This is a genomic window from Klebsiella sp. 18074, from assembly GCF_902705905.1.
Taxonomy (GTDB): domain Bacteria; phylum Pseudomonadota; class Gammaproteobacteria; order Enterobacterales; family Enterobacteriaceae; genus Klebsiella; species Klebsiella terrigena.
Map to the genome: position 1 here is coordinate 57,672 of NZ_CACSIS010000015.1, position 57,671 is coordinate 115,342.

The window sequence follows — 57,671 nt, forward strand, 5'->3', positions numbered from 1 at the left end:
TCTGTTGGAAAAATACCGCGGGCACAGCGCCGTGCGTCAGACCGCCGACGAGGCGCGTGAAGCCAATGCATCACTGATGGAATATTGCTGGAACCACACAACGCTGCACGCCCTTAAAATTGATAGCTCTCTCACTTATTTGCAGACGGCGTTTAATTATACGAATTATCATCAGCAGATTATCGATATGGCGGCTTTATTCGCCGACGAGGTTATTTCGCATATCGAATTCCTCCGTGACACCGATGGAAATATAACCGCCAGCGGATTGCAATTAGTACGTTACTCCAGCGAAGAACGGCTGAACGAAATAATATCCACCTTCCGTGATAATGACGTAAAAATAAACAACCCCCATGTTTATCAAATTGAAGATGGTAAACAAGGAGACATTAAACCCGAGGTTGTTTCTGTGAAAAAATGCCTTGATCCCAATGGGTTACTTAACCCTGGCAAGCTCAGAGGCTGGGAAGTCCGCAACACATTGATTTTAGATAACGATCCTCTTTTATTGCCTGACAGATAAAAATAACTATTACCTCCCTCCCTTTTATAAAAAATCGGGATAGTAACCGTTTGTGCACTACCCGATAAAAAAATTATTGGCCGTCTTCTCTGCCGGCTGAAGACATTATATTTTTTTACCAGGAAGATATTAATGAAAAGTAATAAATTCAACTTTACGCTAAAGTTGGGCGCAATCGTCGTTTCTCAGGCATTATTTATGGGCCATACGCTGGCGGCCACGCCTGCTGCATCCGGCTGCACGGCAGGCGTGGCTGATTCCCTGACCGAAATGTTCACCTGCGGCTCGGTCACCGGCAGCCTGCGTACCCTGTATTACTCCACCCATAATGCCTATTTTTCGCCAGGCTACTCTCAGGACACCGTCAGTTACGGCGGCAGCGTGAAGTATGCAACAGCGGAATACTACGGCCTGAGCCTTGGCGTCAGCGGTATTCTCCAGCGCGGTATTTCGCATAACGACGACCATCTGATCGCCGAACTCGGCCCTAACCAGACCGGCGTGGGCGAAGCTTATCTGAGCTACCACTATCAGGACTTCCGCATTACAGCCGGTGACCAGCGCATCAATATTCCCTTTATCGGCGACTATGACTGGCGTATCACACCGATTCTATTCCGCGGTGTTGACACTCATTACGGCGACAGCGACAACTTCCTGCACGCCACCAAAATCACCCGCTACAAACCGTGGGGCGACGACCAGTTCCTCAATACCACTGCTTATACTGATGCCGACGGTACCACCAACGGCATGTGGGGTGTTGGCGGCGGGCGTGCCGTTAAGCTGGATAATAAAAAGCTTAACGGCCAGCTTTGGTACGAGAATTACGATAACTACAGCAGAATAGTGTACGCCGACAGCTTCCTGTCCTGGTCTGATTCACCGTCCCAGCCAAAAATCGGTGTTCAGTTTATTCGTGGCCTGAGCGAAGGCAAAGCGCTGGCTGGCGAAGTTAACAGCACCAGCTACGGTGCACAGTTCGTGATGAATTTCACCCCGGTATTGAAATGGTCCCTGAACTACGACCACATCGCCGCCAACGGTAATGCCTACGGTAACGGCGCGCTGGTGACACCTTACGCACACAACACCTCCTCCGGCCCATATTTTGCGCAACCGTTCTTCACCAGCACTCAGGATCTCGGCAGCGGCAATGCTTACTCAACCGATCTGAACTGGACCGCTACCGACAATATCTCTTTGGGCAGCCGCTATTCCTTTATGGATTTGACCGCCAGCGCCGGCGCATCCAGCAGCAATCAGTCTGAATATCTGGTGTACGGTACCTACAGTTTTGATGGCGTACTCAAAGGGTTGAGCATCACGGATTTTGCCGGTGTGCAAACCACCTCAACGTCGGACAAAAATTTCTGGCAGAACCGTCTTGCCCTGGAATATGATTTTTAAATATCCCTTAGTGCGGCGGTAATGTCACAGCGGTTTTCTGCGCGTCTGGCTGCACCTTGTGCAATGCCTTTTCAGCCCGCGCTGCGGCCGCACTTTCCCCCCTATCCCGCACTACCTGCACAAGCAGACGCAGTTGCCCGACGCTCAGGCCAACCCGCAAACTGGCACGCGTGTGTGGCAGCCGCGTTGCTCCCATTCCCGGCGTGGCGGATAAAGCGCCAACCGCCCGCTCAAGCCCACCTGCTAACCTGTTTTGTGATTGTTGCGCTTCACCGCCGGTTAGGCTTTATGTGGTTCATGAAGCCTTCAGGAAATACCTCAGCATCATGCTCATCTAAGCAAAAAATAAGAGGCTTATCAGACACAACCTACACCCCTGCAGCTATATTTGCTGTAAATAAAAGCATGTCTTTAAAAACAGTATTGACACTACTTTCAAAATGGGTAAATTAGGAATCAACAGCGGTGAAGTGGTAGTTCGCTGTTATAAGTTGAAAGTGTTAGTAAGGTAACAAAAGTAATTTGCGATAAAGGCCACGTATTTTGTTGTATGGGATTACGGATGCTAAGAAGCGTTTTTTTACATCGGTAATGTTTTAAGGCCACGTAGTTAGGGTAGTTAATCGCAAATCTGGGGAAGTAGCGCGACGATGTAAGGCTATGTTTTTAAAGTTATTGCTTGCGATTGAGTTGGGTACGTTAGTTAAGTTAAGCGATCGCAACGGAAGTCAGGCCACGCATCAAAGAGTATATGTCGCGAGGGGATGTACTTGTTTAAAGTGCCATTTTTGAAGGTGATGAAAATGGTAGGGTAAAGTAACGAGAAAATAGAGGGAGGTTTTAGTTAGTATCAGCACCCAATATTATCTGTGATAAACGTGTACATTTAAAGCAGTATCATAAGCAGTACCCATATTAAGTCCATGAATGTTAAATCTTAAATCAGTAGTTCCTTAAAAGCCCTGGCTGCAACGGTCAGGGCTTTTTTGTATCTACTCCGTTGATCTTCTCTATCAATCGACTCCTGAGTGACGACCTCGTCCCTGTTCCCTAAGATCATTCAGCCATCTACGGGCATTACCGGAGCTGATTCCAGCCCGTCACAACGCCTGTCCTTAAGCTCCTCCCCATTGCCGGCAGTCGCACGGCCCGGCGTATTATGCTAAACCATGTCGCTGCAGATGTAGCCTGCTGGCTGTCGTTGCCGCTCATGCACTAAACGGAGGTTATCATGATTTTTTTGGGCCACGTCACTTCGCGGACATACCGGCACTGACCTGATCCTCCGCGCTGGTTAGCCAATTTTAGCTTTTATGAGCATCGTCAATCCGCGCCTATTGCGGCTGAGCCCGGCACGATCATTCAGGCGGTACAGAACCTGGACATGACGGCGGACCCGATTATTAACGCGCTGCTAAAACTGCGTAAATTACCCGGCAGATGCTATTAGCGTTTTACGCAGCATCCCTCCCCCCACACTGTTGACGTCAATGATTTTGGCTTTGCCACATTCACCCCGCTGCATCAAACCAGCCGGGAGCTGGTTCTCGGACTTACCGGCCAGTTCTGGCGGCCCACGATGGCGGTTCATCGCCTCCCCGACGCCGACGCATTCGCCCGCTTTAACGAGGCTGATGCCGCGAAGCTTATTCTGTGTTTTCGGGTCGTCACGGTCGACGGCGAGCACCGGCTGGTCACCGAGACCTTCGTGCACTGCCCTACCCCACGGGTAAAACGGCGCTTCGCCTGCTACTGGGGAGTTATCCGCCCGGCAAGCGGCTGGATCCGTCGGCGAACCCTGCTTGCGGTGCAGCGTCAGCTGGCGCTGGAAAACGGCGAGGGCTAGAGGTGGAATGAGGGAAAGGCAGACACCGTCAGATGTCTGCTTTAGCCTGCGGCGCGGACATTACCAGCCGCAGACGTTGGTCTCTTCATCTGATTCATAGCCGCGGACGATATTAACCAGATCCTTCACCGCATCGGCGGCAATGAGCGGGTCCTGTAATTCGACGAGGGTTGCAAACTCTTTATCTACCGATATGCCGTTATTATTATTCGTCACCGACAGAACAAAGCCTTTGCCCTGTTCATTATCCACCGACAGTGAACCAATAAGTTCTGCTACCGCCTGCACCGCAATATCTGGAACATAAAGCGCCATTGGTTTCAGATAGACTTTTGCTTGTTTTTCATCATTGTTGCCGTTAACAACCGCTAATGAATAGCCTTTATTTTCACTGTTCATAAGTTCAGCTTTATCCCTCTATCAGAATTTTAGGATCGACATAGAAATCCACGTTAAAAACGGTATCCTCCGTCAATGCTTCAATACGGTGCCATTTTTCCGCCGGAAAGACGCCGAACTGTCCGGCCTCTATCGTCATCGTTTCGACAGGCTCAGGGGCGGTTTCATCCGTATAGCCATAATAGCGTATAGCACCCTGCATGACCGCCAGACGAGGATAAACGCCCTGCCGCGTGCCGGCATCAAGATGTCGCTGCCAGATTGACGCCGGTGCCGTTTCTTTGGTCCATAGCGGGGTTGTGCGGGTATGCACGTAGTGGGTAGGAATAACGATACGCTGCATGATTCGGCCTCTCTTTCCGCACCATTGAGCACGGTCGGGAACGGGGAAATATATTGCATATGATATACCCCTTTTAATCACTGAGGGTATTATTTTTTAAGAAATTTCACTCTACCACTATTTATACCTAACAAGGATTATCTTTATTGAATATAAGGTAAGACGGATCGGTATTAACCGATCCGCAGTAAAGAATTAACCCTGAGCTATTTATTACTGGCGGTATTCAGCGGCCCCGGTTTGCCAATCAGGTAGCCCTGCACCAGGTCGCAGCCTAATTGCTGAAGAGATTTTAACTGCTCATCCGTTTCGACGCCTTCCGCTACGATCCGCATATGCAAGCTTTTACCCATGCTGATAATCAGCCGGACAATATCCAGGTCATCTTTCTGCGCGGGAATATTAATAACAAATGAGCGATCGATTTTAATCTTATCAAACGGGAAATAACTAAGTCGTGATAATGAGGAATATCCGGTACCGAAATCATCAATAGAAATCTGGATCCCCAGCTCGCGTAGCTGGCTGAGGATTTCTAAAGAGCGCGTGTTTTCATTAAACACATCTGATTCCGTAATTTCCAGGTCAAGGCGATGCGGATCCAGCTCCGTGTGCTTCAGCACCGAGATAACGGTATCGGTCAACGAGCTGTTGATCAGCTGAACGGGCGATACGTTAACCGACACTTTGAGCGGCGATGACCAGCTCGCCGCTTCCTCACAGGCGGTTTTAAGCACCCACTCCCCGAGCGGGTTAATCATGCCAATCTTTTCGGCGACGGGAATAAATAGTGTCGGCGGCACCATGCCGCGCACCGGATGGAACCAGCGCACCAGCGCCTCATAGCCATAAATCTCGCCGCTCATCGTATCGGCAATCGGCTGGTAGTACACGCGGAATTCACCGTTATCGAGCGCCTGCTGCAGGTCGTCCTCAAAGGACTTATTCTCCTGCAGGCGCTGGAGCATCCCCGGGCGGAAGATCTGGACGGTGCCCGGACCCTCTTTTTTCGCCTCATAAAGCGCAAGATCGGCGCATTTATATAAATAATCGGTACGGGTTTCCCGGTCAGAGATAACAATCCCGATACAGGCATCAATGTTGATCAGCGAATCATAAACCTGATACGGCTGGCTAATCTTTTCGCGGATCACCGTCGCCCGCGCCAGAGCCTGCTCTTCGCTTAAATCACAGGAGACCAGCGCAAACTCATCTCCCCCGAGCCGGTACAGGGTTTCGGAGGTTTTGCGGAAAAAGGAGAGCCGGCTGGCAAGATCCTGCAGCAGCTTATCCCCGGAATCGTGGCCCAGCGTATCGTTAACGTCCTTAAAATTGTCCAGATCGAACAGCATCACCACCGCCGAGCCGTTGTATGGCCGAACCTGATTGACGATCTCCTGCAGCTTTTGCCAGAAGGAGAGACGGTTCGGCATCCCGGTCAAGGAGTCATGATACGCGTCGTATTGCAAACGCCGGTTTTGTACCTGGAGCTTCTCTTTTGACGCCTGCAGATCGTTGGCCAGTAGCTTCATGCGGACGTGCGCGCGGCGCAGGTTGTTATTTTGCCGCAGCATTAACAGCCCTAAGGAAATACACATGGTGATCAGCAGAATGGAAATTATCGAATAGATAAAATAGAGGTTCTGTATTTTATCGTGGGTCAGGTTAACAATATTAATATCCTGCGCCAGCGACATTGACGCCAGCCCGGTCATGGGACCATCGAGCTCGCCCATGCGCTGCAAAATCGGCTTTGTCTGCTGCGGGGTGATGGTATCCAGCTGCTTATCAAGCTGATACAGAATCGCGATCAGGCTCTCAATCGTCGCCCTGCGCCTCGCATCCTTACGAATAAACTCACTCGGCTCCCCCTGCTGCAGCGGCTTGATCTGGCCCATCATGATCTCCAGACGCAGCCGGACATCGTCCCGATCGACCCCTTCAACGCCCAGGGCATAGGAGCCCAGATGCGCTTCCAGCCGCATATACTCAGAGACTATCTGCGCGATTGACCACGAATCGGTGTAGCGGGTCAACTTTTGCAGCTCGCTCTGTCGCTCATGCACCAAATAGGTAATGTATCCGGTGATAACAAAAAGCGACAAAATAATGGCAGTGAGTATTCGATTCAAGATCAAACCCTTAGAGCCTATCCCATTAGGCTGTTTTATTTATCAGTTTGCTCCTGGGCAGAGCTCAACATCTCCACGTACGCCGTATACGCCTTGATTCCTGAGCCCTGCCGGTGTCCAAACCCTATGCAACAATTACGCCTGGCGGGACAGGCTATTACTCAATAATAATTTTCGCAACCTGCCACGCCGAGCGGGAATAATAGATTTGATTTTGTAAATCAGGACTGCTGTCGTAAGGATAAACAATAAACAGCGGGCCCTTATCGCGAACCCGCATATATTCACCGTTCATTTTTAAAGCCAAAATAACGGGGAATTTATGGAAATCATCAATCGGCACGATCGTCGTATAGTCATTAAGGGCGATGACCCGCGCCGACTTACCCTTTGCCGCGACTAAGTCCATGAGCTTGCTAAGGGAAACTCCGTCAAAACGGATTTTCCCGGAGTACCACGGGGTGGTGGTTTCGACGGTCTGCATGCCCAGCTTCTCTAATGCCGCGCGGTCAAACACCGCGGTATCGCCTTCATTTGTATTTCCAATAAGGCCGGAAATGGTTAAAACGGGCTTGCCCTCAGGCGCGGGCAGTTTTTCTGCAAATGCATTTGGTAAAACTATGAAACAAAATAAAACTGCGAACAATAAACGCATTTAACTCACCATTTCCAGGATTGGAGATTTGTTAATTGTAAACCATTTACAGCAATTCTTAAAAGATGTCATCGGAAGGTTGTGAGCTGTTCAATTAAAAAAGAATCCATAATTTCAGAACCTTCCGATCGCCCGCTGATGGCAGGCCGTAGAATGCACATTTTTTGCCGTTAATGCATGACGATGGGTAAAAATCTTTTCTCTCGCCCGGCGGCGCGGTAGTCTCTTTGATGACGCCGCTAAGAGTGCGTTTCATTCCAATAACGATAACGTAGCAACAGCACAGATTGACAGGACAGGTATGGACTCAACGCTTACATCTCCCCGCCCCGCCGGGGAAACCCACTCACTTCATCGCGCGCGAAGAGCGGCGTGGGGCAGTTTCGCCGGTGCCGTAGTCGACTGGTACGACTTTTTGCTTTACGGCATCACCGCCGCCCTGGTGTTTAATAAGGAGTTTTTTCCGCAGATAGGCCCGGCAATGGGCACGCTGGCAGCCTTTGCCACTTTTGGCGTTGGTTTTCTTTTCCGCCCGCTGGGCGGCATTATTTTCGGCCATTTTGGCGACCGCCTCGGGCGCAAGCGGATGCTGATGATGACCGTCTGGATGATGGGGATCGCCACCGCCTGCATTGGCCTGCTGCCCTCGTTCAATCAAATCGGCTGGTGGGCGCCGGTGCTGCTGGTGCTTCTGCGTGCGATCCAGGGCTTTGCCGTGGGCGGCGAATGGGGCGGCGCGGCGCTGCTCGCCGTAGAAAGCGCGCCAAAGCATAAAAAGGCCTTCTACAGCAGCGGGGTTCAGATTGGCTATGGCGTCGGCCTGCTGCTCGCAACCGGCCTGGTGTCGCTCATCAGCGCCAATACCAGCGACGAACAGTTTTTGAGCTGGGGCTGGCGTCTCCCCTTCCTCTTCAGCGTGCTGCTGGTGCTGGCGGCGCTGTGGATCCGCAACGGCATGAGCGAATCGGCTGAGTTTGAGCATCAGCAGCAGCAGCAGAAAAAGATGCCCACCGCGGCGAAAAAGCGCCTGCCGGTCGTCGAAGCGTTATTCCGTCATCCCGGCGCCTTTTTGCTGATTATCGCGCTGCGCCTGTGCGAACTGCTGACGATGTATATCGTTACCGCCTTCGCCCTCAGCTACTCCACGCAAAACCTCGGCCTGCCGCGAGAGCTGTTCCTCAACATCGGCCTGCTTGTCGGCGGGATCAGCTGCCTGACCATTCCGTGCTTCGCCTGGCTGGCGGATCGCTTTGGCCGTCGGCGCATCTATATTACCGGCGCGCTGATCGGCACCCTGAGCGGCTTCCCGTTCTTTATGGCCCTCGAAAGCCAGTCCTATTTTTGGATCCTGTTCTTCGCGCTGATGCTGGCCAATATCGCCCACGATATGGTGGTTTGCGTGCAGCAGCCGATGTTCACCGAAATGTTCGGCGCCAGCTACCGCTACAGCGGCGCCGGCGTGGGTTACCAGGTCGCCAGCGTCGTCGGAGGCGGCTTTACCCCCTTCATCGCCGCCGCACTGGTCACCTTCTCCGGTGGCTCCTGGCACAGCGTCGCCATCTATCTGACCGCTGGCTGCCTGCTCTCGGCCATCACGGCCATGCTGATGAAAAAGCCTCAGCACGCCTGACAGCGCAGGGACGGCGGGAAACCGTCGTCCCTAAGGAGACTCCATGAACCAGCACAACAGAGCGGCCTGCTGGCCGCAGCGCTTCATTCATCAACAGCTGCCGCTTCAGTACCACGCTGACCCGACGCTTGCCGAGCTGCCGCTGTTCGAGCGGGCCCGCGGCGGCGAAGCGCTGGCCCAGCTGTGGCAGGCCCCGCAGGGATTCGTGGTTCCCGGCAGCTACCGAAAATTTAGCCAGCTCTCCGCCGTTAGCGAACGTTTTGCCGCGCGCGGCTGGCCGGTTTGGCTGCGCCGCTCCGGCGGCGGCCTCGTGCCGCAGGGGCCGGGGATTGTCAATCTCAGCCTTGCCTGGCCGGTCTATCAGCCTCTGGGCGAGGCCGCTGAACCTATCTATCTGATGCTCTGCGGTCTGCTGCAGCGCGCGCTGGCGACCTTTGGCGTCGATGCCCACTTCCAGGCGGTAACCGGCTCGTTTTGCGACGGACGCTATAACCTCGCCTGCGGTCAGAGGGAGCAGGCGCGTAAAATTGCCGGGACCGCGCAGTACTGGCGGCCGATGGCGGAGGGCCGCGGTCATGTGGTGCTCGCGCATGCGGTGATCCTGATCGATGCCGATCCGATCGCCGCGCATCAGGCGGCCAATGATTTTGAGTCACAGCTGGGCAGCGGTCGGATTTACCACGCGGATAAAACCATCACCCTCGCCCAGCACCTGGCTGGCGAAAAAGATCTGCTTTCCCGCTTCCGCCAGGCGCTGGCGACCGAGCTGCAAAATCTTAGCTGAAGGTACTTTTCAGGTAGCGGCTGAAGGTCTCTACCGCCCGCGATACGCGCGGCGCGTAGGGGCGAATAACGTACAGACTCCCGGCAAACACCTCCACCGGCCGCCAGCCGGGCAGCAGCGCCTGCACCTCTGCGCGCGCTATCGCCTCCCGGGCGCTAAAATCGGGCAAAAGCGCAATCCCAAGCCCCGACAGCACCGCATCGCGAAGCGATTCGCTGTTATTAGTGGCAAAGGGGCCGCGCACCGGCACGCTCACGCGCTCGGCGCGATCGTCGTCAGATTCAAACGTCCACTGCGGGCTTTGCGAACCGCGCGGGTAGGTCAGACACTGGTGATGGCGTAGCGCATCGGGGGATTCCGGGGCGCCAAAGCGGCGGATATACGCCGGGGAGGCAACAATCAGCGTGGTGGTTTGACACAGCGTCCACGCGACGTGGGTATCCGGCAACGCCTCGCGTCGGCAGTGACGGATCGCGAGGTCAAATCCCTCGCTGGCAAGGGATACCAGCCGGTCGGTGACCTCCAGCTGCAGCTCAAGCTGCGGATGCTGATGCAGAAACGGCGTCATCGCCGGGACCAGCTGCTGGCGCGAAAAGGCAACCGGGGCCGTCACCCGCAGCGTACCGCGCAGCGGCCCCTCCTCATCACGGGTGCCGTTAAAGATATCGCGCAGCTGGCCAAAGGGCGCGTTCAGCTCAGCCACCAGCCTGAGCCCGTCTTCGCTGAGCGTCACGCTGCGGGTGGTGCGGTGGACCAGCGTCTTGCCGGTTACCCGCTCCAGCTCGCTGATTTTCTGGCTGACTGCCGATTTACTGACCGCCAGTTTTTCCGCCGCGCGGGTGTAGCTCTTCTGCTCTTCCAGCACCGTGAGCCAGTACAAATGGGTCCAGAAAACGTCGGGGCGCGGATCGCTCATCTCGATTGTTCACCTGTAAAAACAATGAATTCAAATATAGCGGTTTTTGCCCGTCGTCACATTGGATAGCATCGGTTTTGTCCACTCATCGTACATAAGACAATAAGGATGACCTGCTATGCCGCTCCTGACATTTGACGTGATCGAAGGTCGCAGTGAAGATGAAATAAAAACGCTGCTCGATGCCGCCCACCGCGCCGTACTGCATGCCTTCAAGGTACCTGAACGCGATCGCTACCAGATTGTTCATGAAAACAAGCCTCACCATATGGTGATTGAGGACACCGGTTTAGGCCTGACGCGAAGCCACCGGCTGGTAGTAGTAAGGGTGTTCACCAGCCCACGCAGCGAAGAACAAAAACAACTGTTCTACGCGACGCTGCTCGCCGAGCTGCAGGAACACTGCGGGCTGAGCCCAGATGATTTAATGGTTTCGGTGATAAGCAACCAAAAAGGCGACTGGAGTTTTGGCCGCGGCGTGGCGCAGTATCTGACCGGCGAGCTTTAGCCGCTCACCGCCGGCCCGCGCCGATGGCTGCGCTAAGCCCTCGGCGCAGCGGCCATGCGCCGGCGCGCCTTTTGTTCAATATTTTCCAGCAGCTCCTGGACGTCATCTTCATCAATATCGAGGAACTGGCCATCGAGCAGCGCGGCGTGAATATCCTCGCGGGTCACCGCAAGCCCCAGCGGAACGACTTTGCTTTTCACCTCTTCCGCCGCCAGCGGGTGCGGATAGCGGCGCCCAACGAGGTTATTAAATACGATCGCCAGCAGGGCCAGCATGGCGGAGTTCAGCAGTACCGGCGTCAGCACGAAGTGATAGCCTTCGCTGTGTACGCCGGCGCCGCCGAGGATGGCCGTCAGGGCCACGGCGCCGCCCGGCGGATGCAGGCAGCGCAGGAAATACATGCCCGCAATCGCCAGCCCGGCCGCCAGCCCGCAGGCTAGCGCAAGGTTGGGCACCAGCACGCCCACGGTTACGCCAATCAGCGCCGACAGCACGTTACCGCCGACAATCGACCACGGCTGCGCCAGCGGACTGCTGGGCACGCCAAACAGCAGCACCGCCGAAGCGCCCATAGGGGCGATAAACCACAGGTTGACTTCGCCCAGCAGCCAGTGGCTGAACATACTGGTGACCGCCAGCCCTGTCCCTGCGCCGAGGGAGCCGAGGAGAATATGCTTTCTGGCAACCGGCAGCGCGTGCGGCTTGAGGCGACCGATAAAAATGCGGATCCGCGAAAACATCGCGGAAGGTAAAACGCTTAACATTTCACTGCTCACTCACGTCATATGAATTACTTATATTTTATTTTCTTTTTTTAACCATATTTTAACAACCACGTATTTATCATGCCTATTCCCCCTCGCCCTGTCCGCCTGCCAGCCATTGACCCCGGCTATGTGATTTCAGCGTACTGCGCTAGAATCGTCTCCGTTCGGAATTTCCCCCACTCTACGGATTGAAGGCATAATACGTTGAATAATAATATTAATTTAGAGAAAGAAGTGGCATGGGCCAGCCAGAACATGCCGCGCACCCTGCGCCAGGTAGCCGCGCTTCCCGACCTGAGCCAGGTACGACTGGCCTGCTGTATGCATCTGGATATGAAAATGATCCCGCTGGTGCAGGGTATCCTGGAAAAGGGCGCGCAGGTCTTTTTAACAACCTGCAACCCAACCACCGTACAGGACGACGTCGTTAGCTGGCTGGTGGCGCGCGGCGCAGAAGCCAGCGCCTGGCGCGATATGAGCGATGCTGACTGGCAGCAGTCGTGGGAAAAGGCCATCGCCTGGGGGCCGACGCATCTGTGTGAAATGGGGGCCGATATTACCACCCTGCTCCACCAGCGGGGCGAATTTGGCAATATCGTGGCCGGGCTGGAAGCGACTGGTTCAGGCGTCAGCCGGCTGGGCGATATTCGCCCGGGCTATCCGATTTTTAACTGGGACGATCTGCCGGTTAAAGAGGGCCTGCATAACCGCCACATGGTCGGCCTGACCGCATGGCACACCTTCTTCCAGACCACCCATCTCACGCTGCATGAGAAAAAAGTGCTGGTGATCGGCTATGGCCTGGTGGGCCAGGGCGTTGCCGCCGCCGCGAAGGCCTTCGGGGGCCAGGTGATGGTCGCCGAAATCGACCCCGCCCGTCGTCTGCAGGCGGCTTACGACGGCTGGCATGTCGTCGAACTGCAGGACGCCATGGCTTCAGCTGACGTCGTCGCAACGGCAACCGGCGCTAAAAAAGTGGTTAACAGCAGCGCGCTGGATAAAGCGAAAGACGGCGTATTTATCCTTAACGTTGGCCACGTTGCGGAAGAGATTGACTGCGGCTACCTGCGCCAGTTCAGCCATGAAGAGGTGATGCCGTATATCAACGCCTATCAAATGGGCGCTAAAACCCTTTACCTGATGGCCAACGGTTCGATGCTCAACCTGACCGCCGGTTTTGGCGATAGCCTGAACGCCTTTGACGTTACCCTGGCGGTGATGACCAGCGGTATCAACCATATCGTGACCGACGGCATGAAGGCCGAGGCCAAGGTCTATCTGCTGCCGCAGAGCGTGTGGCAAAAAGCGCTGTAAGCCGAATAGCAGCAGGGCGCCTGACGGCGCCCTGCTTTGCGGTTTAGCGACTCTCCGGCAGGATGATATTACTCTCCGCCAGGGTTCCCATCTCGTTAAACACCGTACAGGCTGCCTCCACCAGGTGCATCGCCAGCGCCGCGCCGCTCCCCTCGCCCAGACGCATCCCCATATCCAGATACGGCTCAAGCCGCAGATGCTCAAGCGCAATGCGCGCCCCCTTTTCCGCCGACAGATGGGAGGGGATCAGATAGGGATGAACGGCTGGCGCAATGCGGCAGGCCGCCAGCGCCGATGCGTAGGAGAGGAATCCGTCCAGCACCACCGGCAGCCCGCAGGAGGCGGCCCCCAGCATCACGCCGGTCATACCAACCAGATCGAAACCGCCAACCTTTGCCAGCACCTCGAGGCCATCCTCAGCCCGCGGCTGATTGACGGCAATGGCCCGACGCACCACCTCCGCCTTATGCGCCAGCTGCGACAGCGGCAGGTTGGCCCCGATGCCGACGGTATCCTGCGCATCGCGCCCGGTCAGCACGCTCAGCACCGCCGCCGCCGGCGTGGTGTTCGCCATTCCCAGCTCGCCGACGCCGAACAGCGTCACGCCCTGAGCCGCCAGCTCGCGGGTGTAGGCGATACTCGCCAGCAGCAGCGCCGTCGCCTGCTCGTGGCTCATTGCCGCCGTTTGCGCAATATTGCCGCTGCCTCGCGCGACTTTTAGGTCGACAAGACCGGGGATCGGATCCGCGTCGATCCCAACGTCAACGACCCGAACTTTTGCCCCCGCCTGCGCCGCAAGGACGCAAACGCCGGTGTTTTGCCGGGTCATGTTTCTCGCCTGAATCGCGGTAATTGCCTGGGGCGAGATAGCCACGCCCTCGTGCCAGACGCCGTGATCGGCGCACATCACCACGATGGCTTTTTCTGCCAGCCGCAGCTGGCCTTTCAGCCCCGGCATACCGGCAAGCTGCACCGCCAGCGCCTCCAGGCGGCCGAGGCTGCCGGGCGGTTTTAATAAACCATCAAGATGCTGCTGCGCCTGGGCCATCGCCGCCCGATCCGGCTGCGGAATGTCGGCAATGGGAGCCGAAAGTGTGTCCATGATGTTCCTCGTAGCGCTTAAAGGGAGCGGACCGTTGCGCCCGTATTCTCTGCGTTCGGGCCAGCAGTCTGCGTTATACGGCGGTTCGCCATACACAAGAAAGGAGTCGTTCAGAGGGAATGCCGGGGATAACTCCCGGCGACGAGAACCGCCGCCGGGCAGGGTCGAGGAGCTTACTCTTCGACCTTCGCTTCGCCGATAACTTTCAGCTTTTTGGAGATGTCGCGGCGCTCTTTAGAGAGTTCAGCATTTTTGATGATGTAATCATCAACGCGATCTTCGTAATCGCTCTTCATGCTGGCAATGATGCCCTGGATAGCTTCAACGCTCATGCCCGGTTTGATGTAGTCGCTGAGGTTGTCCAGCAGCAGTACGCGCTTCTGGTTATCGCGGATCTTTTTCTCAACGTCCTGAATTTCACGCTGCAGCTTATTCTTACGACGATACAGACGAACAAACTCCAGTACGTCCTGGAAAGAAGGCTTAGTTGTTTCCATTTTTATACCCCTAATATTTGAGATTCGGATTCGCTAAAGCGACTGCAATATAGGGCTAACATAACTGTTAGCAGCCGCTGATGACAATGTTTTTTCCTTTAGGGTTATCATACCCCTAAATGCTGCTGAATCGAAGCAACCTGTGGGTCGGTGTCGCGTATCTGGTTTTTATTTACGCAACGCCCGACAGATCAAATTCGACAGCAGCTCAAGCTGGCGCGCCATCTCTATGGTTAGCCAGACGTAGCCGTGTATCGGCGTTTCCGAGAGATTTTCGCCCGGATGCTCTTTGATAAGCTGGCGCAGTTCGGCGACGATCTCATTGAGCTTTTCAGCGTTAGCCCGGATCGGCTGCGGGTTGCCTTCATAGAGGGCGTGGGCGATGGTCAGCAGCGTTTGCTGGGTCATTTGCTGAGTTTCGCGCAGCGTACGGGAGTTTAGCATCACAAAGTGCCCCGGCCGCGACACCCAGTAAGCATTAACCTGCAGCTCAAGCATACAGACCAGGTTACGACTGACGGTCTGAATCGCCTCGAAAATGGCCTTCTGGATATGGGTCTCTTTGCTTGCCGGCGTAATCAGTCCGCGCATTTTTACCACGTCGTTGAGGACTTTTTGCAGGTGTTTTTCCAGCCGCGGGCGCTCGACCAGGTTTGGTGAGATCCCGGCCTGATACAGGCGATTAAGGGCAGTGACGTAATTTGCCATCTGGATACGCCAGTGCAGAAACGCCCGCTGCGGCCAGATCCCGGTAAACAGCATCGCCAGCAGGGAGCCGAAGATAACGTCGCCGCTTCGCCACAGCGCGGTGTTCATGTCCCCCGGCGGCGCCCCTACCACCACCGCCAGCGTGATGCCGATCAGCAGCGCCTGATAGGGCTTTTTCCCTAAGGTCAACCAGCCGCAGAGGAACATCGCCGCCGCGCACCACAGCACCATCACGGGTAGGGAGATAAGCTCCAGCTTGAGCGCCACCAGCCCAAGCGCAGAGCCGAAGATGGTGCCGCCGATACGCTGAAACGCACGCGGCACCACGTTGCCCCAGAACGATATCGGCCCCATCACCACCACCAGCGTAATCAGCGGCCAGGTGCCTTCCGGTATGTTCAGCAGTCGTACCAGTAAAAAGGTGAGAACGAAAGCCAGCGCGATGCGGATGCCATGCACGATTCGGTAATGGCGATACAGGCGAATTTCGAAAGGCTTAAGTGATTTATCAGCGCGCACAATCCTCTCCGCTAAGAAGAAAAAGCCGATTGTAACTGCTTTTTCACCGCAAGCATCACGCTAATGTAAGAAACCTTGTTTATTCCGTGGATAAGCGCCTACCCGCCGATATGCTCAACGGGCACGTACATTTCGATATCCCAGTGGCCGTCGCGATTGCCGTCGTTAAGATAGAGCTCAAAGCAGGGTTTTGCCGCCAGCTGGTACTCTTTGCTTTGCAGCAGATTCTCAAAGAACTGCAGCCAGGGCGTGGCGAAATCATGATTCAGCACCCGCGCGCGGGCAATAGCGTACTCTCCGCCGGCGATCTCGGTCAGGATCACTCCTTCGCTATTGGCAGGAATGGCGAAGTCGTCGTCCACCGTCACCACGGTGTCGCAGCGCAGCTTCTCTGCCGCAACCTGCTCCGGGTTATCGTAATAGACAGCGATCCACTCCCGTGCCGGGATCTGGCGGCTGTTGACCCATACCGCCAGCTGCTCAAAGCCCTGCTTAACGGTCTGCTCCCAGGGTCCCACCATATGAAAACCGGCGATTTTACGCGCACCAACGGACTTAACGCTGTAGTTCATATTGCCTCCGCGATTGATAGAAAATACTGTATAAATATACATACAATGTAGCAGGCAGCTAAAAAACAGTATGTGCGCGGATTCACAGAGTCGCCATTGGCCGGGGTTGAAAAATGATTCAGAAAGCCGGCACGCAGAACGGATAATTGACTCAAGGGTTGGGCCGTCCGGCGCTGCCGGGCTGGCCTCTGCGCTAGCGCCGGCGTGGATACCTGCCGCAAGCGGGTGCGGCATGACCGGTTTTTTTTGCCCGTTTCTCCAGGATAGCCTGGTACCCGTCAGCAAACGACGACGTCGGGCAGAATCCAAGCCCCCTGCCGCGGATGCGGCCGATCGTCTACCAGGCTCTGCCCGACGTCATACCGGAAGCGTGGCGGCGAAAATCGCCGCCGGCGGTTACAGGCTAAAAGGGAGCTCAATCCCCATACTGGCGCCCAGATCGTCGCTGTCGCTGTGGTTAGCGTCGGTATACCACACGGAGGTACTGAGACGCACGGTGGGCATCACGTCCCCGCTCCAGCCTAACTGTACGGCTTTTAGAGTATCGGCGTGCGGGAAGGCTTTATTAATCCGCTGATTTTTCGGGTTCACCTCGGCGTAGATCAGCCGTGCGCTCCAGCGCTGATCCTCCTCGGTCACCAGCTCGACCTTGCCGGCGTACAGGCGCCCGTCGCCGCCCATCGCGTCGCCTAGCGGGTAACCCTGCTGGTAGTAGCCATCTTTGTAGATAAAGTGGTTATAGATGTAGTTGGTGCGCCCCATATTCGAGCGGGTATCGTGCGCCTCCAGATACCAGTTGATCGCGCTGCTGTTCCACTGGTGATGCCCTTCGACGCCGCCGAGGTAAAGATGGGCAGACGGCAGGTATCCGGCCTCATCCTCGCCGATCATCTGCCCGTAGACGCTTACCGGCCAGCCGGTGGTCGGCGCCAGCTTAAGTTTAAAATCAAATCCCGCCAGCTGATTGCCCGGGTCGTCCGCCGAATCGCCGGTGTTATCTCGCCCGGTAAGCCCCTCCCAGAAGCTGCCAAAGGAGGACGGGCGACCCTCGCCGCCCCACTGCATAATGCGCGAGGCGCCCAGCTCCAGCGAGGTAAAGGGCGAGACCGTCAGGCGGCCGCCGAAGACCCTGGTATGCGGTACCGCCGCGTACTGGCTCATCTGGCTGGCGGAAAGCTGGTACTGCCAGGGGCCAATCCAGCTTAGCCAGGCGCTCTGCGGAGCCCGCTGCTCGGCGCGCTGCAGCAAAAAGCCGGTCATCGGCCGCGCGGCGTCGGAACGAATCAGGCTCCCCTCATAGCCGGGGCCCCACCACTGCGGAATTTGCCCAAACGCCAGCCACTGGTTCCACAGCTTTACCGCCCCGTAGGCGCCGTTGGCGTTGACGTTGGAGCCGTTGCCGATGCGCTTGTCTCCTTCAACGTTGCCCTGCAGGTGCAGGTCCCACCATTCGCCGCTGTTATTGAGTGCGACGGAGAGCGAGTGGTCGGCAGGCCAGGACTCGGCGAAGCCCTGCGGCGTTCCCGGCCTGTCGGTTGAGCTATAGCCGGTGACGCGCAGGTCGGCTTTTAACGCCCTCAGGCGCTGGTTCACCCGGCTCAGCACTACCCTCTCTGCGGGCGTTGTCGGATGCGCGTTGGCCAGCGCGCGGCCGATCTCCTCTTCGCTCAGGGGCCAGGTCGATAAACTCAGCGACAGGGTTCCGCGATCGGATAACCAGGCTAAATCATTGCGGACGTCGTTATCGGCCAGAACCAGACCAGAGGCAAAGCCTGCGGGACTCAAAACGGCCGCAAGCCCCAGAGAAAGCGCACTACGCGCGAAAAATTTCATCTTCCCAGCTCCATTTCAGGCGCACGGGCGCCGGAGAATTTCCTTAAAGGGTGAGCAGGTAAGGTAATTGACTGAAACTAAACGAATCGCCAACCAGCGCCACAACGGCGTGGGGCGAGAAAGGGTGCCGCTCCGCAGGAGAGCGGCGCCGGGAGCTACAGCTTGTGGTGCAGATAATCACTCATGCGCGAGAACACGCCGCCCTTGCCAACGCTTTCCAGCGTCACCAGCGGCCAGTGGGCCACGACCTTGTCGCCGTCATAGAGCGAAATTTCGCCGACCCGCTGATTGGCGGCGATCGGCGCTTCCAGCTCTTTCTGATCCAGCACATATTTGGCCTTGATTCGCGAAACCTCCGACTTCGGCAGCGCTAACCAGAAGTCCTGGTCGGTGCCGAGCTGGATCTGCTCCTTATCGCCATACCAGATGTGCTCGCTGCCCACTTTCTTGCCTTTTTGCAGCACCTGGACGGTGTCGAAGTTTTGCTGGCCCCAGTGCAGCAGTTTGGCCGCCTGCTGCTCGCGCCCTTTCGGACTCTCGGCCCCCATCACCACCGCAATCAGGCGGCGCTGGCCGTCGACGGCAGAAGCAATAAGGTTAAAACCGGCGCCGGAGGTATGGCCGGTCTTCAGGCCATCGACGTTCATGGTTTTATCCCACAGCAGGCCGTTGCGGTTCTGCTGGGTGATCCCGTTCCACGTCAGGCTTTTCTGACTGTACATGTGGTACACGTCAGGCTCGCCGTGAATAATCGCCCGCGACAGGACCGCCAGATCGTAGGCCGAGCTATGCTGCCCCGGCGCGTCCAACCCGTGTACGGTTTCAAAATGGGTATCCTGCAGGTGCAGCTTTTGCACGTATTCGTTCATCAGGGCGACGAACTGCGGCTGGCCGCCGGCAACGTAGTCGGCCAGCGCCACGCAGGCGTCGTTCCCGGAGTCAACGATGAGCCCGCGGCTTAAATCGCGGACGCTAAGCCGATCGCCGGGCTTGAGGAACATCAGCGATGAACCATCAAATACCGGGTTGCCCTTCGCCCAGGCATCTTTGCCGACGGTGACCATATCGTCAAAGGTGATGCGGTGGCTGTCGATGGCGCGGTCAACGACGTAGCCGGTCATAAGTTTCGTCAGGCTGGCGGGATTGCGCTGCTGATGTTCGTTACCGGCGGTCAGGATCTGACCGGTGGTGTAGTCCATCAACACCCAGGAGCCTGCCTGAATGGAAGGCGGCGTCACGGTGACGGGAAAATCATTAGCGGCAAAGGCGCAAGAAACGCTCGAAGCGAGCAAAGTTACAGCAATAAAAAAACGGCCTTTCAACGGCATATCCTCAAGATTTACAGATTCGCCGTCCTTTTTACGGAAGTTCTCCTTTCATATCATGGTTTAATTGCAAGAAAATATGACACGAGAAACGCCCTGCGCGGCCGACGCCCTTCTGATGCCCGGGCAAATCGTTTACCATAGCGCGTCATACTTCAGCAGCATGTGCGTTGGCGTTATGACACGGCTCATCCCTGAGCACCGGCCTTACGGGCCGCTGCGACACGGCGTGCAGATCCGTTGCGGACAGATTTGTCGCTTACCGCGCACGATTTATAGAGTACGGACGCCAACCACCACGGAAAATAGACAGACTATGCAAGATAGCGCCAATCAGCCCGGATTTTTATTCCACGACTACGAAACCTTTGGCACCCGTCCGGCCCTTGACCGGCCGGCGCAGTTTGCCGCTATCCGCACCGACGCGGATCTTAACGTCATCGGCGAGCCCGAGGTGTTCTACTGCAAGCCGGCTGACGACTATCTGCCGCAGCCGCAGGCGGTGATGATTACCGGCATCACGCCGCAGGAAGCGATCGCCAAAGGCGACAACGAAGCCGCCTTTGCCCGCCGCATTCACGACCTGTTCACGGTGCCAAAGACCTGCATTGTGGGTTACAACAACGTGCGTTTCGATGACGAAGTCAGCCGCAATATTTTCTATCGCAACTTCTACGATCCCTACGCCTGGAGCTGGCAGCACGATAACTCGCGCTGGGACCTGCTGGACGTGATGCGCGCCTGCTACGCGCTGCGCCCGGAAGGCATCAACTGGCCGGAAAACGACGACGGCCTGCCCAGCTTTCGCCTTGAGCATCTGACCGTGGCCAACGGCATCGAGCACAGTAACGCCCACGATGCGATGGCCGACGTGTATGCCACTATCGCCATGGCGAAACTGGTCAAAACCCGACAGCCTCGCCTGTTCGACTACCTTTACACCTTCCGCAATAAGCGCAAGCTGGCGACGCTGATTGACGTGCCGCAGATGACGCCGCTGGTCCACGTCTCCGGGATGTTCGGCGCCGCGCGCGGCAACACCAGCTGGGTGGCTCCGCTGGCGTGGCATCCGGATAATCGCAATGCGGTGATTATGGTTGACCTTGCCGGCGATATGTCGCCGCTGCTGGAGCTGGACGCCGACGCGCTGCGCGAGCGGCTGTATACCGCCAAAGCCGACCTCGGCGACCTGCCAGCGGTACCGGTCAAGCTGGTCCACCTCAATAAATGCCCGGTGCTGGCCAAGGCCAATACGCTGCGCCCGGAAGACGCGGAGCGTCTGGGCATCAACCGCCAGCGCTGCCTCGATAACCTGCAGCTGCTGCGCGGCCAGCCGCAGGTGCGGGAAAAAGTGGTGGCCATTTTTGCCGAAGCTGAGCCGTTTGTGCCTTCCGATAACGTCGATACCCAGCTCTACAACGGCTTCTTCAGCGATGCCGACCGCGCGGCGATGAAGATTGTGCTGGAGACCGATCCGCGCAACCTGCCGGCGCTGGACATTACCTTCGCCGACCCGCGTATCGAACGCCTGCTGTTTAACTATCGCGCGCGAAACTTCCCCGGCAGCCTTGATGAAGCCGAGCAGCAGCGCTGGTTAGAGCATCGTCGGGAGGTGTTTACGCCGGAGTTTTTGCAGGCTTATGCCGATGAGCTGCAGACGTTGCAGCAGCAGTATGCTGACGATAATGAAAAACTGACGCTGGTGAAAGCGCTGTGGCAGTACGCGCAGGATATTGTTTAGAATAAATAAATTCCCGGACTGCGCGATGCAGGCCGGGAACGGTTATTTACCCTTTCGCGCGGCTGGCGATAATCGCCTCCGCCACGTTACGCGGGGCCTCCGCGTAATGATGGAACTCCATGCTGTAGGTCGCCCGCCCCTGGGACATCGAGCGTAGCGTCGTGGAATAGCCGAACATCTCGGCCAGCGGCACGTCGGCGCGAATAATCTGGCTGCCGAAGCGCTCTTCCATCCCCTGCACCATGCCGCGGCGTGAAGAGAGATCGCCCATAATATTACCGGCGTACTCTTCCGGCGTTTCCGCTTCCACGTGCATCACCGGTTCGAGGATCGCCGGGTCGGCCCTGCGCGCGCCCTCCTTGAAGCCGAAAATGGCCGCCATGCGGAAGGCCATTTCCGAGGAGTCGACGTCGTGGTACGAACCAAAAGTCAGGGTCGCTTTGACGTCCACCACCGGATAGCCTGCCAGCACGCCGGTGCCCATCGCTTCGCGCAGGCCTTTTTCCACCGAAGGAATGTACTCGCGCGGCACCACCCCGCCTTTGGTGGCATCTTCAAAGACGAAGCCGCTGCCGGGTTCCAGCGGTTCGAGAGTCAGCACCACGTGGCCGTACTGCCCCTTGCCGCCGGACTGGCGGACGAATTTACCTTCCACCTCTTTCACCGTTTTGCGGATCGTCTCGCGATAGGTCACCTGCGGACGGCCAATGTTCGCCTCAACGCCAAATTCACGGCGCATCCGGTCAACGATAATTTCCAGATGCAGCTCGCCCATCCCGGAAATAATCGTCTGCCCGGACTCCTCGTCGGTGTGCAGGCGGAACGACGGATCTTCCGCTGCCAGGCGCTGCAGCGCGATACCCATTTTCTCCTGATCCGCTTTGGTTTTCGGCTCGATAGCCAGCGAAATCACCGGCTCCGGAAACTCCATTCGCTCGAGGGTGACGATCGCGTTCGGATCGCACAGCGTGTCGCCGGTGGTGACGTCTTTCAGGCCAACGCAGGCGGCGATATCGCCGGCGTGCAGCTCGTCCACCTCGTGGCGATCGTTGGCGTGCATCAGCACGATGCGGCCGATACGCTCTTTTTTACCTTTAACCGGGTTATACACCGCATCCCCTTTCTTCAGGGTGCCGGAATAGACGCGGATAAAGGTCAGCTGGCCCACGTAGGGGTCGGTCATCAGCTTGAACGCCAGCGCCGAAAGCGGTTCATCGTCGGCAGGATGACGCTCCGCCGGCCGGCCTTGCTCATCAACGCCCTGAATCGCCGGGATATCCAGCGGGGACGGCATCAGTTCAATGACCGCATCGAGCATCCGCTGGACGCCTTTATTCTTAAAGGCGCTGCCGCACAGCACCGGCTGGATCTCTCCGGCAACGGTGCGCTTACGCAGCCCGGCAACGATCTCAGCCTCGCTCAGATCGCCGGTTTCGAGGTATTTGTCCATCAGCTCATCGCTGGCTTCCGCCGCCGCTGAGACCATTTTCTCCCGCCACTGGCGGGCGGTTGCCAGCAGCTCGTCCGGCACCGGCACATAGCTGAAGGTCATCCCCTGGGTTGCATCGTCCCATAAAATGGCGCGCATTTTGATGAGATCCACGACCCCAACGAAATGCTCCTCGGCGCCGACGGGAATCACCACCGGCACCGGGTTGGCCTTCAGGCGGTCGATCATCATCTGCACCACGCGGAAGAAATCGGCGCCGGGGCGGTCCATTTTATTGACGAAGGCCAGCCGCGGGACGTGATACTTGTTCGCCTGCCGCCAGACGGTTTCCGACTGCGGCTGCACGCCGCCGACGGAGTCGTAGACCATCACCGCGCCGTCCAGCACCCGCATAGAGCGTTCGACTTCAATGGTAAAATCGACGTGCCCTGGGGTGTCGATGATATTAATCCGGTGCGGCTCAAAGCTGCGGTCCATGCCTGGCCAGAAGCAGCTTACCGCGGCGGAGGTAATGGTTATCCCGCGCTCTTGCTCCTGCGCCATCCAGTCGGTTGTTGCCGCGCCATCGTGTACTTCACCCAGCTTATGGCTCATTCCGGTATAGAACAGAATGCGCTCAGTGGTGGTGGTTTTACCGGCATCGATATGCGCGGAGATACCGATGTTGCGATAACGTTCGAGGGGGATGGGTCGGGGCATGATGCGTCCTTAGTCATTTTGACTGTCAGTGAGCGGCGAAATGGCCGCGGTTCGTTCAACGGCCTCTATCATAGTACAACTGTACGAGTATATTCGAACTATTTTTGCTATCGTTACTATCGGTGAAGCTGCACCACCGCGCGTGGCTTTAGCGATTGAGTTTGGGTATATTACCGGCCAGCCGCCGATACGGGCTGCTGTTCCGCGGAGCAGAGCAACCGCCGACACAGGAATATTATGATCGCCAATCACCCCGAACGTGAACAAATCCGCCTTGAAAATGTTCTTTTTGCCCTTGGCAATCCGATGCGGCTGGAAATCATCCGCAGCCTCGCCGACGGCAGCGAGCAGAGCTGCAACGCGCTACGTCATGAAGATGTGGCGAAGTCGACGATGACCCACCACTGGCGCGTGCTGCGCGATAGCGGCGTGATATGGCAGCGCCCTCAGGGACGGGAGAATATGATTTCGCTACGCAGGGAGGATCTGGAGGCGCGTTTTCCCGGCCTGCTGGATGCGCTGCTTAAGGTGATGCAGCAGGAGAAGTAAATCGCCCACATTTCTGCCGAATCTCCCGGAGGCGATGCTGCGCATCTGTCCGGGCTACCGGCCCGCAAAACCACATGAACTCGTGCCCGGGAATCCCGGGTTGCGGCGTACACGCCTTACCCGGGCTACCAGACCGTGAGCAGCGGTGAACCTGTAGTCCGGCTAAGCGTAGCGCGAGCCGGGAAGATCGACATCCGCCAGAAACAAGAAAGCCGGAGGTCTCCCCCCGGCTTTTTTCATTCTGATGCGCGATCAGGCAATGTCTTCGTACTGCGGAACCGGGTTACGGAAACGACGGGTTACGCAGGCCAGGTAGACCAGGCCGATGGTGCCCCAAATCAGGCCCAGAACCATAGAGCTCTGCTCCAGGTTGACCCACAGTGCGCCAACGGTCAGCGCGCCACAGGTTGGCAGCACCAGGTAGTTAACGTGGTCTTTCAGAGTCTTGTTACGCTTCTCGCGGATCCAGAACTGCGAAATGACCGACAGGTTAACGAAGGTGAAGGCCACCAGCGCCCCGAAGTTAATCAGCGCCGTCGCGGTGACCAGGTCGAATTTAATCGCCAGCAGCGCAATGGCACCCACCAGCAGCACGTTAAACGCCGGGGTACGCCATTTCGGGTGAACGTAGCCGAAGAAGCTGGTCGGGAATACGCCATCGCGGCCCATCACGTACATCAGACGGGAAACGCCCGCGTGTGCGGCCATACCGGAAGCCAGAACGGTCACGCTGGAGAAGATCAGCACGCCCCACTGGAAGGTTTTGCCCGCCACGTACAGCATGATTTCAGGCTGCGACGCATCCGGATCTTTAAAGCGCGAGATATCCGGGAAGTACAGCTGCAGGAAGTATGATGCGCCGATGAAGATCATCCCGCCAATCAGCGCGGTCAGGAAGATAGCCTTCGGGATCACCCGCTCTGCGTCTTTGGTCTCTTCAGACAGAGAAGAGATACCGTCAAAGCCGAGGAACGAGAAGCACAGAATGGTCGCACCGGTAATCATCGGCACCACGTGGGCCCCTTCGGACCAGAACGGACGGGTGCTGGTCAGCGTACCGGCGCCTTCACCGTGCATGATACCGTAGATAATCAGGCCGACGATAACCGCCACGATGCCCATCTGCAGAACCACAATCAGGGTATTGAAGTTCGCCACGGCCTTGATGCTGCGCAGGTTGGACACGGTCATAAAGCCGACCAGCGCCACCACGAAGATCCACGACGGAACGGAAGGCATCAGCGCTTCAAAGTAAATCTTCGCCAGCAGGATGTTGATCATCGGCATAAACAGATAGTCGAGCAGCGATGACCAGCCAACCATAAAGCCAACGGCCGGGCTGATAGATTTCTGAGCGTAGGTGTAGGCGGAGCCTGCAGACGGAAAACGACGAACCAGTTTACCGTAGCTCAGCGCCGTGAAAAGAATTGCGATCAGCGCGAAGGCGTAGGCCGTCGCAACGTGACCGTCAGTCAATCCAGAGACGATACCAAACGTATCGAACAGCGTCATCGGCTGCATATAGGCCAGGCCCATCATGACAACCGGAATCAACGTAAGCGTTTTACGTAATTCCACGCGAGAGGTTTTTGGAGTAGCGTTATGCGACATTGTGGTCATCCCCTTTTACGGCGAAAGCCATCGCGTAAGCAAAAAATTGCCCCATTTCTGTGTATTCCTCAGCGACAACAACTGTCGGTTTTTAGTAAATATCTATCCGGTACGAAGCCCGGCCTCTTGGTATTGAATGATGTGTCTTTAAAGCAAAAAAATAACCGACACTTTAAAAAGCGTCGGCTAGTTTCTGTTTTTCAGGCCGCGTATTTTGCAACATTTACTGGCCGGATGACAAGCCGTAGAAGAGCCAAAAAATTGCAGAAATTATTTAACAGCCTAATATTCATACAATTTTAGTATTGTATATCCTGCGAATAGCATTATTTGCTAAAACAGCATTCTGCCACCATTCGCTGGCGAGGCCGGATGCGTCCTCATGCCAGCCAATCCACGCCCGGTAGAGCGGCTGATGGGCGGCAACCTCCTTCATTATCAGCTCGCCGAGGTCAAGCTGGGCCTGGGCCAGGTAGCGCGGTAGATAGCCCCAGCCAAGACCGGCGGAAACCAGCGCCAGCAGGCCGGGAAAATCAAACGCCGCCAGATTCTCCCGATCGTCAGCGGACGGCCAGCCGCCGCCGCAGATAATGGCCCGGTGGCGCTTCATCACTCGCCAGCTCAGCGGTTCCGGCAGCTGCGCCAGCGGATGCTGCGGGGCGACGACAAAAATATGCTCCAGCTCGCCGAGCGAAGTGAAACCGTAGCCGCTGAGGGCTGGCGGATCGCTTAACGCGCCGACCACGATATCCGCCCGCCCTTCGACCAGCGCCTCCCAGCGGCCGCTAACGGTCTCGCGGCTAAAGCGCAGCTGCGCCAGCTGGTGCTGCTGATAAAACTGACCCGCCAGCGGCGCCAGTAAAGAGAAGGGAAAGGTGGGGTCCACGGCAATGACCAGCGCGTTTTCCCAGCCCTGGTGCAGCTTAATCGCCTGTTTTTCCAGCTCCCGCGCGGTGTGCAGCACTTCGCGCCCCTTTTCCAGCAGCAGCTGGCCGCTGGGGGTAAAGCGCGCGCGGTGTCCGCTGCGGTCAAGCAGCTGAATATTAAGATCGCTTTCCAGCTTATGAATGGTGTAGCTCAGCGCGGAGGGCGTTTTATACAGCTTTGCCGACGCCGCGGCAAAGCTCCCCTCTTTTTCCAGCGCATCCAGAATAACGAGGACATCCAGCAGTGGTTTCATCGCCGCCCCCTTACGGTTCGCGATCTCCCGCTGACTGATTACTCCATCGGCATGACCAGCGGGTCCGGGTACTGATACTCAAACCCCAGCTCATAGCAGATGCGGTTGCCGTCGATAATCTTGCCGGTATCGCCGTGCGGATTATCGGCAAACACCGGTGCCGGCAGGCCAAGTTCGCGGGCCATCTGCGGATAGAAGACGCCGCGAGCGGGATGCTTTGGCGCACATATATTATAGATGTGTCCGCCCTTCGGGGCCTGCAGCAGCAGCTCAATCGCGGCGATAACGTCCTGCAGATGGACCAGATTGACCCCCTGCTGGCCGTCCGGCGCCGACTTACCGGCAAAGAAACGTCCCGGATGGCGCGATGGCCCCACCAGCCCGGCGAGGCGTAAAATATCGACCGAGGTTCCCGGAAGGTTATGCAGCCAGTCCTCCAGCTCTTTAAGCACTCTGCCGCTGGCGGTTTGCGGATTGCGGGGGGCGCCCTCTTTCAGGGTGCCGCTGGCGTTGCCATACACCGAGGTGGAGCTGGTAAAAATGATTCGCGGAACGTGGTGGGCTAACGCGGTATCCACAATTTCCTGCACCGCCTGCAGGTAGAAATCCTCCCCCGGCCCGGTACGGCGAGCCGGCAAGGTGATCACCAGCGCATCGACGTTCATTAATGCATCCAGATCTTCGGTGTCGCACACCAGCTGCGGTTCAAGACGCAGCGGATAGCCGTCAATTCCGCACATCCGCGCCGCCTCCACGCCATCCTGCGTCGTCTTACTGCCGGTCACCTCCCACCCACGCGCCATCAACGATAGCGCAAGGGGCATACCCAACCATCCTAATCCGACAATCGCGACCTTTTTCATACTCTGGCTCCTGGCTCTTTCGCTGTGCTGACTTAAGGCTACGCCAGCCGGCGGCGGCTGACAATTTCTTCGGTGAATATGAAATGAATTAATGATAGTAAAAAGCCCTTGCTTTATGCCGCTGAACTGGTTTAGGTTAAAGGCATCAAATGCATAGTCATTCAAAGAGAATTTTATGAACTGCGTTCAATCTAAAAACCACCATCATCACCATCATCCTGACTAGTCTTTCAGGCGATGTGTGCTGGAAGACGTTTGGATCTTCCAGAGGTGCATGAACGCAAAGAGAGCCCCCGGAAGATTTACTTCCGGGGGCTTTTTTTTGAATTAAATTCGGACAGATTCAGACAGGTATAAGAGGAAAAGAAGAATGTTAGACAACAGCCGTTTACGCATAGCTATTCAAAAATCAGGCCGCCTGAGCGAAGATTCACGCGAATTATTGAGCCGCTGCGGCATCAAAGTGAATCTGCACACTCAGCGCCTGATTGCGCTGGCAGAAAATATGCCGATCGATATTCTGCGCGTGCGTGATGACGATATCCCGGGCCTGATTATGGACGGCGTGGTCGATCTGGGCATTATCGGCGAAAACGTGCTGGAAGAAGAGCTGCTGAGCCGCCGCGCTCAGGGCGAAGACCCGCGCTACTTCACCCTGCGTCGCCTGGACTTCGGCGGCTGCCGCCTGTCGCTGGCTACGCCGGCGGACGAGCGCTGGGACGGCCCGGCGGCGCTGGACGGCAAGCGTATCGCCACCTCCTACCCGCACCTGCTGAAGCGCTACCTCGATCAGAAAGGCATTTCGTTTAAGTCCTGCCTGCTGAACGGCTCCGTTGAAGTCGCCCCGCGCGCGGGCCTCGCCGACGCGATTTGCGACCTGGTGTCTACCGGCGCAACCCTCGAAGCCAACGGCCTGCGCGAAGTGGAAGTGATGTTCCGCTCCAAAGCCTGCCTGATTCAGCGCGACGGCGACATCGCTGATGCCAAACAGCAGCTGATTGACCGCCTGCTGACCCGTATTCAGGGCGTTATCCAGGCGCGGGAATCGAAATACATCATGATGCACGCGCCGACCGAGCGTCTGGAAGAAGTGGTGGCTCTGCTGCCAGGCGCCGAGCGCCCGACGATCCTGCCGCTGGCGGGCGATAAGCAGCGCGTCGCGATGCACATGGTCAGCAGCGAAACCCTGTTCTGGGAAACCATGGAAAAACTGAAAGCGCTCGGCGCCAGCTCGATCCTGGTTCTGCCGATTGAGAAGATGATGGAGTAATCCAGCCAGCTCAGGCCCCACCGGGCCTGTCTCAGAGATTAAACAGGGGAAACGACCATGAGCTTCAACACAATCATCGACTGGAATAGCTGTAGCGCCGAACAACAGCAACAACTATTAATGCGCCCGGCGATTTCCGCTTCCGACAGCATCACACGCACCGTTGCTGAGATCCTTGATAACGTTAAACAAAACGGCGACGCGGCGCTGCGCGAGTACAGCGCAAAGTTTGATAAGACCGACGTCAAGGCGCTGAAGGTCAGCGACGAAGAGATCGCCGCCGCCGGCGAGCGCCTGAGCGACGAGCTCAAGCAGGCGATGGCGGTTGCGGTACGCAATATTGAAACCTTCCACAACGCCCAGCAGCTTCCGGGCGTGGACGTTGAGACGCTGCCGGGCGTGCGCTGCCAGCAGGTCACCCGCCCTATCGCCTCCGTCGGCCTCTATATTCCCGGCGGCTCGGCGCCGCTGTTCTCTACCGTATTAATGCTGGCGACGCCGGCGCGCATCGCCGGCTGTCTGCAGGTGGTGCTGTGCTCGCCGCCGCCGATTGCCGATGAAATTCTCTATGCCGCCCAGCTGTGCGGCGTGCGTAACGTCTTTAACGTCGGCGGTGCGCAGGCGATTGCGGCGCTGGCCTTCGGCAGCGAATCGATTGCCAAAGTGGACAAAATCTTTGGCCCGGGTAACGCCTTCGTTACCGAGGCAAAGCGTCAGGTCAGCCAGCGTCTCGACGGCGCGGCGATCGACATGCCCGCCGGTCCGTCAGAAGTTCTGGTGATTGCCGACAGCGGCGCGACGCCGGACTTCGTGGCCTCAGACCTGCTGTCGCAGGCCGAGCACGGCCCGGATTCGCAGGTTATTCTGCTGACCCCGGACGCTGAAATGGGCCGCCGCGTCGCCCAGGCCGTTGAGCGCCAGCTGGCGGAGCTGCCGCGGGCGGAAACCGCGCGCGAGGCGCTCTCAGCCAGCCGCATTATCGTGGCGCGCGATCTCGCGCAGTGCGTGGAGATCTCCAACCAGTACGGCCCGGAGCACCTGATTATTCAGACCCGCAGGGCGCGCGAGCTGGTGGACAGCATCACCAGCGCCGGGTCGGTATTCCTCGGCGACTGGTCGCCCGAGTCGGCGGGCGATTATGCCTCCGGCACCAACCACGTGCTGCCGACCTACGGCTATACCTCTACCTGTTCCAGCCTCGGTCTGGCGGATTTCCAGAAGCGCATGACGGTGCAGGAGCTGTCCCGCGAAGGCTTTTCCGCCCTGGCGTCAACGATTGAAATTCTCGCCGCCGCCGAGCGCCTGACCGCCCACAAAAATGCCGTTACGCTGCGCGTTGCAGCGCTTAAGGAGCAAGCATGAGCATCGAAGATTTAGCCCGCGCTAACGTCCGCGACCTGACGCCATACCAGTCTGCTCGCCGCCTGGGCGGTAAAGGCGACGTCTGGCTCAACGCCAACGAATTCCCGACCGCGGTTGAATTCCAGCTAACTCAGCAAACGCTGAACCGCTACCCGGAAGGCCAGCCGAAAGCGGTGATTGAGAACTACGCCCAGTATGCCGGGGTTAAGCCCGAGCAGGTGCTGGTCAGCCGCGGCGCCGATGAAGGCATTGAGCTGGTGATCCGCGCCTTCTGCGAGCCGGGAGAGGACGCGGTGCTCTACTGCCCGCCAACCTACGGCATGTACGGCGTCAGTACTGAAACCTTCGGCGTGGCCTGCCGGACGGTGCCGAGCCTGAGCGACTGGCAGCTCGATCTCCCCGGCATCGCCGCCAATCTCGACGGCGTGAAGGTGGTCTTTGTCTGCAGCCCCAACAACCCGACCGGGCAGGTGATTAACCCCGACGATATGCGCGCGCTGCTGGAGATGACCCGCGGCAAGGCGATTGTCATCGCCGACGAAGCCTATATCGAATTCTGCCCGCAGGCGACGCTGGCCGGCTGGCTGAGCGACTATCCGCACCTGGTGGTGCTGCGCACGCTGTCGAAGGCCTTTGCCCTCGCCGGGCTGCGCTGCGGCTTTACGCTGGCTAACGCCGAGGTGATTAGCCTGCTGATGAAAGTCATCGCCCCCTACCCGCTCTCCACGCCGGTCGCCGATATCGCCGCCCAGGCCCTCAATGCTCAGGGTATTGCCGCCATGCGCGCCCGCGTCGCGCAGATCGTAGAGGAGCGAGAGTACCTGATTGGCCAGCTGCGCGGCATCGCCTGCATTGAGCAGGTTTTCGATTCCGAGACCAACTACATCCTCGCACGCATTAAAGCCTCCAGCGCGGTATTTAAATCTTTGTGGGATCAGGGCATTATCTTACGAGACCAGAATAAACAACCCTCATTAAGCGGCTGTTTGCGTATCACTATCGGTACCCGTGCAGAGAGCCAGCGCGTGATTGACGCTTTGACTGCGGAGAATGTATGACCCAGAAGTTTCTCTTTATTGACCGTGACGGTACGCTGATTTCCGAGCCACCGGTTGATTTTCAGGTAGACCGCTTTGAAAAGCTGGCCTTTGAGCCGCAGGTGATCCCTGCGCTGCTGAAGCTGCAGCAGGAAGGCTATCGGCTGGTGATGATCACCAATCAGGATGGTCTGGGCACCGACAGCCTGCCGCAGGATGAGTTTGACGGCCCGCACAACCTGATGATGCAGGTATTTGCTTCCCAGGGCGTGAACTTTGAAGAGGTGCTGATTTGTCCGCACCTGCCGACGGAAGGCTGCGACTGCCGCAAGCCGAAAACCCAGCTGGTGCTGCCGTGGCTGGAAGAAGGCGTACTGGACAAAGCCAACAGCTACGTCATCGGCGATCGCGCCACCGACATCGAGCTGGCGGAAAATATGGGCATTATCGGCCTGCGCTACGACCGCGAGACCCTCGACTGGCCGACCATCTGCGAGCAGCTTACCCGCCGCGACCGCTATGCCCACGTTGAGCGCATCACCAAAGAGACCCAGGTTGATGTGAAGGTCTGGCTGGATCGCGAAGGTGGCAGCAAAATCCACACCGGCGTCGGCTTCTTCGATCATATGCTCGATCAGATAGCCACCCACGGCGGCTTCCGCCTGGAAATTAACGTCGGCGGCGACCTCTATATTGACGATCACCACACGGTGGAAGATACCGGCCTGGCGCTGGGCGAAGCGCTGAAGCTGGCGCTGGGCGATAAACGCGGCATCAGCCGATTTGGCTTTGTGCTGCCGATGGACGAGTGCCTGGCCCGCTGTGCGCTGGATATTTCCGGACGTCCGCACCTCGAATATAAGGCCGATTTTGCCTATCAGCGCGTCGGCGATCTGAGCACCGAGATGGTGGAGCACTTCTTCCGCTCGCTCTCGTACACCATGGCGGTGACGCTGCACCTGAAAACCAAAGGGAAGAACGATCATCACCGCGTCGAGAGCCTGTTTAAGGCCTTTGGCCGCACGCTGCGTCAGGCAATCCGCGTGCAGGGCGACACGCTGCCATCTTCAAAAGGGGTGCTGTAATGAACGTGGTGATCCTCGATACCGGATGCGCCAACCTCAATTCGGTGAAGTCGGCAATTCTCCGCCACGGCTATCAGCCGGCGGTGAGCCGCGATCCGGACGTGGTGCTGCGCGCTGACAAGCTGTTTTTACCCGGCGTGGGCACCGCCCAGGCGGCGATGGACCAGCTGCGCGACCGCGAGCTGATCGAGCTGGTGAAGGCCTGCACCCAGCCGGTGCTGGGGATCTGCCTCGGCATGCAGCTGCTTGGCCGACGCAGCGAAGAGAGCAACGGCGTCGATCTGCTGGGCATTATTGATGAAGACGTGCCGAAGATGACCGACCACGGGCTGCCGCTACCGCATATGGGCTGGAACCGCGTGTACCCGAAAGCGGGGAATCGCCTGTTCAGCGGTATCGAGGACGGGGCCTATTTCTACTTCGTCCACAGCTACGCGATGCCGGTCAATCCGCGCACCATCGCCCAGTGCAACTACGGCGAGCCGTTCACCGCCGCGGTACAGCAAGATAACTTTTTTGGCGTGCAGTTCCACCCGGAGCGCTCGGGCAGCGCCGGCGCCCAGCTGCTGAAAAATTTCCTGGAGATGTGATGATAATTCCGGCTTTAGATTTAATTGACGGCACGGTAGTCCGTCTCCACCAGGGCGATTACGGCCAGCAGCGCGACTACGGTAACGATCCGCTGCCGCGCCTGCAGTCCTACGCCGCTCAGGGCGCAGAGGTGCTGCACCTGGTCGATCTGACCGGCGCGAAAGATCCTGAAAAGCGACAGATTGCGCTGCTCAAAACGCTGGTTGCCGGCGTTGACGTACCGGTACAGGTCGGCGGCGGCGTGCGTACGGAAGAGGACGTCGCGGCCCTGCTCGATGCCGGCGTCGCGCGCGTGGTGGTAGGGTCTACGGCGGTGAAATCGCCGGAGACGGTGAAGGGCTGGTTCAAACGTTTCGGTCCGCAGCATCTGGTGCTGGCGCTCGACGTGCGCATCGATGCCGAAGGTAATAAGCAGGTGGCGGTCAGCGGCTGGCAGGAAAACTCCGGGGTGACCCTTGAGGAGCTGGTAGAAAGCTATCTGCCGGTTGGCCTGCAGCACGTGCTGTGCACCGACATCTCCCGCGACGGCACCCTGGCCGGTTCCAACGTCTCATTATATGAAGAGGTGTGCGCCCGCTATCCGCAGGTCGCGTTCCAGTCTTCCGGCGGCATCGGCGATCTTAACGATATCGCCGCGCTGCGCGGAACCGGCGTGCGCGGCGTCATTGTCGGCCGCGCCCTGCTGGAAGATAAATTCAACGTAACGGAGGCCATTCAATGCTGGCAAAACGGATAATCCCCTGCCTCGACGTTCGCGACGGCCAGGTAGTGAAAGGCGTGCAGTTCCGTAATCATGAAATCATCGGCGATATCGTCCCGCTGGCGAAGCGCTACGCCGACGAAGGCGCGGATGAGCTGGTCTTCTACGATATCACCGCCTCCAGCGACGGCCGGGTGGTCGATAAAAGCTGGGTTTCCCGGGTGGCGGAAGTTATCGATATTCCGTTCTGCGTCGCCGGCGGGATCAAATCGCTGGAAGACGCGGCGCAGATCCTCTCTTTTGGCGCAGACAAGATTTCGATTAACTCTCCTGCCCTGGCCGATCCGACGCTGATTACCCGCCTCGCCGATCGCTTTGGCGTGCAGTGCATCGTGGTGGGTATCGATACCTGGTTCGACGCCGATACCGGCAAGTACCACGTTAATCAGTACACCGGCGACGAAGCTCGCACCCGGGTGACCCAGTGGGAAACCCTCGACTGGGTAGAGGAAGTGCAGAAGCGCGGGGCCGGAGAGATCGTGCTGAACATGATGAACCAGGACGGCGTGCGTAACGGCTACGATCTTGCGCAGCTGAGCAAAGTCCGCGCCGTGTGCCACGTGCCGCTGATCGCCTCCGGCGGCGCCGGCACCATGGAACACTTCCTTGAAGCCTTCCGCGACGCCAACGTCGACGGCGCGCTGGCCGCATCGGTGTTCCACAAGCAGATTATTAATATTGGTGAACTGAAAGCGTACCTGGCAGCACAGGGCGTGGAGATTAGGGTATGTTAACTGAACAGCTGGACTGGCAAAAAACCGACGGCATGATGCCGGTCATCGTACAGCACGCTATTTCCGGCGAAGTACTGATGCATGGCTACATGAATCAGGAAGCGCTGGCGAAGACCGAAGAGAGCGGAAAGGTGACCTTCTGGTCGCGCACCAAACAGCGCCTGTGGACCAAGGGAGAAACCTCCGGCAACTTCCTCAACGTGGTGAGCATCACGCCGGATTGCGACAACGATACCCTGCTGGTACTGGTGAACCCAATCGGCCCGACCTGCCACAAGGGCACGTCCAGCTGCTTCGGCGAAGCGGGACACCAGTGGCTGTTCCTGTATCAGCTGGAACAGCTGCTGGCCGAGCGTAAGCACGCCGACCCGGAGAGCTCCTATACCGCGAAGCTGTACGCCAGCGGCACCAAGCGCATTGCGCAGAAGGTTGGGGAAGAAGGCGTGGAAACGGCGCTGGCCGCCACGGTGCATGACCGGTTTGAGCTGAAGAACGAGGCCTCGGACCTGATGTATCACCTGCTGGTGCTGCTGCAGGATCAGGAGCTCTCTCTGCAAGACATCATCGCCAACTTAAAAAGCCGTCATCAGTAAACCCGGCGGATTTAAGGCATAAAAAAGGCCGGAAGTTGAACAATCCTTATGAAGGATCCCGTTCAGCTTCCGGCCTTTTGCTATGCGGCACCTGAGGCCATCAACGATGGCTAGCGGTTGCGCTTAAACTCCGCGACCTTCTTCGCCAGCAGCTCTTCACTGGCCTTGATCAGCGAGGTGTACTGCGAGTTTTCAAAGCCCCACAGCGTAGACTGCTGCTCTTCCGCATAGCCCACCAGGAACGGAACCGTGGTCACAACCACCAGATCTTCCGCCGATTCAACGTAGCGGTCGATAGTATTGGTCTCAGCGTCGATGTTCGTTTCATCCCAATTAGAGATCAACTCCATCCCGCTACGGGAGTAGATATTCATCACCATGCTGGTCATTTTATCGATGTAGACGTATTCGATACCGTCAATCTCCCTGACATCAATGATTTTGGTATCGTCATGAAGGTGAGCGATGATACCGGCAAAAATATGCCATTTGATCTCAGTGGCCTGCAGGTGGTCGATAATCTTATTGAGCTTCTGGTCGTAATCAAGCGGGAAGATAACGTCATCTTCACAGATAATGCCCATTTTCACCTTGCTGGCCAGCATCCTGGAAAGCATATATTTATAGCTCATCCCGCAGCCAATCCAGCCAATACGGTAGCGAATACCGTCAAAGAAGCTGAATCCGTGGGAAGGACTTTTAAAGAAGGCCCTTCTACGCACCGGCGTTTCCGACAGCGACAGACACAGACGCGGAATATCGCTTTCCTCGATATCATCGAAGGCGTAGCTGCTTTCGTACTGTGAGAACGTGAGCTTATCAATCGACAGCAAATAACGCTTCAGATAGACGTTATTTTTCTTATCTTCAGCGGTGAAGCGCGCAATGTCCGCCCGCTTCTCGCGATAGTGTTGCTCATCAGACAGCAGCGTCTGGAGCTTGTCTACCATCGCCTGAATATCACCCACCGGGCAGAAATCAATCACCCCCTGCAGGTCCTGATGTTCTTCAATATCCGCACTGCTTTCACTCACGATCGGCGTGCCTAATGACAGCGTTTCATACAAACGCGTGGTCTCAAGCAGCGCATCCTCATAGTAATGGATATTAATAACAACCCGCGCGTCCTTGACCATTTTGGTCAACCGATCGCCAAACACTTCGGAAGCGACGGTGACGTTGAAATGCTTCTTCAGCTCCTGCAGATACGCCTTACGACGTTCGCAATTGGGATCGCCGTAGAATAAAACGTCAGCGGCCTTATCGCCCTTGCGATCGCTCAGGTCATAGCCGATCTGCGTGAGGTAAGCGGGATAGTCCGCATAGCTGGAGATCGGCATATAGAACAGCTTCTGATAGGGAATTCCCTGCTGCAGAAGGTATTCGATATTTTTCAGCGAATAATCAAATATCGCTACCGCGTTATTTAAGCGGGCAAAATACTCCTCGGTAAACCATCTTGAGTTGACCGATTGTTCCATCTGGAAAGCGATATAGTGTTTAGGCAGCTGCTTAAACATCTGCGGACAGACGACGATATGCAGCTGACCATTGTCATGTTCCGCAACGTATGACGTGCTGACCTGCGCAGTTAGGCCATTCTCAAGCAGACTCTTCTCGATAAGATGGGCAACGAATAATGTGTGCTGCGTTGCGAGAATACGCACATCGCCGTTATCAAGAAATGCCGCCGCCGGTGCGGAGTCGGTCGCCGCGCGGTTGATCACGCGTTTAAAACCGTCCGCAGCCCCTTTCCAGTTACCGGACATAATGAGGCGCAGAGCGGTTTTATACCTCGATTTTGACAGCAGGCCACCGGAGAGCAGGAAACGCGATAACGCCCCGTTACCCGAGGTTGCATAATGCCGGGTCATCGCCTTGATCGTAGAAAATTCACCGCGGCAGATTCGACCCGACATACGTACCGGCATGCTCAGTTTCCATGACAGGCTATTGCGCATGCGGTTGATCTCTTCCTGCTTCGTTTCCACAGCCGACAGCAGCCCGGCTTTAGCCTGCTCCGCAACCTCAACCTCAATCTCAACCTTATCCTGCAGCTGCGCGAGGGTCGCCGCGAGCTTTTGGCGTTCGGCCGCTTCCGCAGCAAGCTGGTTTTTTAACAAATCGATCTGTTTGTTATGTTCTTGCAGGGAGTTTTCTAAAATCTTTCTCATCGCTTTGTCTTGGGAAATAGCTTCATTTATCAATGATGACAGGGTATACGCGGCCGGTGAAAAGCTACCCGGCATATCAGCTGAGTAAAATTCAATATGTTTGCCGATAATCTCGCGCTCTTCAGGATGACCTAATCGGAATTTAAGGTACTCCTGATTGAAAACCAGGTCGAAAGGAACCAGATACGAGAACAGATAAAACGCGGCAGCATTGACCGTGGCTGAGGATTCAGCTAATTCATTGATAAAAGCATAAGAGCAGTCACCTAAAACCGTCGTTTTCTTTCCGGTTAATATTGCTTCAAGACCGACGCTTGAGTTAATGGTGAAGACTTCGTTGCACTGATTAATGAAGGCAAGGCTATTGGCTGAGTCATCAATTGTAAAAACGTCGTCCCTTAAGCGGAACAGGCTTCCCGGATGCGCGCGCACCAGGATGTCCTCTTTTTCATGGCGCTGGCGAACGTACGAAATCAACGAAATGTTAGTAAAGTCGTGACTGTAGGCGATCAGATTGGAGTCATCCTCAACCTGAAGCACAACGCCGGCGGCAGAATGAGCGGCCGTTTCAGCGGGGGGTAAAACCTCAAGAAAATAGTTGTGCAAATCGCCCAGCGAGGCTTTTATATCCAGCTCGGTCTGACATTTTTCGTAGCGCGCGCTGGCCTCGGTCCCGCCGTTCACTCCGGCAAAGTCCAGATAGGCCGTGTTGCGGTACATCGGCGCGCGCAGCGGGCCAATCTCGATGTGCATCACCTCTTTCCCAAGCGTCCTGGCGACATGCTCCAGGGAGGGACAGTTGCAGATAGAGATAAAGGCGTCGATCTGGTCAAGTATGCCTTTTTTACTATTCAGCAAAGCGTGCAGTTCTGTTTCCAGTTCAGGGATCTGCTCGGTCAGGAACGCCGAAAATGATTTAATCGGATCGTGCTGATGACGAGAAAGCAGCGTTTCATAGATATCGTTATCGAGCACGAGGTACTCATGACGCGCAATACTTTCAGCATTCGGCAACGCATATCCAAGAGATGCCATCGACGCCGGATCAAATTCCCAGCGTGCGCGCTGAGCTTCATCATCAGTAACACTGAGATAATCCTCACCGGTAATAAACAGAATGCTATCCGTTGCGCAGTGAAGATATTTATAAAACAGCCATAAATAAGGGGCCTTAAGCCCCCTGAACGGATAGGGAGGTAAAAATACAGCCAGCATCATTACTCTCCATTCGAAATAATTTTCAACGGAGCGTGAATCACACCACCCAACTCCCTTGCAGACCAGAATTTAACTTTCATCATCGGACGGCGCTGATCGAGTTCTTCCCGATCGCCGTTGCCAACCTTGGCCAGGCCACAGTGAATGAGATAATCGCCCGAGTTAATAGGCAGCGTGGCTTTATACACGATACGCTGACGGCCGGGTCGCAGGGTAATTGCTGAACCGGCTCCGATATTACTGTCTCCCCAGATATCGCCCCCTTGCGCTTTCGACATGGAGATGCCTAACGCGATATCTTTAATTTCTTCGCTAGCCAGAATGGTAAAATCAAAGGTCACTTCTTCGCCTGATTTTATCAGCGGTTTTTCAGCAAGAGTGGTGCCATCCGATTTATAAATCGTCAGATCCTCGATGATTGCACGCGCGCTGCCGAAGCGCTTCTCGCCAATCGCCTCGTTGGTGGTGCGCAGCTGAATGGCTTTCAGCTCGTCAACGCTAACTTCTGCAGCTGAATCTTTGTCCGCTGTGCTGGTTGCGGCAGGTTTCTCGCTGCCGTTAGCAAGGATCATCCCTTTTTCATAGGCCAGAACCGCGGCCAGCACATCCGTGGTATCGCCAATCAGCTTACCGTGATCCATGACCAGACAACGATCGGCATATTCAAGAATGCTGCCGGTTGAATGGGTCACCATAATGATCGTCACGCCCTTCGCTCGCAGCGCTTCCATCCGCTTATAGCACTTGTACTGGAAGCCAATATCGCCGACCGCCAACGCCTCGTCGACAATTAAAATTTCCGGTTCTACGCAGGCCTGAACGGCAAAAGCAAGGCGCACATACATCCCGCTGGAGTAGGTCTTCACGGGTTGATCGATAAACTGGCCAATATCGGCAAACTCTTCAATCTCAGCAAATTTTGCCGCAATTTGCTCTTTCGTTAACCCCAGCACCGAGCCGTTCATATAGACGTTTTCACGCCCGGTAAACTCAGGATTAAAGCCAGCACCGAGCTCCAGCAAAGCGGCAATGCGCCCGTTGACCCGGACTTCTCCCGCGGAAGGCGTTAAGGTTCCGCAGATCGTTTGCAGAAGCGTAGACTTACCCGCCCCGTTACGGCCGATAATGCCAACGGTTTCTCCCTTCTTGATGCTGAAGGAGACATCGTCTAATGCCCAGAACTCGCGGAAATAACAGTTGCGCTCTCTTCTGGCAACTTGCTGAATTTTTGGCACAAAGAACTGTTTTAAACGATCGGTCGGACTCGCATAGATCTGATAGCACTTGCTCAGATTAGTGACCTGGATAGCAATTTCATTAGAGGACATCAGCAAACCCCTTCCTTGTTTTCTGGAAGAAGACAAAACCCAGCCAGGCGACAACTACGGCGCCCATGGAATAGAGTAAAAGGCCCAGGAAATTAGGCATACCGCCCCAAATGAGAACGCTTCGGGCTTGTTCAATAATGAAGGTCAGTGGGTTGAGCATAATCCAAATATGATATTTCGCAGGCAAGGCGCTAATCGGGAAAAACACCGGGGATAAGAACATCATAACGGTGGTGATAATCACCGTAGTCTGGCTGACATCGCGCAGGAAAACGCCCAAAGAGGCAAGGATCCACGATAAGCCAAGACAGAAAATGACTAGCGGGAAGAAAACCAACGGCAGGAACACAATCGTCCAGTGCAAATAACCGTTAAAAAGCACAAAGGCCACCAGCAGAACGAACAGGCTAATGCAGGTATGGAAAAGAGCCGCCAGCAGGGAAATAACCGGCAAGGTTTCAAGCGGAAATATAACCTTTTTTACATAGTTAGTATTGCTAAGAATGATCAGCGGCGCCTTATTGATGACCTCACTGAAGAAACCGTGCACGATCATACCGACGAACAGGATTATTGCGAACTGCGTTCTGCTCTCATCGCCACCGGCAGACCAGCGAGCTTTGAACACCACGGAGAACACGAAGGTATATACGGTTAGCATGAACAGCGGATTCAGGAACGACCAAAGCAGGCCCATCACTGAACCTTTATATCTTCCGATGACATCCCGTTTAGCCATCTGGAGGATGATACCCCGGTGGCCAAAGATACTACGAACAATCTCTACGGGTGATGATGAAAGTTTTTGATGCGGGTTTTTCATTTTAAACTCGTAATAAAATTATCTGAACAATCAACCTAACTTCCGGGGGATTTCAAGCAGGGCTTTTTTATTGTACGCATGCCTCTTACGGTCAAAAAACCATCCCCATTTATTAAAGTAGGAAATCGCAGAGCGAACATGATACCAAAGCAACAGCTTGCTTTTATATGACCCCTTATTGAAAAGGTGAATAATTGTCGCATCCGGAAAATAATATATTTTAGTGAAGGGCAATGCTCGGCGACATAGATCAACATCTTCTAAATACATGAAGTAGCGTTCATCAAACCCATTCAGCTTCTGGAGCAAACTATTCGTGAGCAGCATGAAGCAGCCGGAGACCGAAGGCGGTGAGAAAACCTTATCGTACTCGGCATCCATCAGCTCGTACTCAACGTCAAACTTCAGCGCAGTGGTAGGTAAAAAACGTCTTAAAAACAGATTAACCGGCGTAGGCAGTAAGCGACAGCTATATTGCCGGGCCCCATTTTTATAGAGAATTGTCGGTGAGACAAAGGGGAACTGGTTATCCCAGGCAAAGGACAATAATTTATCCAGCTCGCCTCTGTCAAAACTTACATCCGGATTACAAATCAGAAAATAACCTTCAAAATCAGTATTAGCTTTGATTGCCAGATTGTGACCAGCACCGAACCCACAGTTATAAGGAGATTTGATATAACTAATTTTCGGTTCGCTCAGTTCTGTAACCCACTGACATCCACCATTATCAACTAAGACAACTTTTTCAACACCACTCTCATGACATAACGAGATTAACGTATCTTTAATATCATCATAGGAATGATTAAATAATACAATAGAAGCGATTATCTTCGGCTTCATTGCTTCATAATTCATGAATCTATTACCTTTAGAGTAAACATCGCTATTTAATTATTATTATAATTCTTAATGAATAAAAGAGGATGCGTTAAGCATATCAAATCTAAAAAATGAATTTCTCTCAGGCATATACTTCAGCTGTTGCCAGCGTATGCGCCTGCATATCTTTCTCTGACAATGAAAGCGCGCAGCCGCTTAGCTCAGGCCACTCAATGCCAATTTGCGGATCGTTCCAGAGAATGCTGCGCTCCGACTGCGGCGCGTAGTAGTTGGTCGCTTTATAGACAAACTGCACCGTCTCGCTCAGCGCCATAAATCCGTGTGCAAAGCCTTCCGGGATCCACAGCTGACGCTTGTTTTCCGCGCTCAGCACAACCCCAACCCACTGACCAAACGTCGGCGATGAGCGACGTACGTCGACGGCAACGTCGAACACTTCGCCTTCAACGCAGCGCACCAGTTTACCCTGCGCATGCGGGGCCAGCTGATAGTGCAGCCCGCGCAGCACGCCTTTCTGCGACTGCGAGTGGTTATCCTGTACAAACTCAACCTTGCGACCTACTGCTTCATCAAAGACCTTGCTGCTGAAGCTTTCAAAGAAAAACCCGCGCGCGTCGCCAAAGACTCTCGGCTCGCAGATTAAGACCTCTGGAATGTCTGTTTTAATAATATTCATGCTTGTGTATTTACCTACTTACCTAAAACTTCAACAACCACGCGCTCAACGCCCTGGCGCCAGTCCGGGAGCGTTACGCCGAATACCCGCTGGAATTTCTCATTCGACAGACGAGAATTCAGCGGACGTTTAGCCGGCGTCGGCCAGGCAGCCGTCGGGATCCCGTTGACTTCTTTGACCGCCAGCTCAGTTCCGTTGGCACGCGCAATATCAAAGACAAAGCGGGCATAGTCATACCAGCTGGTTTCACCGCTGGCCACCAGATGGTAGGTTCCGGCAACCGCCCTGTTACGCAGCTCTTCACGAATGGCGATGGCGGTACAGTCAGCCAGCAGCTCGGCACCGGTCGGCGCGCCGTGCTGGTCGTTAATAATCGACAGCGTCTCTTTTTCGCCCGCCAGGCGCAGCATGGTTTTGGCAAAGTTGGCCCCACGCGTCGCGTAGACCCAGCTGGTACGGAAAATCAGATGGCGAGGATTCGCCTGCGCCAGCGCCAGTTCACCGGCGCGCTTGGTTTCGCCATAAACGTTCAGCGGCCCGGTGGCCTCGTCTTCGGGGCGATAATGCTCGCCTTCTCCGTCAAAGACATAGTCGGTGGAGTAGTGCACCATCAGGACGCCCAGCTTCGCCGACTCCTCCGCCAGTACCGCCACGCCCCGCTCATTCAGCAGATCGGATAGCTCGCGTTCGCTTTCGGCTTTATCCACTGCCGTATGCGCGGCCGCATTGACAACCACATCCGGTTTAACCTGGCGGACGGTTTGCGCAATCCCGGCAAGATCCGTCAGATCGCCGCATAATTCCTTATCGAAATAGTCAACGGCGACCACCTCACCCAGCGTGGACAGCGAGCGCTGCAGCTCCCAGCCAACCTGACCATTTTTGCCAATAAGTAAAATTTTCATTAATTCATACCCTGTATTTGGTCGGCAGACGATTAACGCTCATTGAGCAGACGTTTCAAATAAGCGCCATATTCCGTTTTCTTCAGCCGCTCGGCCTGAGCCTCAACCCCTTCTGCAGACAGCCATTTATTACGGAAGGCTACCTCTTCCAGGCAGGCCACTTTCATACCCTGGCGCTTCTCAATGGTGTGGATGAACTGAGAGGCTTCCATCAGGCTGTCGTGGGTACCGGTATCAAGCCAGGCAAAACCGCGGCCCAGCAGTTCAACCTGCAGGTCGCCACGCTCCAGATACATCTGGTTGAGGGTGGTAATTTCCAGCTCGCCGCGCGCGGAAGGCTTCACTTCCTTCGCCATCTCTACGACGTCGTTGTCATAAAAATAGAGGCCGGTTACCGCCCAGTTTGATTTCGGCTTCAGCGGCTTCTCTTCGATCGACAGCGCCCTGAAGTTTTCATCAAACTCCACCACGCCAAAGCGCTCAGGATCGAGAACCTGGTAGCCAAAGACGGTGGCGCCCGACGTTTTGCTGGCCGCGGCCTCCAGTTTTTTACCGAAGCTTTGCCCGAAGTAAATATTATCGCCCAGCACCAGCGCGCAGGAATCATTGCCGATGAACTCTTCACCGATGATAAAGGCCTGCGCCAGACCGTCCGGAGACGGCTGGATTGCATAGGAGAAATTGACGCCAAACTGCGAACCATCCCCCAGCAGACGTTGGAACGCCGGCATATCTTCCGGCGTGGAAATAATCAGGATGTCCCTGATACCGGCCAGCATCAGCACCGAAACCGGATAGTAAATCATCGGTTTGTCGTAAATCGGCAGCAGCTGTTTAGACACGCCCTGAGTAATCGGATACAAACGGGTGCCGGAGCCGCCAGCCAGAACAATACCTTTCATTCTGCAATCCACCTTAATTAGTTATTCAGCCCAAGACGTTCACCGGCATAGGAGCCGTCCAGCACGCGCTGCCACCAGGTCTGATTATTCAGATACCAGCGCACCGTTTTCTCAATACCGCTTTCGAACGTTTCTTCCGGCACCCAGCCGAGGTCGCGCTGAATTTTAGCCGCATCAATGGCGTAACGGAGATCATGGCCCGGACGGTCTTTAACAAAGGTGATCAGGTCGGCAAAGTGGCTGATGTTGCCCGGCTTCTGCTCCACCACTTTATCAAGGATGGCGCAGATGGTTCTGACCACATCGATATTTTTACGCTCGTTATGGCCGCCGATGTTGTAGGTTTCGCCGCTATGGCCTTCGGTGGCCACTTTATATAGCGCCCTCGCGTGGTCTTCGACGTACAGCCAGTCGCGGATCTGTTCGCCGTTGCCGTAAACCGGCAGCGGTTTGCCCGCCAGCGCGTTGAGAATGGTCAGCGGGATCAGTTTTTCCGGGAAGTGATACGGGCCGTAATTGTTCGAGCAGTTAGTCACCACCACCGGCAGACCGTAGGTGCGGTTCCAGGCGCGGACTAAATGATCGCTCCCGGCTTTGGAGGCCGAGTATGGGCTGCTTGGCGCATACGGCGTTTCTTCAGTGAACAGGTCATCGGTGCCATCGAGGTCGCCGTAGACTTCATCAGTGGAGATATGGTGGAAGCGGAAGCCTTGTTTCTGCGCATCGTTCAGCGACTGATAGTAGTGACGTGCCGCTTCAAGCAGCGTGAACGTGCCGATCAGGTTCGTCTGGATAAAGGCTGCCGGACCGTCGATAGAGCGGTCAACATGGCTTTCAGCCGCCAGATGCATCACGATATCGGGCTGAAACTCCCTGAACTGCCCGGCGATCCCCTGCGCGTCGGTGATATCCGTGCATGAAAACGAATAGCGTTCATTTTGGGCAACGGATGCCAGAGACTCGAGATTACCTGCGTACGTCAGGCAGTCCACGACGCGAACGTCATCCTGGGTATTTTCAATAATATGACGAACAACGGCGGAACCGATAAAACCCGCGCCACCCGTAACAAGGATCTTCATACTTTATCTCATTTTTCAAATAGTTATATGCTAATCAAACATATATCATAAATTTCAGGCACGCTACCGCCATTGGCTATCGCAACCAAAGCGCGTAACGCTGCTGTACTACTTTCATGATTATGGCTCTGGCCAGTCGGTCGCAGCATGCTCTTGCTGCTACCTGACGGCTGGCCTTTACACTGCGTTCTGCTGCCGCAAACGAAACAGGCTGACAGATCCGCGATAAACAACTAAAAACAGAGATATATCTCGCAAGCCATATCTCTGTTTTCAGGCCCTACGCCGCACAACCGGACGGTAGATACGAGAGCGCTACTCTCCCCGTTTTGCTGCTGGCTATCTATCGGGACTTTCTCATTTAGCAAGCTCCAGGGTTCACCGACATCACCAGTACGGTCGTTGAAAGACGACTGCTCGCGCCAGTAAAACTGCTGTATGCATCGCTAAAGCATCAAGGGTAGCCAAACTGACGCAACGATCCAGCACATTGCTCATATTATTTCCCCAGAGAAAGAGTATCCATTACCGGGTTTGTCACACGGCTCACCGGATGTTCTGAGGAAGCATTACCCTGCAAAACAACAATCCTGTGACACATAGATTATCCGCGCATTATAACGCTGGTAACTAAGAATAAAAATCAAAAAGCATGGCGAATCAATTCATGTAAAAAGCAAACAACAAGGATACATTATTTACATAATTCCAAAGCAACGCCATAACCGACTGATATGTAACCAAAAAAAACAAAAAATGTTCAATTAACATAGAAATGATGAGCATTCGGTGGCGAAATACTCGGAAAACATATTATCAGTAACAATATAGTTCATAGGACACGCTCAATCTCGCATTGAGTACTTTATCGGCAGAACATCAATTATTGGTATAAGAAACTATAGGTATTATTATGATGCTAACTTACATTTAAATGATAATGATTTTTATTTGCAAAATAATATAGGGAATATAGCGCAGATGCGATCTGCCGCTTCTTAAGCACTCCCCTTCTCTGACTGCTTCATGAAGATCCGGAAACGGGAAAGCAGATGACCCCCAGGGCAACCCGGTGTAAAATCGACGATTATATATAGCGGGAAACAACAACCCCGGAGGATGAATATGAAGTTTTTAGTCACTGGAGCCGCAGGATTTATCGGTTTCCATACCTGCAAGCGCCTTCTTGAGGCGGGTCATCAGGTTGTTGGTATCGACAACATGAATGATTACTACGACGTCAATCTTAAGCAGGCGCGTCTGGATTTACTGCAATCCTCCCTTTTCAGTTTCCATAAAGTCGAACTTGCCGATCGCCAGGGCATCGCAGAGCTGTTCGCTGAAGAGAAATTTAACCGCGTGATCCATCTGGCCGCTCAGGCTGGCGTGCGCTACTCGCTGGAAAATCCTCATGCCTATGCCGACTCCAACCTGATCGGCTATCTGAACATTCTGGAAGGTTGCCGACACAATAAGGTCGAACACCTGCTGTACGCATCGTCCAGTTCCGTCTACGGTTTGAACCGTAAAATGCCGTTCTCAACCGACGACTCGGTCGACCATCCGGTTTCACTCTATGCCGCCACCAAGAAAGCCAATGAGCTGATGGCGCATACCTACTCCCACCTTTACGGCATACCGACTACCGGCCTACGGTTCTTCACCGTATACGGCCCGTGGGGTCGCCCTGACATGGCGTTGTTCAAATTCACCAAAGCTATGCTGGAAGGTAAGAGTATTGACGTGTACAACTACGGCAAGATGAAGCGTGATTTCACCTACGTTGACGATATTGTGGAAGCCATTGTACGCGTTCAGGACGTTATCCCGCAGCCGAACGCGGAGTGGACCGTCGAGAATGGCTCTCCGGCAGACAGCTCGGCTCCATATCGGGTTTACAATATCGGCAACAGCTCTCCGGTTGAACTGATGGATTACATCACCGCCCTGGAAGAGGCGCTGGGAATGATCGCTGAGAAAAACATGATGCCTATCCAACCGGGCGACGTGCTTGAAACCAGCGCGGATACCAAACCGCTGTACGATCTTGTTGGCTTCAAGCCGCAGACCAGCGTCAAAGAAGGCGTGAAGAATTTCGTCGACTGGTATAAAGAATACTACAAGGCATAATCGCGCAATCAGTTTCTCAACCGCAGCAGAGCTGCGGTTCTCTCTTCTGGTATCGCTCCTCCCCTTTTGTGCGTAACCTCGTTCACTGCTGCGGAAAGTCTCATATCTTCAACCACAGTATCCTTGCCCTTCTTTCAATTGAAGCGCACTTACCTCGTTATGGCAGACTAAAATTGTCACTTTCACCAAAGAGCCGGAGCACGAGCACGAGCCAGTTTTCTTTTGAAAGTATAGTTTTTCATTCTCCATAAAAAAAACACAATTAGCGTATAGGAATCTTCTTAGAAAGAAGATATGTTAGTGTGATAAAGATAATTTTTATCGATCTTTTAATTGCAAGCTAATCACTTACTCCCGTAACTTCGCTCTGGTAGATCATATGGAAAACTTATTTTTCTTGGTTGTTGCTGCCATACTACTTGCCGTTTCCATTTACTTTTTAATTTCTTATTTAAAGGATAGAAAAAGAACGAAATTATCGTTCAATAAACGTCAATGGTAGTCGCAGTGTCAGCACATTGGTACCTGAAATAAGATTTAAGAAGAGCAGCCGTGTTTTTTTTCGGTACAGACTCCTTTAATAATTAATCTGCAATTTAGTTAGTAATATACCTGGTTCATCAGGCTACAAAAATAACAAAAGCCTGCATTGCAGGCTTCGTTTTACCTTCCGGCGCTTATCTCCAGCATCTACATCACAGTGACGGTAGCTCTTCACAAGGTAGATTCAACATATCCGACCTGTTCAGACGGTGCAATGGATGGAATGTTAGATTACGGGATACATCACAATTTTAGTGGTGCCAGGTAACAGTAGAGGAAGAGGCTAGAAGGGTTGAGGAGGGATGGTTAAAACAGACCGGCGGCAGGTACCGCCAGTCATGGTCAGCGAAATGCTAGTCGTTGCCGAACAAATCGCGGGTGTAAACCTTATCCGCGACGTCAGCAAGTTCTTCTGCCATACGGTTGGACACGATGACATCAGCTTCCTGCTTGAAAGCTTCCAGATCACGAACAACTCGAGAGTTAAAGAACTCCTCTTCCTGCATGACGGGTTCGTAAATAATAACCGGAATACCTTTGGCTTTAATGCGCTTCATGATTCCCTGGATAGAGGACGCACGGAAGTTGTCTGATCCACTCTTCATGATCAGACGATAAACGCCAACCACCTTCGGCTTACGGGCAAGAATAGAATCGGCAATAAAGTCTTTACGGGTACGGTTAGCATCAACGATAGCGCCAATGATGTTGTTCGGTACCGATTCGTAGTTTGCCAGCAGCTGCTTTGTATCTTTTGGTAAGCAATAGCCACCATAGCCAAACGACGGATTGTTATAGTGGTTCCCAATGCGCGGATCCAGGCACACACCTTCAATGATCTGCTTGCTGTTAAGACCCTGGCTCTCTGCATAGCTGTCCAGCTCATTAAAATAGGCAACGCGAAGCGCAAGGTAGGTATTGGCAAACAGTTTAATCGCTTCGGCTTCAGTCGAATCAGTAAACAGCGTCGGGATGTCCTGCTTAATCGCCCCTTCTTTTAGGAGATTGGCAAATCGTTCAGCACGTTCGGAACGCTCACCAATAACGATACGCGACGGGTGCAAGTTGTCATACAACGCACGGCCTTCGCGCAGGAATTCTGGAGAGAAAATAACGTTATCAATCCCGAGACGCTCTTTAATATCACGGATAAAACCAACAGGAACGGTTGATTTAACAATCATCACCGCCGCAGGGTTAATCTCTGCGACATCACGAATGACGGCTTCAACAGTAGAAGTATTGAAATAGTTCGTTTTCGGATCGTAGTCAGTCGGGGTAGCGATAATGACATAGTCTGCATTACGATAAGCGTCCTGCTTGTCAGTTGTCGCACGAAAATTCAACGGCTTTTCGGCCAGATATTCCTGGATCTCTTTGTCGACAATCGGAGAAATCTTTTGGTTAAGCATATCTACTTTGGACTGAACGATATCAAGCGCGACCACTTCGTGGTTTTGCGCAATAAGGATGCCGTTCGATAAACCAACATAACCGGTACCGGAAATAGTAATTTTCATTCGATCACACTTTAATCAGTTAACTGGACAATGGCAATTTGCCACCCTGGTAATCAACACTTGTGGCGGTTGTACTCTCCGACTGACTGTATGTCAAGACAGACTTTTTTTGAGAGCAAACAGAATAGCGTTAAGGAGGAGACGGATAATCACATTAAGAGTGTTCGGTTGAAAGAAGTTTATAGAAAAAAACCCGGCCAAGAATTAACCGGGTTTTAATTAGCTTAACAAGCTGTGATTATTCCATCCACTCAGTATGGAATACACCTTCTTTATCGGTACGCTTATAAGTATGCGCACCAAAATAATCACGTTGAGCCTGAATCAGGTTAGCAGGCAGAACTGCAGAGCGATAGCTGTCGTAGTATGCGATAGCTGCAGCGAAAGTTGGTACCGGAATACCATTCTGCACAGCATAAGCAACGACATCACGCAGCGCCTGCTGATATTCATCCGCAATCTGTTTGAAGTACGGTGCCAGTAACAGGTTAGCAATCCCTGCATTCTCTTCGTAAGCATCCGTAATTTTTTGCAGGAACTGGGCACGAATAATGCAACCCGCACGGAAGATTTTAGCAATCTCGCCGTAGTTCAGATCCCAGCTGTATTCATTAGATGCAGCACGCAGTTGAGAGAAGCCCTGCGCATAGGAAACAATTTTACCCAGATAAAGAGCACGACGCACTTTCTCGATAAATTCTGCTTTATCACTAGCCGGTTGCGCCTGCGGACCAGTCAACACTTTAGAAGCGGCAACACGCTGATCTTTCAGAGAAGAGATGTAGCGAGCGAATACGGACTCGGTGATCAGGGACAGAGGTTCACCCAGATCCAGAGAACTCTGGCTAGTCCATTTACCTGTACCTTTGTTGGCCGCTTCATCAAGAATCACGTCAACCAGGAATTTACCTTCGTCATCTTTTTTGGTGAAGATGTCTTTAGTGATATCGATCAGATAGCTGCTTAACTCACCTTGATTCCAATCAGTGAAGGTAGTAGCCAGTTCTTCATTAGACAGCGCCAGGCCGCCTTTCAGTAAAGCGTACGCTTCTGCAATGAGCTGCATGTCACCGTATTCAATGCCGTTATGAACCATTTTCACATAGTGGCCTGCACCATCAGCACCAATGTAGGCAACACAAGGTTCCCCGTCTTCCGCTCGGGCGGCGATCTGCTCAAGGATTGGCGCTACCAGCTCATAGGCCTCTTTCTGACCGCCGGGCATAATAGATGGGCCCTTAAGTGCGCCCTCTTCTCCACCAGAAACACCGGTACCTATGAAGTTAAAACCATCAGCAGACAGTTCACGATTGCGGCGGATGGTATCCTGGAAGAAGGTGTTGCCACCATCAATGATGATGTCACCTTTATCCAGATACGGTTTGAGAGAATCGATCGCACTATCAGTGCCGGCACCCGCTTTCACCATTAACAGGATGCGGCGCGGAGTTTCGAGGGATTCAACAAACTCTTTGACGGTATAATGCGGGACCAGTTTCTTGCCAGGGTTCTCGGCAATCACTTCCTCAGTCTTTTCACGGGAGCGGTTGAAAACAGAGACGGTATAACCACGGCTTTCGATGTTGAGCGCAAGGTTACGCCCCATCACTGCCATACCGACAACCCCGATCTGTTGCTTGGACATTACATACTCCTGTCTGGTGTGGTCACTGCGACACGTTCGCAGTTTAAATGTGATGATTATGTTAGCTCAAAGCTGATAGAGCGCATAGTGTAAAATATTTCCAGTCAAAAAAAACCAGTAAAATTACGAAGATAAAAAATTAGATATAACTTCCTTTCCTCGAAGGCATAAGTTTATTATTAAGAATTAACTGTATTTTTCTCTCATGGTCGAAAACAACAAATAGTGCAGCAATTTCCCTTAAAGATTGGATGCTAGATCTTTCACTCCACTCCTACCAGCATTCATTCAATCTCGATCTGACAATATATCATCCATTCACTCAAAAAAGCTCTTGAGCGCTGCTCGCTCGATATAAATGAAACAACCAGCTAATATGCCGACTTATTAATAAAACCTTTAAAAACAGTTAGAAATATTATTTTAAGGTCAAGCCAAATACTCCAGCCACGGATGTATAACAAATCATATTCGATTCTCTTTTCCATTTTTTCAAGGGTGTCGGTTTCGCCCCGCCAACCATTAATCTGTGCCAGACCTGTAATTCCTGGTTTAACTTTATGCCTTAACATATAACCTTGAATTAAAGAACGATATTGCTCATTATGAGAAACTGCGTGTGGGCGTGGTCCAACAACAGACATTTGCCCCAATAACACATTTATAAATTGGGGCAACTCATCAAGGGAGGTACTCCGTAAGAAACGACCAACCTTTGTTACCCTGATATCGTTTTTAGTTGCCTGAATTATTTTGTCGTCATTCTCCATAACGGTCATTGAACGAAATTTCCAAACTTTTATTGGCTTGCCATCCATACCATATCGAATTTGCCTAAAAATAATAGGCCCTGGCGATGAAAATTTGACCGCACAAGAAATAACAAATAAAACCGGTGAAATTAGAATGAGAATGACACTAGAAACAATAATATCCTCAAGACGCTTAAAAAGCATGTTGATACCATTCAATGGCGTATCAAAGAGTGGAACAACCGGCACACCATTAATCTCTTCCGTCCTCGACTGGAGAATATTGAAAGTAAAGATATCAGGAATTAGCAGCACCGAGCATGTAGTGTCAGTTAGCTTAGCAACCAGACTCTTAATAAGGAGCTCATCCTTCATACTAAGCGCAATGTATATACGGTCTATGTTGCCATCACGAGCTTCCTGGATTAAAGTAGATAACGAACCGCCAAACGGAACATCTCCATAGTCAGCTAAAGGATTATCATCGTATATACCTTTAACTACAAACCCAAGCCAAGGTTCATCTAAAAAACCACGAAGAAGGCTTATACCTGCCGGTGTAGAACCAACAACAGCAACTCGGCGTGTGTTATATCCAAGTTTACGAAGTACACCAGCGCCTAAACGTATAGTCGAACGGCATATAATAAAACCAAGGACAACAAAAATATACCAGAAGATAAAAACATTAACACTAAAATCAAACTCAGGGAGCAGCGAGACGACACCCAAAGCCAAGAGAATGCTAAGAGTCCAATTTTTTATTATAAGAATAAGCTCAGCCGAGATTTTAACACCACGCCATGACCGATAAAAATCCGTCATACCACCAATCATTTGAAACACGACCAAAACCATAAGAGCAATTAATATATGTTTGTAATCAAAATCGCTGTTGTTAATCCATGCAACAACATACAACCCTAAGAAAATTATTGAAATATCTGAAAACCTCTGGACCATAGAGATCAATGAGGCATTTGCATTTGAACGTGTACGATGATGTAGAATTGTCATTCTATTTTTCACTCATGTTAGCTGTAGGTCAACAACCTAAAGTGAGGGTACGAAAAAAAATACAGATTAAAAGATAAAGGAATAGTATTTAAAAACGTTACCAATTAACCGTCGCAATAGTTTCTTATTAAGCTGCAACCCAACAATAAATTGAGCGATCGGCATAGCAGGCCGACCACTCAATAAGTAATTATGAGCGAAGGATATCTAAAATTTCTTTTGTTTTCTCACTCATTAAAACTTCATTCGCTCTTGACTCAACATTCAGACGAACAACCGGTTCAGTATTCGAACTACGCAAGTTGAAGCGCCAGTCAGCGAACTCAAGGGTAATACCGTCAGTATAATCGACATTGAGTGCGCTTTCTTGATATTGGGTAAGTACACGGGCAATTGCTTTAGCAGGGTCAGTCAGCGAGCTGTTAATTTCACCAGAAGCGGGATATGCGGCCATACGATCGCCGACAAGCTGGCTTAATGTTTTATTTTTAACACACAACAATTCTGCGACAAGTAACCACGGAATCATGCCACTGTCGCAGTAAGCGAAATCACGGAAATAGTGATGGGCGCTCATTTCACCGCCATAGACCGCATCTTCCTGACGCATGCGCTCTTTAATGAAAGCATGACCAGTTTTGGACATCACTGGAATACCACCGGCTTGTTCAACAATATCAACTGTATTCCAGCTCAGGCGCGGGTCGTGAATGATTCTGGCTCCCGGATTCTTCTCAAGGAAAGCGGCAGCCAGCAAGCCGACAATGTAGTAACCTTCGATGAAATTGCCTTCATTATCGAAAAGGAAGCACCGATCGAAGTCACCATCAAAGGCAATCCCCATGTCCGCCTGATGCGCAATAACCGCATCTGTTGTATCCTGGCGGCATTCAGGCAGTAGAGGATTAGGGATACCGTTAGGGAAGTTACCATCGGCAACATGATGAACTTTAATGAACTCAACACTGACACCCGCATCCTTGAAACGCGACTCTATGGCATCAATAACATGTCCTGCAGCACCATTTCCTGAGTTTATTACCAGTTTAAGCGGGCGGTTGAAGTTCTTCAAATCGACATAACTTAGTAACTTTTCGATATAGGCCTCAAGAACGGATACTTGTTTATATGAGCCGCGCGGCGCTTCATTTACAGCAGAAAAATCATTGGCTTCTGCTAACTTCTGAATATCTCTGAGACCGGTATCACCGCTAATAGGTTTAGATTGCTCACGGACTAATTTCATCCCGTTATAGTCTAACGGATTATGGCTGGCGGTAACTTCTATCCCCCCGTCAACATTCAAATGCGATGTGGCAAAATAAATCTCTTCAGTGCCGGCAAGCCCAATATCTAAAACATCAGTTCCTGCATCCTGCAACCCTTTTGCGAGTGAAAGTTTAAGCCCTTCACTAGTAAGACGGACGTCGCCGCCTAACACCATTTGCTTAGGTTTTAAATATTCACCATATGCACGTCCAATACGATATGCAATTTCTTCGTTTAATTCTTCACCTAGTTTTCCGCGAATATCGTAAGCTTTAAAACATTTCAATGTATCAGACATAAAGTTTTCCCAGATGTTAGCAATGGCCGTAGTGATCTTTTAATCGGATAATATCGTCTTCGCCTAAATATGATCCTGATGAAATTTCCAGAAGTTCTAGGGGAATTTTACCAGGGTTTTCGAGCATATGAACAGAGCCGATCGGGATGAATGTTGACTGATTCTCAGTTAACAGATAAGTCTTATCTTCAAGGGTAACTTCAGCCGTACCCGCCAGAACGACCCAATGCTCAGCTCGGTGCAAATGTTTTTGCAGCGAGAATTTGCCCCCGGGCTTCACCGTGACTCTGTTTATCTGGTAGCGCTGGGTATCAACGACTTTATCCTGACGTCCCCATGGGCGATATGATTCGCGGTGAAGACGATATTCGCGGCGGTTATTTGTTTTAAGGAACTCCACCACTTTCTTCACATCCTGCACCTGCGATTTATCAATCACCAGGACTGCGTCTTTGGTATTAACAATCACCAGATTCTCAACACCGATAGCGGCAACCAGAGTATCATCCGTGTTTATGTAGCAGTTTGACGTCTTGTGGGTAAAGATGTCTCCGGTCAGGGCATTGCCATTACTATCCTGTTCGTTAACTTCCCATAAAGCTGACCATGAACCTACATCATTCCATCCGGCATCTAATGGAATGACGACTGCATCTGAGGTCTTTTCCATTACGGCGTAATCAACAGACTCATCCGGGCAGTTAGAAAATGCCTCTAGATCAACCCGAATAAAGTCCTGCACGGAATCAATTTCAACACCAGACATTGCCTTCTGACAGGCTTCCAGTATGTCAGGCCTGAAGGCGGTAAGTTCTTGCAGATAACGCTCTGCGCTAAACAGGAACATGCCGCTATTCCAATAATATTCACCACTGGCGAGGTACTCTTCCGCAGTTGCCAAATCAGGTTTTTCAACAAAACGTCTTACATTAAACGCCGACTCGCCAAACGAATCCCCACGTTGGATATAGCCATAACCCGTTTCAGGGCCTGCGGCAACGATGCCAAATGTAACCAGTTTTCCCTGCTCAGCGAGCGGCGTCGCTGCATGGATGGCCTGGTGAAATGCCTGGGTATTTTCAATAACATGATCGGCAGCAAGAACCAACATCAGCGGGTTTTGACCGTTGGCAATAACACTCAATGCAGCCAGAGCTATAGCTGGAGCGGTATTACGCCCTACAGGCTCAAGAATGATATTATTTGATAAACGATCGATTTGCCGTAGTTGTTCGGCTGCCAGAAAACGATGTTGTTCATTACAAATCAACATCGGGGCCGAGACATTTAAACCATCCAGACGGGATACGGTATCCTGAAGCATTGACTGGTCACCGTTGAGTCGCAGAAATTGTTTTGGATACAATTCACGAGACATAGGCCATAAACGACTACCGGTACCGCCAGCCATTATTACTGGAACGATCATTATATTCCCTCTAAACAATTAAATTAAATATTCTTGAGAATGACTTTATCTTTACCAATTAGTGAGTGAACGTCTTTCTGTTTTCTCACCCAGCGAATTAGAAAGTCTATTACCTTTAAAAGGGCTATTGTTTATTATCCCTGGAGGAGAAAAGACCGGTAATCCCCTGTTAGTGATAAAATCATTGTTAGAAACAGAAAACTCTTCTAATATTTGAACCTGACCTGCTTTAAATTGTATTGGAGAAGTAGAATCAGAACCCAGCCTGTTGCCATTAATTACCGCATTGATTTTTGCGTTCTTTTGACCAACTTCACTGAGATCAAACTCTACGCTTGCTATCTCAGAGTTCAATAGTTCAAACTTTTTAACACCCCGATTATCACTATCGGTTACAGGTATGGACAAAGTACTATTGGAAATCAGATTATTAATAGCAAATGAATTAACATAGCTAGAATGCAAAGAAACAACCCCTACGCCCTGGTACGATTTCATTATGGTTTTGACGATTTCCAAACCGTTGCTAATCGAAACATTAACAATACTTACAGCATGTTTTTTCACAAAGAAGTTAGAATCGATTATTGTAAATTCACCTATATTGAAACCGTCTTGACTGTCAGATGACAGGTTTATCATTATGTCGTTACCGCTTTTTGAGTTAGCAGACTGGATGAAAACATTTTTGACAATTTTAATTTTTCTTATATTTGTTTTTTTATTTTTGGAATTAAAATTAAACAGAAACTTCATTTTATTGAAACGATTTCCGGTAATGTTAATGCTATTGATATCGCACCCCATAATATCCGCATCAAAAATACCAGCAACATTTCCAGAGTTATTCATTATAGATATATTTTCAATTTTTGACATCTCACCAAAATGGAAAAGCCGCATATTTTCACCGCAATAGATCCTGTTTCTCTCAAAAGAGATATTGCTGACATCCTTATACTCAAAAACATTAATTAGTGCAGGAGTGTTCTTGTTATATCTGGATGATGAAATAACACAATCGGTGATGGTAGCTTGCCCATTCCTAATATTAAAGGCGGGGCCTTTGGTGGTAATTTTTAAATGATGGAACTCAATTTTACCTATCACATTTGAGTGTAGATCAAAACTGGCATTTACATCGTTATGGATATCTTTGTCTGAGGTAGTTGCAGTGCAATCCGTAACAGTGATGTCCGACATAACAAAGTCGCGGGAAGCACAGGTCACGTGATGTTTGTTACTCTCAAAATGACTTTGCTCGACCCGGGTATCACTGCAATCAACATAAATGCCATAGCCGACACGTCCCGGCAGCGGTAACCCCTGAACATTACAGAAGCCAGAAACGAAGGTATTCACAACTCTGGACTTACAGCCAAGCACAAGCAAACCTGCACCACAAAACTCATTACCCAGTACTTTTACATTATTGATATTGATATTAGTGCCGGTGAGTTTCACGCCCGATAAAGGCGGAATGACATTTTGCGATGCCTGTAGATCTATATTCGCATTTAACAGACTGGTCGAGTTTGAACCTTTGTGTACGATAATTTCCGATATCTTGAATGATGAATAAGCTGGTCTATCAAAAATTAAATAAGAATCACCCACCTCTTTGATCACCGCTCGCATACCGTGATGATATGGACGAATATTCTTATACTGCTCACCATTTCTGATATCGGTTGATTTCAAACTAATAAGATCGCCCGGTTTGAAATTGCTCTTCTTAACCGATTCAGGGAGTGATAATTTAGCACTACCCTGTTCGAGGTAAAGACCTTCACCTTTAACAGA

The 57,671-nt window shown here is 53.4% G+C and carries 52 protein-coding genes, 1 pseudogene and 1 other annotated feature (2 of these 54 cut by a window edge); of the genes and pseudogenes, 21 read left to right on the forward strand and 32 right to left on the reverse strand.

Features of this window, described 5'->3' with window-relative positions; all coding sequences use genetic code 11:
* Nucleotides 1-526, forward strand: the 3' portion of a protein-coding gene (locus tag GVK32_RS16070) for an FAD-binding oxidoreductase (protein ID WP_159870350.1). It extends 878 nt beyond the left edge of the window; 526 of the gene's 1,404 nt are visible here — the last part of the coding sequence; the start codon falls outside the window, past its left edge; the stop codon is at nt 524-526.
* Nucleotides 527-658: 132 nt separating this feature from the next.
* Nucleotides 659-1,936, forward strand: coding sequence for a TonB-dependent receptor (locus GVK32_RS16075; protein ID WP_159870347.1), 1,278 nt, complete (start codon nt 659-661; stop codon nt 1,934-1,936).
* A 7-nt stretch (nt 1,937-1,943) separates the two neighbouring features.
* Here the strand turns inward: GVK32_RS16075 and GVK32_RS29210 are convergent.
* Nucleotides 1,944-2,159, reverse strand: a pseudogene (locus GVK32_RS29210) (hypothetical protein); the annotation flags it as partial.
* 1,356 nt (nt 2,160-3,515) lie between these two features.
* Here GVK32_RS29210 and GVK32_RS29215 point away from each other — a divergent pair.
* On the forward strand, nt 3,516-3,782 hold the full coding sequence (locus GVK32_RS29215) for a hypothetical protein (RefSeq protein WP_227697857.1): 267 nt from the start codon (nt 3,516-3,518) through the stop codon (nt 3,780-3,782).
* A 60-nt stretch (nt 3,783-3,842) separates the two neighbouring features.
* Here GVK32_RS29215 and GVK32_RS16085 read toward each other — a convergent pair whose 3' ends face one another.
* From GVK32_RS16085 to GVK32_RS16100, 4 genes are all read right to left on the reverse strand, one after another.
* Nucleotides 3,843-4,181, reverse strand: coding sequence for a DUF1869 domain-containing protein (locus GVK32_RS16085; protein ID WP_115192295.1), 339 nt, complete (start codon nt 4,179-4,181; stop codon nt 3,843-3,845).
* A 10-nt stretch (nt 4,182-4,191) separates the two neighbouring features.
* On the reverse strand, nt 4,192-4,524 hold the full coding sequence (locus tag GVK32_RS16090; protein ID WP_041146340.1) for a DUF1971 domain-containing protein: 333 nt from the start codon (nt 4,522-4,524) through the stop codon (nt 4,192-4,194).
* 206 nt (nt 4,525-4,730) lie between these two features.
* A complete protein-coding gene (locus GVK32_RS16095) occupies nt 4,731-6,656 on the reverse strand; it encodes a bifunctional diguanylate cyclase/phosphodiesterase (RefSeq protein ID WP_159870344.1) in 1,926 nt (641 codons plus the stop codon).
* Nucleotides 6,657-6,813: 157 nt separating this feature from the next.
* Complete coding sequence (locus tag GVK32_RS16100) at nt 6,814-7,311, reverse strand: molybdopterin-dependent oxidoreductase (protein ID WP_159870341.1); 498 nt, start codon at nt 7,309-7,311, stop codon at nt 6,814-6,816.
* Between the two features lie 301 nt (nt 7,312-7,612).
* Between GVK32_RS16100 and shiA the strand changes: the two genes are divergently transcribed.
* Complete coding sequence (gene shiA / locus GVK32_RS16105) at nt 7,613-8,941, forward strand: shikimate transporter (RefSeq protein ID WP_159870338.1); 1,329 nt, start codon at nt 7,613-7,615, stop codon at nt 8,939-8,941.
* Between the two features lie 43 nt (nt 8,942-8,984).
* Entirely contained in the window at nt 8,985-9,725 is a 741-nt protein-coding gene (locus GVK32_RS16110) for a lipoate--protein ligase family protein (protein WP_159870335.1), read from the forward strand.
* Here the strand turns inward: GVK32_RS16110 and GVK32_RS16115 are convergent.
* Nucleotides 9,718-10,641 (reverse strand): LysR family transcriptional regulator, encoded by a 924-nt coding sequence (locus GVK32_RS16115; RefSeq protein WP_159870332.1) that lies wholly within the window; start codon nt 10,639-10,641, stop codon nt 9,718-9,720. The genes GVK32_RS16110 and GVK32_RS16115 overlap by 8 nt on opposite strands.
* A 118-nt stretch (nt 10,642-10,759) precedes the next feature.
* Between GVK32_RS16115 and GVK32_RS16120 the strand changes: the two genes are divergently transcribed.
* Entirely contained in the window at nt 10,760-11,149 is a 390-nt protein-coding gene (locus GVK32_RS16120; protein ID WP_041146346.1) for a tautomerase family protein, read from the forward strand.
* A gap of 32 nt (nt 11,150-11,181) precedes the next feature.
* Here GVK32_RS16120 and GVK32_RS16125 read toward each other — a convergent pair whose 3' ends face one another.
* Nucleotides 11,182-11,913, reverse strand: coding sequence for an HPP family protein (locus GVK32_RS16125; protein ID WP_159870330.1), 732 nt, complete (start codon nt 11,911-11,913; stop codon nt 11,182-11,184).
* A 207-nt stretch (nt 11,914-12,120) separates the two neighbouring features.
* Between GVK32_RS16125 and GVK32_RS16130 the strand changes: the two genes are divergently transcribed.
* A complete protein-coding gene (locus tag GVK32_RS16130; RefSeq protein WP_159870328.1) occupies nt 12,121-13,230 on the forward strand; it encodes an adenosylhomocysteinase in 1,110 nt (369 codons plus the stop codon).
* A 43-nt stretch (nt 13,231-13,273) separates the two neighbouring features.
* Here GVK32_RS16130 and cobT read toward each other — a convergent pair whose 3' ends face one another.
* From cobT to dacD, 6 genes are all read right to left on the reverse strand, one after another.
* On the reverse strand, nt 13,274-14,332 hold the full coding sequence (cobT, locus tag GVK32_RS16135) for a nicotinate-nucleotide--dimethylbenzimidazole phosphoribosyltransferase (protein ID WP_159870326.1): 1,059 nt from the start codon (nt 14,330-14,332) through the stop codon (nt 13,274-13,276).
* Nucleotides 14,333-14,505: 173 nt separating this feature from the next.
* Nucleotides 14,506-14,829, reverse strand: a complete 324-nt coding sequence (locus GVK32_RS16140; protein ID WP_041146350.1) for a DUF496 family protein — start codon at nt 14,827-14,829, stop codon at nt 14,506-14,508.
* Between the two features lie 168 nt (nt 14,830-14,997).
* The gene (locus tag GVK32_RS16145) at nt 14,998-16,056 is read right to left on the reverse strand and encodes an FUSC family protein (protein ID WP_159870324.1); all 1,059 of its coding nucleotides are present in this window, start codon (nt 16,054-16,056) and stop codon (nt 14,998-15,000) included.
* A 98-nt stretch (nt 16,057-16,154) separates the two neighbouring features.
* Entirely contained in the window at nt 16,155-16,628 is a 474-nt protein-coding gene (sbmC, locus tag GVK32_RS16150) for a DNA gyrase inhibitor SbmC (RefSeq protein ID WP_159870322.1), read from the reverse strand.
* Nucleotides 16,629-17,024: 396 nt separating this feature from the next.
* Nucleotides 17,025-18,461 carry a capsule assembly Wzi family protein gene (locus GVK32_RS16155; RefSeq protein ID WP_159870320.1) on the reverse strand — a complete coding sequence of 479 codons (1,437 nt, stop codon included), beginning with the start codon at nt 18,459-18,461 and terminating at the stop codon, nt 17,025-17,027.
* Nucleotides 18,462-18,616: 155 nt separating this feature from the next.
* Nucleotides 18,617-19,753 carry a serine-type D-Ala-D-Ala carboxypeptidase DacD gene (gene dacD / locus GVK32_RS16160; RefSeq protein WP_255429493.1) on the reverse strand — a complete coding sequence of 379 codons (1,137 nt, stop codon included), beginning with the start codon at nt 19,751-19,753 and terminating at the stop codon, nt 18,617-18,619.
* Here dacD and GVK32_RS29220 point away from each other — a divergent pair.
* Both GVK32_RS29220 and sbcB read left to right on the forward strand, forming a co-directional pair.
* Nucleotides 19,683-19,853, forward strand: coding sequence for a hypothetical protein (locus GVK32_RS29220; protein ID WP_227697862.1), 171 nt, complete (start codon nt 19,683-19,685; stop codon nt 19,851-19,853). The genes dacD and GVK32_RS29220 overlap by 71 nt on opposite strands.
* Before the next feature lie 249 nt (nt 19,854-20,102).
* On the forward strand, nt 20,103-21,527 hold the full coding sequence (sbcB, locus tag GVK32_RS16165; RefSeq protein WP_159870319.1) for an exodeoxyribonuclease I: 1,425 nt from the start codon (nt 20,103-20,105) through the stop codon (nt 21,525-21,527).
* A gap of 46 nt (nt 21,528-21,573) precedes the next feature.
* Here sbcB and fusA read toward each other — a convergent pair whose 3' ends face one another.
* Nucleotides 21,574-23,676, reverse strand: a complete 2,103-nt coding sequence (fusA, locus tag GVK32_RS16170) for an elongation factor G (RefSeq protein ID WP_159870317.1) — start codon at nt 23,674-23,676, stop codon at nt 21,574-21,576.
* A gap of 237 nt (nt 23,677-23,913) precedes the next feature.
* On the opposite strand from fusA, the gene GVK32_RS16175 reads away from it, so the two are divergent.
* On the forward strand, nt 23,914-24,225 hold the full coding sequence (locus tag GVK32_RS16175; RefSeq protein ID WP_159870315.1) for a helix-turn-helix transcriptional regulator: 312 nt from the start codon (nt 23,914-23,916) through the stop codon (nt 24,223-24,225).
* Nucleotides 24,226-24,477: 252 nt separating this feature from the next.
* On the opposite strand, the gene GVK32_RS16180 is transcribed toward GVK32_RS16175, so the two are convergent.
* From GVK32_RS16180 to GVK32_RS16195, 4 genes are all read right to left on the reverse strand, one after another.
* Nucleotides 24,478-25,836: an APC family permease gene (locus tag GVK32_RS16180; RefSeq protein ID WP_041146360.1), complete on the reverse strand. Its 1,359-nt coding sequence runs from the start codon at nt 25,834-25,836 to the stop codon at nt 24,478-24,480.
* Nucleotides 25,826-25,891 (reverse strand): membrane protein YoeI, encoded by a 66-nt coding sequence (gene yoeI, locus GVK32_RS29555; RefSeq protein ID WP_115193916.1) that lies wholly within the window; start codon nt 25,889-25,891, stop codon nt 25,826-25,828. The genes GVK32_RS16180 and yoeI overlap by 11 nt, the downstream gene beginning before the upstream one ends.
* Before the next feature lie 234 nt (nt 25,892-26,125).
* The gene (locus tag GVK32_RS16190) at nt 26,126-27,016 is read right to left on the reverse strand and encodes a LysR family transcriptional regulator (RefSeq protein WP_159870313.1); all 891 of its coding nucleotides are present in this window, start codon (nt 27,014-27,016) and stop codon (nt 26,126-26,128) included.
* 38 nt (nt 27,017-27,054) lie between these two features.
* Complete coding sequence (locus GVK32_RS16195) at nt 27,055-27,879, reverse strand: SDR family oxidoreductase (protein ID WP_159870310.1); 825 nt, start codon at nt 27,877-27,879, stop codon at nt 27,055-27,057.
* A 175-nt stretch (nt 27,880-28,054) separates the two neighbouring features.
* Between GVK32_RS16195 and hisL the strand changes: the two genes are divergently transcribed.
* The 9 genes from hisL to hisIE all read left to right on the forward strand — a co-directional run bounded on the left by hisL (nt 28,055) and on the right by hisIE (nt 35,311).
* Nucleotides 28,055-28,105, forward strand: a complete 51-nt coding sequence (gene hisL, locus GVK32_RS16200; RefSeq protein ID WP_115193915.1) for a his operon leader peptide — start codon at nt 28,055-28,057, stop codon at nt 28,103-28,105.
* Nucleotides 28,081-28,203 (forward strand) — a sequence feature (His leader region). (Overlaps the previous gene by 25 nt.)
* 46 nt (nt 28,204-28,249) lie before the next feature.
* A complete protein-coding gene (gene hisG / locus GVK32_RS16205) occupies nt 28,250-29,149 on the forward strand; it encodes an ATP phosphoribosyltransferase (protein ID WP_041146363.1) in 900 nt (299 codons plus the stop codon).
* Nucleotides 29,150-29,206: 57 nt separating this feature from the next.
* Complete coding sequence (gene hisD / locus GVK32_RS16210; RefSeq protein WP_159870307.1) at nt 29,207-30,511, forward strand: histidinol dehydrogenase; 1,305 nt, start codon at nt 29,207-29,209, stop codon at nt 30,509-30,511.
* On the forward strand, nt 30,508-31,569 hold the full coding sequence (hisC, locus tag GVK32_RS16215; RefSeq protein ID WP_159870304.1) for a histidinol-phosphate transaminase: 1,062 nt from the start codon (nt 30,508-30,510) through the stop codon (nt 31,567-31,569). Before hisD ends, hisC begins: the two co-directional genes overlap by 4 nt.
* Nucleotides 31,566-32,633 (forward strand): bifunctional histidinol-phosphatase/imidazoleglycerol-phosphate dehydratase HisB, encoded by a 1,068-nt coding sequence (gene hisB, locus GVK32_RS16220; protein WP_041146366.1) that lies wholly within the window; start codon nt 31,566-31,568, stop codon nt 32,631-32,633. The genes hisC and hisB overlap by 4 nt, the downstream gene beginning before the upstream one ends.
* Nucleotides 32,633-33,223: an imidazole glycerol phosphate synthase subunit HisH gene (gene hisH, locus GVK32_RS16225; RefSeq protein ID WP_159870301.1), complete on the forward strand. Its 591-nt coding sequence runs from the start codon at nt 32,633-32,635 to the stop codon at nt 33,221-33,223. Before hisB ends, hisH begins: the two co-directional genes overlap by 1 nt.
* Nucleotides 33,223-33,960, forward strand: a complete 738-nt coding sequence (gene hisA / locus GVK32_RS16230; RefSeq protein ID WP_076945658.1) for a 1-(5-phosphoribosyl)-5-[(5-phosphoribosylamino)methylideneamino]imidazole-4-carboxamide isomerase — start codon at nt 33,223-33,225, stop codon at nt 33,958-33,960. The genes hisH and hisA overlap by 1 nt, the downstream gene beginning before the upstream one ends.
* A complete protein-coding gene (hisF, locus tag GVK32_RS16235) occupies nt 33,942-34,718 on the forward strand; it encodes an imidazole glycerol phosphate synthase subunit HisF (RefSeq protein WP_041146369.1) in 777 nt (258 codons plus the stop codon). Before hisA ends, hisF begins: the two co-directional genes overlap by 19 nt.
* A complete protein-coding gene (gene hisIE, locus GVK32_RS16240; RefSeq protein WP_159870298.1) occupies nt 34,712-35,311 on the forward strand; it encodes a bifunctional phosphoribosyl-AMP cyclohydrolase/phosphoribosyl-ATP diphosphatase HisIE in 600 nt (199 codons plus the stop codon). The genes hisF and hisIE overlap by 7 nt, the downstream gene beginning before the upstream one ends.
* 110 nt (nt 35,312-35,421) lie before the next feature.
* Here the strand turns inward: hisIE and GVK32_RS16245 are convergent, their stop codons facing one another.
* The 8 genes from GVK32_RS16245 to rfbB all read right to left on the reverse strand — a co-directional run bounded on the left by GVK32_RS16245 (nt 35,422) and on the right by rfbB (nt 45,265).
* On the reverse strand, nt 35,422-38,520 hold the full coding sequence (locus GVK32_RS16245; protein WP_227697858.1) for a glycosyltransferase family 25 protein: 3,099 nt from the start codon (nt 38,518-38,520) through the stop codon (nt 35,422-35,424).
* 182 nt (nt 38,521-38,702) lie between these two features.
* Nucleotides 38,703-40,031 carry an ABC transporter ATP-binding protein gene (locus GVK32_RS16250; protein WP_159870295.1) on the reverse strand — a complete coding sequence of 443 codons (1,329 nt, stop codon included), beginning with the start codon at nt 40,029-40,031 and terminating at the stop codon, nt 38,703-38,705.
* Nucleotides 40,021-40,854 carry an ABC transporter permease gene (locus GVK32_RS16255; RefSeq protein ID WP_159870292.1) on the reverse strand — a complete coding sequence of 278 codons (834 nt, stop codon included), beginning with the start codon at nt 40,852-40,854 and terminating at the stop codon, nt 40,021-40,023. Before GVK32_RS16255 ends, GVK32_RS16250 begins: the two co-directional genes overlap by 11 nt.
* Nucleotides 40,855-40,884: 30 nt before the next feature.
* Nucleotides 40,885-41,715 carry a glycosyltransferase family 2 protein gene (locus tag GVK32_RS16260; protein WP_159870289.1) on the reverse strand — a complete coding sequence of 277 codons (831 nt, stop codon included), beginning with the start codon at nt 41,713-41,715 and terminating at the stop codon, nt 40,885-40,887.
* A 106-nt stretch (nt 41,716-41,821) separates the two neighbouring features.
* Nucleotides 41,822-42,376: a dTDP-4-dehydrorhamnose 3,5-epimerase gene (gene rfbC, locus GVK32_RS16265; protein WP_159870286.1), complete on the reverse strand. Its 555-nt coding sequence runs from the start codon at nt 42,374-42,376 to the stop codon at nt 41,822-41,824.
* A 14-nt stretch (nt 42,377-42,390) separates the two neighbouring features.
* Nucleotides 42,391-43,281: a dTDP-4-dehydrorhamnose reductase gene (gene rfbD / locus GVK32_RS16270; protein ID WP_159870283.1), complete on the reverse strand. Its 891-nt coding sequence runs from the start codon at nt 43,279-43,281 to the stop codon at nt 42,391-42,393.
* 32 nt (nt 43,282-43,313) lie between these two features.
* On the reverse strand, nt 43,314-44,183 hold the full coding sequence (gene rfbA / locus GVK32_RS16275) for a glucose-1-phosphate thymidylyltransferase RfbA (RefSeq protein WP_041146377.1): 870 nt from the start codon (nt 44,181-44,183) through the stop codon (nt 43,314-43,316).
* A 17-nt stretch (nt 44,184-44,200) separates the two neighbouring features.
* Nucleotides 44,201-45,265 carry a dTDP-glucose 4,6-dehydratase gene (rfbB, locus tag GVK32_RS16280; protein WP_159870280.1) on the reverse strand — a complete coding sequence of 355 codons (1,065 nt, stop codon included), beginning with the start codon at nt 45,263-45,265 and terminating at the stop codon, nt 44,201-44,203.
* A gap of 1,125 nt (nt 45,266-46,390) precedes the next feature.
* Here rfbB and GVK32_RS16285 point away from each other — a divergent pair.
* Both GVK32_RS16285 and GVK32_RS16290 read left to right on the forward strand, forming a co-directional pair.
* On the forward strand, nt 46,391-47,395 hold the full coding sequence (locus tag GVK32_RS16285) for an NAD-dependent epimerase (protein ID WP_159870277.1): 1,005 nt from the start codon (nt 46,391-46,393) through the stop codon (nt 47,393-47,395).
* Nucleotides 47,396-47,774: 379 nt separating this feature from the next.
* Nucleotides 47,775-47,897: a small membrane protein gene (locus GVK32_RS16290; RefSeq protein ID WP_143716129.1), complete on the forward strand. Its 123-nt coding sequence runs from the start codon at nt 47,775-47,777 to the stop codon at nt 47,895-47,897.
* 394 nt (nt 47,898-48,291) lie between these two features.
* Here GVK32_RS16290 and ugd read toward each other — a convergent pair whose 3' ends face one another.
* From ugd to GVK32_RS16320, 6 genes are all read right to left on the reverse strand, one after another.
* On the reverse strand, nt 48,292-49,458 hold the full coding sequence (ugd, locus tag GVK32_RS16295; protein WP_115192277.1) for a UDP-glucose 6-dehydrogenase: 1,167 nt from the start codon (nt 49,456-49,458) through the stop codon (nt 48,292-48,294).
* Nucleotides 49,459-49,696: 238 nt separating this feature from the next.
* Complete coding sequence (gene gndA, locus GVK32_RS16300; protein WP_159870274.1) at nt 49,697-51,103, reverse strand: NADP-dependent phosphogluconate dehydrogenase; 1,407 nt, start codon at nt 51,101-51,103, stop codon at nt 49,697-49,699.
* A 371-nt stretch (nt 51,104-51,474) separates the two neighbouring features.
* On the reverse strand, nt 51,475-52,872 hold the full coding sequence (wcaJ, locus tag GVK32_RS16305) for an undecaprenyl-phosphate glucose phosphotransferase (protein WP_159870271.1): 1,398 nt from the start codon (nt 52,870-52,872) through the stop codon (nt 51,475-51,477).
* A 190-nt stretch (nt 52,873-53,062) separates the two neighbouring features.
* On the reverse strand, nt 53,063-54,439 hold the full coding sequence (gene cpsG, locus GVK32_RS16310; RefSeq protein ID WP_159870268.1) for a phosphomannomutase CpsG: 1,377 nt from the start codon (nt 54,437-54,439) through the stop codon (nt 53,063-53,065).
* A 16-nt stretch (nt 54,440-54,455) separates the two neighbouring features.
* The gene (locus tag GVK32_RS16315) at nt 54,456-55,868 is read right to left on the reverse strand and encodes a mannose-1-phosphate guanylyltransferase/mannose-6-phosphate isomerase (protein WP_159870265.1); all 1,413 of its coding nucleotides are present in this window, start codon (nt 55,866-55,868) and stop codon (nt 54,456-54,458) included.
* Nucleotides 55,869-55,919: 51 nt separating this feature from the next.
* Nucleotides 55,920-57,671: the 3' portion of a hypothetical protein gene (locus tag GVK32_RS16320; RefSeq protein ID WP_159870262.1), read on the reverse strand. It continues 678 nt past the right edge of the window; the window shows 1,752 of its 2,430 coding nt (coding positions 679-2,430); the start codon falls outside the window, past its right edge; it ends in the stop codon at nt 55,920-55,922.

Coding starts and splice junctions, on each gene's coding strand:
- GVK32_RS16075 (WP_159870347.1), top strand. CDS start 659: ATGAAAAGTAATAAATTCAACTTTACGCTAAAGTTGGGCGCAATCGTC.
- GVK32_RS29215 (WP_227697857.1), top strand. CDS start 3,516: ATGGCGGTTCATCGCCTCCCCGACGCCGACGCATTCGCCCGCTTTAAC.
- GVK32_RS16085 (WP_115192295.1), bottom strand. CDS start 4,181: ATGAACAGTGAAAATAAAGGCTATTCATTAGCGGTTGTTAACGGCAAC.
- GVK32_RS16090 (WP_041146340.1), bottom strand. CDS start 4,524: ATGCAGCGTATCGTTATTCCTACCCACTACGTGCATACCCGCACAACC.
- GVK32_RS16100 (WP_159870341.1), bottom strand. CDS start 7,311: ATGCGTTTATTGTTCGCAGTTTTATTTTGTTTCATAGTTTTACCAAAT.
- shiA (WP_159870338.1), top strand. CDS start 7,613: ATGGACTCAACGCTTACATCTCCCCGCCCCGCCGGGGAAACCCACTCA.
- GVK32_RS16110 (WP_159870335.1), top strand. CDS start 8,985: ATGAACCAGCACAACAGAGCGGCCTGCTGGCCGCAGCGCTTCATTCAT.
- GVK32_RS16115 (WP_159870332.1), bottom strand. CDS start 10,641: ATGAGCGATCCGCGCCCCGACGTTTTCTGGACCCATTTGTACTGGCTC.
- GVK32_RS16120 (WP_041146346.1), top strand. CDS start 10,760: ATGCCGCTCCTGACATTTGACGTGATCGAAGGTCGCAGTGAAGATGAA.
- GVK32_RS16125 (WP_159870330.1), bottom strand. CDS start 11,913: ATGTTAAGCGTTTTACCTTCCGCGATGTTTTCGCGGATCCGCATTTTT.
- cobT (WP_159870326.1), bottom strand. CDS start 14,332: ATGGACACACTTTCGGCTCCCATTGCCGACATTCCGCAGCCGGATCGG.
- GVK32_RS16140 (WP_041146350.1), bottom strand. CDS start 14,829: ATGGAAACAACTAAGCCTTCTTTCCAGGACGTACTGGAGTTTGTTCGT.
- sbmC (WP_159870322.1), bottom strand. CDS start 16,628: ATGAACTACAGCGTTAAGTCCGTTGGTGCGCGTAAAATCGCCGGTTTT.
- GVK32_RS16155 (WP_159870320.1), bottom strand. CDS start 18,461: ATGAAATTTTTCGCGCGTAGTGCGCTTTCTCTGGGGCTTGCGGCCGTT.
- GVK32_RS29220 (WP_227697862.1), top strand. CDS start 19,683: ATGGAAGGCGGCGTCACGGTGACGGGAAAATCATTAGCGGCAAAGGCG.
- sbcB (WP_159870319.1), top strand. CDS start 20,103: ATGCAAGATAGCGCCAATCAGCCCGGATTTTTATTCCACGACTACGAA.
- fusA (WP_159870317.1), bottom strand. CDS start 23,676: ATGCCCCGACCCATCCCCCTCGAACGTTATCGCAACATCGGTATCTCC.
- GVK32_RS16175 (WP_159870315.1), top strand. CDS start 23,914: ATGATCGCCAATCACCCCGAACGTGAACAAATCCGCCTTGAAAATGTT.
- GVK32_RS16180 (WP_041146360.1), bottom strand. CDS start 25,836: ATGTCGCATAACGCTACTCCAAAAACCTCTCGCGTGGAATTACGTAAA.
- GVK32_RS16190 (WP_159870313.1), bottom strand. CDS start 27,016: ATGAAACCACTGCTGGATGTCCTCGTTATTCTGGATGCGCTGGAAAAA.
- GVK32_RS16195 (WP_159870310.1), bottom strand. CDS start 27,879: ATGAAAAAGGTCGCGATTGTCGGATTAGGATGGTTGGGTATGCCCCTT.
- hisG (WP_041146363.1), top strand. CDS start 28,250: ATGTTAGACAACAGCCGTTTACGCATAGCTATTCAAAAATCAGGCCGC.
- hisD (WP_159870307.1), top strand. CDS start 29,207: ATGAGCTTCAACACAATCATCGACTGGAATAGCTGTAGCGCCGAACAA.
- hisC (WP_159870304.1), top strand. CDS start 30,508: ATGAGCATCGAAGATTTAGCCCGCGCTAACGTCCGCGACCTGACGCCA.
- hisB (WP_041146366.1), top strand. CDS start 31,566: ATGACCCAGAAGTTTCTCTTTATTGACCGTGACGGTACGCTGATTTCC.
- hisH (WP_159870301.1), top strand. CDS start 32,633: ATGAACGTGGTGATCCTCGATACCGGATGCGCCAACCTCAATTCGGTG.
- hisA (WP_076945658.1), top strand. CDS start 33,223: ATGATAATTCCGGCTTTAGATTTAATTGACGGCACGGTAGTCCGTCTC.
- hisF (WP_041146369.1), top strand. CDS start 33,942: ATGCTGGCAAAACGGATAATCCCCTGCCTCGACGTTCGCGACGGCCAG.
- hisIE (WP_159870298.1), top strand. CDS start 34,712: ATGTTAACTGAACAGCTGGACTGGCAAAAAACCGACGGCATGATGCCG.
- GVK32_RS16245 (WP_227697858.1), bottom strand. CDS start 38,520: ATGGCATCTCTTGGATATGCGTTGCCGAATGCTGAAAGTATTGCGCGT.
- GVK32_RS16250 (WP_159870295.1), bottom strand. CDS start 40,031: ATGTCCTCTAATGAAATTGCTATCCAGGTCACTAATCTGAGCAAGTGC.
- GVK32_RS16255 (WP_159870292.1), bottom strand. CDS start 40,854: ATGAAAAACCCGCATCAAAAACTTTCATCATCACCCGTAGAGATTGTT.
- GVK32_RS16260 (WP_159870289.1), bottom strand. CDS start 41,715: ATGAATTATGAAGCAATGAAGCCGAAGATAATCGCTTCTATTGTATTA.
- rfbC (WP_159870286.1), bottom strand. CDS start 42,376: ATGAATATTATTAAAACAGACATTCCAGAGGTCTTAATCTGCGAGCCG.
- rfbD (WP_159870283.1), bottom strand. CDS start 43,281: ATGAAAATTTTACTTATTGGCAAAAATGGTCAGGTTGGCTGGGAGCTG.
- rfbA (WP_041146377.1), bottom strand. CDS start 44,183: ATGAAAGGTATTGTTCTGGCTGGCGGCTCCGGCACCCGTTTGTATCCG.
- rfbB (WP_159870280.1), bottom strand. CDS start 45,265: ATGAAGATCCTTGTTACGGGTGGCGCGGGTTTTATCGGTTCCGCCGTT.
- GVK32_RS16285 (WP_159870277.1), top strand. CDS start 46,391: ATGAAGTTTTTAGTCACTGGAGCCGCAGGATTTATCGGTTTCCATACC.
- GVK32_RS16290 (WP_143716129.1), top strand. CDS start 47,775: ATGGAAAACTTATTTTTCTTGGTTGTTGCTGCCATACTACTTGCCGTT.
- ugd (WP_115192277.1), bottom strand. CDS start 49,458: ATGAAAATTACTATTTCCGGTACCGGTTATGTTGGTTTATCGAACGGC.
- gndA (WP_159870274.1), bottom strand. CDS start 51,103: ATGTCCAAGCAACAGATCGGGGTTGTCGGTATGGCAGTGATGGGGCGT.
- wcaJ (WP_159870271.1), bottom strand. CDS start 52,872: ATGACAATTCTACATCATCGTACACGTTCAAATGCAAATGCCTCATTG.
- cpsG (WP_159870268.1), bottom strand. CDS start 54,439: ATGTCTGATACATTGAAATGTTTTAAAGCTTACGATATTCGCGGAAAA.
- GVK32_RS16315 (WP_159870265.1), bottom strand. CDS start 55,868: ATGATCGTTCCAGTAATAATGGCTGGCGGTACCGGTAGTCGTTTATGG.